This window comes from Streptomyces sp. CC228A (assembly GCF_021390935.1).
Taxonomy (GTDB): domain Bacteria; phylum Actinomycetota; class Actinomycetes; order Streptomycetales; family Streptomycetaceae; genus Streptomyces.
This window is the reverse complement of sequence record NZ_JAJPUI010000010.1, coordinates 230,687-271,548: the sequence shown is the minus strand read 5'-3', so window position 1 is coordinate 271,548 and position 40,862 is coordinate 230,687. Positions and strand designations below refer to the sequence as shown.

24 protein-coding genes and 4 pseudogenes (1 of these 28 cut by a window edge) are annotated in these 40,862 nt (G+C 75.7%); 20 read left to right on the top strand and 8 right to left on the bottom strand.

Annotated features, from left to right (window positions below; genetic code table 11):
• Positions 1–1,280, bottom strand: a pseudogene (locus tag L6E17_RS25910) (DNA repair protein RadA); the annotation flags it as partial.
• 311 nt (positions 1,281–1,591) lie between these two features.
• Between L6E17_RS25910 and L6E17_RS25905 the strand changes: the two are divergent.
• Positions 1,592–2,121, top strand: a pseudogene (locus L6E17_RS25905) (LysE family transporter); the annotation flags it as partial.
• Between the two features lie 21 nt (positions 2,122–2,142).
• Positions 2,143–2,454 (top strand): annotated as a pseudogene (locus tag L6E17_RS25900) (MerR family transcriptional regulator); the annotation flags it as partial.
• Between the two features lie 277 nt (positions 2,455–2,731).
• Here L6E17_RS25900 and L6E17_RS25895 read toward each other — a convergent pair.
• Positions 2,732–4,066 carry a family 43 glycosylhydrolase gene (locus tag L6E17_RS25895; protein ID WP_236243101.1) on the bottom strand — a complete coding sequence of 445 codons (1,335 nt, stop codon included), beginning with the start codon at positions 4,064–4,066 and terminating at the stop codon, positions 2,732–2,734.
• Positions 4,067–4,732: 666 nt separating this feature from the next.
• Between L6E17_RS25895 and L6E17_RS25890 the strand changes: the two genes are divergently transcribed.
• Positions 4,733–7,162: an HAD-IC family P-type ATPase gene (locus L6E17_RS25890; RefSeq protein ID WP_236243100.1), complete on the top strand. Its 2,430-nt coding sequence runs from the start codon at positions 4,733–4,735 to the stop codon at positions 7,160–7,162.
• Positions 7,163–7,663: 501 nt separating this feature from the next.
• Here the strand turns inward: L6E17_RS25890 and L6E17_RS25885 are convergent.
• Complete coding sequence (locus L6E17_RS25885; protein WP_374109149.1) at positions 7,664–10,774, bottom strand: sacsin N-terminal ATP-binding-like domain-containing protein; 3,111 nt, start codon at positions 10,772–10,774, stop codon at positions 7,664–7,666.
• Between the two features lie 223 nt (positions 10,775–10,997).
• On the opposite strand from L6E17_RS25885, the gene L6E17_RS25880 reads away from it, so the two are divergent.
• Positions 10,998–11,648: an NADPH-dependent F420 reductase gene (locus L6E17_RS25880; RefSeq protein ID WP_236243099.1), complete on the top strand. Its 651-nt coding sequence runs from the start codon at positions 10,998–11,000 to the stop codon at positions 11,646–11,648.
• A gap of 174 nt (positions 11,649–11,822) precedes the next feature.
• On the opposite strand, the gene L6E17_RS25875 is transcribed toward L6E17_RS25880, so the two are convergent.
• A complete protein-coding gene (locus L6E17_RS25875; protein WP_236243098.1) occupies positions 11,823–12,743 on the bottom strand; it encodes a DUF3027 domain-containing protein in 921 nt (306 codons plus the stop codon).
• A gap of 1,022 nt (positions 12,744–13,765) precedes the next feature.
• Here L6E17_RS25875 and L6E17_RS25870 point away from each other — a divergent pair.
• From L6E17_RS25870 to L6E17_RS25855, 4 genes are all read left to right on the top strand, one after another.
• The gene (locus L6E17_RS25870) at positions 13,766–15,133 is read left to right on the top strand and encodes an MFS transporter (protein WP_374109148.1); all 1,368 of its coding nucleotides are present in this window, start codon (positions 13,766–13,768) and stop codon (positions 15,131–15,133) included.
• A gap of 45 nt (positions 15,134–15,178) precedes the next feature.
• The gene (locus L6E17_RS25865) at positions 15,179–15,661 is read left to right on the top strand and encodes a DUF2771 domain-containing protein (protein WP_236243097.1); all 483 of its coding nucleotides are present in this window, start codon (positions 15,179–15,181) and stop codon (positions 15,659–15,661) included.
• 540 nt (positions 15,662–16,201) lie between these two features.
• Positions 16,202–16,723 carry a futalosine hydrolase gene (locus tag L6E17_RS25860; RefSeq protein WP_374109150.1) on the top strand — a complete coding sequence of 174 codons (522 nt, stop codon included), beginning with the start codon at positions 16,202–16,204 and terminating at the stop codon, positions 16,721–16,723.
• 6 nt (positions 16,724–16,729) lie between these two features.
• The gene (locus L6E17_RS25855) at positions 16,730–17,590 is read left to right on the top strand and encodes a 1,4-dihydroxy-6-naphthoate synthase (protein ID WP_236243096.1); all 861 of its coding nucleotides are present in this window, start codon (positions 16,730–16,732) and stop codon (positions 17,588–17,590) included.
• 440 nt (positions 17,591–18,030) lie between these two features.
• On the opposite strand, the gene L6E17_RS25850 is transcribed toward L6E17_RS25855, so the two are convergent.
• Complete coding sequence (locus tag L6E17_RS25850; RefSeq protein WP_236243095.1) at positions 18,031–18,414, bottom strand: cold-shock protein; 384 nt, start codon at positions 18,412–18,414, stop codon at positions 18,031–18,033.
• A 205-nt stretch (positions 18,415–18,619) separates the two neighbouring features.
• Here L6E17_RS25850 and L6E17_RS25845 point away from each other — a divergent pair, with 205 nt between their 5' ends.
• Positions 18,620–18,877 (top strand): hypothetical protein, encoded by a 258-nt coding sequence (locus L6E17_RS25845; protein WP_236243094.1) that lies wholly within the window; start codon positions 18,620–18,622, stop codon positions 18,875–18,877.
• Here the strand turns inward: L6E17_RS25845 and L6E17_RS25840 are convergent.
• Both L6E17_RS25840 and L6E17_RS25835 read right to left on the bottom strand, forming a co-directional pair.
• Positions 18,847–19,470: an HAD family hydrolase gene (locus L6E17_RS25840; protein WP_236243093.1), complete on the bottom strand. Its 624-nt coding sequence runs from the start codon at positions 19,468–19,470 to the stop codon at positions 18,847–18,849. The two genes, L6E17_RS25845 and L6E17_RS25840, sit on opposite strands and share 31 nt — an antisense overlap.
• A gap of 302 nt (positions 19,471–19,772) precedes the next feature.
• A complete protein-coding gene (locus L6E17_RS25835; protein ID WP_236243092.1) occupies positions 19,773–19,970 on the bottom strand; it encodes a hypothetical protein in 198 nt (65 codons plus the stop codon).
• Positions 19,971–20,828: 858 nt separating this feature from the next.
• Between L6E17_RS25835 and L6E17_RS25830 the strand changes: the two are divergent.
• From L6E17_RS25830 to L6E17_RS25785, 10 genes and pseudogenes are all read left to right on the top strand, one after another.
• Positions 20,829–23,643 (top strand): annotated as a pseudogene (locus L6E17_RS25830) (helicase-associated domain-containing protein).
• A 307-nt stretch (positions 23,644–23,950) separates the two neighbouring features.
• Positions 23,951–24,652, top strand: coding sequence for a phosphoribosylanthranilate isomerase (locus tag L6E17_RS25825; protein WP_079169345.1), 702 nt, complete (start codon positions 23,951–23,953; stop codon positions 24,650–24,652).
• A 1,285-nt stretch (positions 24,653–25,937) separates the two neighbouring features.
• Positions 25,938–26,669 carry a uracil phosphoribosyltransferase gene (gene upp / locus L6E17_RS25820; RefSeq protein WP_268985628.1) on the top strand — a complete coding sequence of 244 codons (732 nt, stop codon included), beginning with the start codon at positions 25,938–25,940 and terminating at the stop codon, positions 26,667–26,669.
• A complete protein-coding gene (locus tag L6E17_RS25815) occupies positions 26,666–27,619 on the top strand; it encodes an EamA family transporter (RefSeq protein ID WP_236243091.1) in 954 nt (317 codons plus the stop codon). The genes upp and L6E17_RS25815 overlap by 4 nt, the downstream gene beginning before the upstream one ends.
• Positions 27,620–28,298: 679 nt before the next feature.
• On the top strand, positions 28,299–32,192 hold the full coding sequence (locus L6E17_RS25810; protein WP_236243090.1) for an amino acid adenylation domain-containing protein: 3,894 nt from the start codon (positions 28,299–28,301) through the stop codon (positions 32,190–32,192).
• A gap of 126 nt (positions 32,193–32,318) precedes the next feature.
• Entirely contained in the window at positions 32,319–32,582 is a 264-nt protein-coding gene (locus L6E17_RS25805) for a hypothetical protein (protein WP_236243089.1), read from the top strand.
• Entirely contained in the window at positions 32,579–33,568 is a 990-nt protein-coding gene (locus L6E17_RS25800; RefSeq protein WP_236243088.1) for a pseudouridine-5'-phosphate glycosidase, read from the top strand. Before L6E17_RS25805 ends, L6E17_RS25800 begins: the two co-directional genes overlap by 4 nt.
• A 289-nt stretch (positions 33,569–33,857) precedes the next feature.
• Positions 33,858–34,928, top strand: a complete 1,071-nt coding sequence (locus L6E17_RS25795; RefSeq protein WP_236243087.1) for an alkene reductase — start codon at positions 33,858–33,860, stop codon at positions 34,926–34,928.
• A 307-nt stretch (positions 34,929–35,235) separates the two neighbouring features.
• Complete coding sequence (locus L6E17_RS25790) at positions 35,236–36,891, top strand: DNA repair helicase XPB (RefSeq protein ID WP_236243086.1); 1,656 nt, start codon at positions 35,236–35,238, stop codon at positions 36,889–36,891.
• A 664-nt stretch (positions 36,892–37,555) separates the two neighbouring features.
• A complete protein-coding gene (locus L6E17_RS25785; RefSeq protein ID WP_236243085.1) occupies positions 37,556–39,607 on the top strand; it encodes a UvrD-helicase domain-containing protein in 2,052 nt (683 codons plus the stop codon).
• Positions 39,608–39,661: 54 nt separating this feature from the next.
• On the opposite strand, the gene L6E17_RS25780 is transcribed toward L6E17_RS25785, so the two are convergent.
• Positions 39,662–40,399 (bottom strand): metallophosphoesterase, encoded by a 738-nt coding sequence (locus L6E17_RS25780; RefSeq protein WP_236243084.1) that lies wholly within the window; start codon positions 40,397–40,399, stop codon positions 39,662–39,664.
• A gap of 161 nt (positions 40,400–40,560) precedes the next feature.
• Here L6E17_RS25780 and L6E17_RS25775 point away from each other — a divergent pair, with 161 nt between their 5' ends.
• Positions 40,561–40,862 carry the 5' portion of an ABATE domain-containing protein gene (locus tag L6E17_RS25775; protein WP_236243116.1) on the top strand. Its footprint extends 283 nt past the window's final position, so 302 of the gene's 585 nt are visible here — the first part of the coding sequence; the start codon lies at positions 40,561–40,563; the stop codon falls past the right edge of the window.

Here is a 40,862-nt window from a genome sequence, read left to right as displayed (position 1 = left end):
CCGTGCCGCCCTGCGGGAGCGCGGCAGGACTCGCAGGGCGTCGCCCATGTCGGCGACTTCGTCACCTTCATGCCGGGTGGCACCTTGCCCGGGTCTCCGGGGACCAGGGCGTGGGTGAAGCCGAGGCGGTGGGCCTCGGCGAGGCGGCGCTGGACGCCCGTCACGCGCCGGACCTCGCCCGCGAGCCCCACCTCGCCGATCGCCACGGGGTTCTTCGGCAGCGGCGTGTCGCTCGCGGCCGAGGCCAGGGCCAGCGCGACCGCCAGGTCGGCGGCCGCTCGAGAGCTTCACCCCGCCCACGTGGCGCTGTAGATGTCCCGCTTGCCCAGCGCGCTGATCCGCCCCTGCTGCTCCAGGACCGCCAGCATCATCGACACCCGGGACGTCTCCAGGCCGGACGTCGTCCGCCGCGGTGAGGGGGATCTGCGAGTCCACGGTCAGCGCCTGCACCTCGGCCACCAGCGGACGCCCGCCCCTCCAGCGTCACCGTCAGACACGTGCCCGGCACCGGCGCGCGGCGGGTCAGAAGAGCCCGCTGGGCCGGCGAGCCCCGTGATCCCCTCGTCGTGCAGTTCGAAGCAGCCGACCTCGTCCGAGCCGCGGTCCCGCGATCGCACCGTCCTTCGTGACGTGGCCCACCAGGAGGGTGGCCATGCCCCGCTCCTTGGAGGCGCGGATCAGCGCGCCCGCCACCTCCCGCACCTGCGCCATGCCGCCCGGCGCCCCGTCGATCTCCGGCGACGCCACCGTCTGCACCGAGTCCATGACCAGCAGCGACGGCTTCACCGCGTCGAGGTGCCCCAGCACCGCCGACAGGTCCGTCTCGGCCGCGAGGTACAGGTGGTCGTGCAGCGCCCGATGCGGTCGGCCCGCAGCCGGACCTGGCTCGCCGACTCCTCACCCGTCACATACAGGGTGGGGTGCTCCTCGCTCGCCGCCTTCGCCGCCACGTCCAGCAGCAGCGTCGACTTGCCCACCCCGGGCTCGCCCGCCAGCAGCACGACCGCCCCCGGCACCAGACCCCCGCCCAGCACCCGGTCGAGCTCGTCGACCCCCGTCGCACGGGCCGTCGCCTGCCGCCCGTCCACCTGGGCGATGGGCAGCGCGGCGGCCGACACCGGCCGCCGCGGTCGTGCGGACGGCGGGCGCCGCCCTGTACTCCTCGACCGTCCCCCACGCCTGGCACTCGGGGCGGCGGCCGAGCCACTTGACCGTCGTCCAACCGCACTCCGTGCAGCGGTACGACGGCCGTCCTTCGACGATTTCGTACGGGCAGCCATGCGCCACACCGTAGCGGTGCCCACTGACAGCCTCCGGCCCGCGGACAGCCCCGGCCCGGCCGGGTGGCCTATAGCGGTGCACCGGCGGCGGAGGCAAGGCCGCTGCCCTCTTTCGAGGACGCGTTCACCCGTAAGGCTTAAAGTGCGGGACGGGTCCCAAGGGAACCCCTACGTACACCACCGGCGCACACCGGGCGTAGCGCCGTGCGCCCCGGAGCGGGTCCCGTACGCTCGCGCAGAGCCCGCCCGCCCGGTACGAGCCCTACCTCGACGGCCTGTTCACCTACTGCCTGTCGGTGCTCTGCGACCACGCCGCGGCCGGCGTCTGGTGCGGGGACACGGTGCTGATGACCCTGTCGGCGGCGGGCGTCGCCTCCCTGCTCCAGGCCAACGCCCTGCTGTTCGGGATCGGAGTACGTGGGCGCCGGCTACCTGCTGACGTGGCTCGCCGTCGGCATGCTGCGGGCCGCGTGGGGCATGTGGCGCACCCGGCGGGACGCGGACCCGGAAGAGGGCGCGCCGTCCGCCGCCGCGCGGCTCAGGAGCGCCCCTTCCGTCGCGCCCTCGTCGTGACTCAGCCTGGTCAACCCCAAGGCGATCTGTTCTTCGTCGCCTTCTTCGTGCAGTTCGTGCGGATCCGGCGTACCTTGCACCGCCCTCCTTCGTCGTGCTCGGCACGTAGCCCCGTATGGCGTCCTCTACCGCCAGCGCCCTGATATTCGGCGGCACGAAGCTGGCCGCGACGTTCCGGCGCCGCAGGCGGCTGTCCGCGGGGGCCACCTCGGCGGCGGGCGCGCTGTTCCTCGGCTTCGCCGTGGTGCTTGACCCTGACACGGTGTGAGGCGGTGCCGTAAGGAGCGTCATGTTCACCATCGGAGACTTCGCCCACGGCGCCGTGTCCGTCCGGATGCTGCGGCACTACGATGCCGTGGGACTGCTGCAGCCCGCCGGGTCGACCCGCACAGCGGCTACCGGTACTACGAGGCCGGGCAGCTCGCCCGGCTCAGCCGCGTGATCGCGCTCAAGGGACCTCGGCTTCACGCTCGACCAGGTGCGGGCGATCGTGGACGGCGAGGTGGGCGCCGACGAGCTGCGCGTCATGCTGCGGCTGCGGCGGGCCGACCTGGAGGCGGCGGTGGCCGAGGCGGCCGCAGCCGTACCACGGGGGAGTGCCTGCACGACGGGACGGCCTGCCTGACCACCGCGGCCTGCGACCGCGGCGACCGCCAGAAGTGGGGTTGACGGCTGGCCTTCTCCGGGCTCCCGGTTCGCCCTCCGCCGAGCAGCCCTCTCCGCGCCGCTCTTCCCCGTCCAGTCCTCTCCCGGACCGCCCTCTCCCGGACCCCCCTCGGCCCCGCCGTACTCCGCCGCACCGCCCTCCGCCGGACCGCCAGGAACCGCCCCCGCCGCCGTCGGGCGCCCGGGTCCCGCTCTGCCGTCGGGCTCCGGTGTCAGCCCACTTCCACGGCGTCCAGCTCCGTGTAGTGGAGTCCCTTCGCCAGCCGGAGCGTGTTCCAGCCCTCGCGCAGGACGACGGGCCGTTCGACGGTGCGCCAGTCGTCCCAGCCCGTGTACGGGTAGCGCACGGCACCCCTGTCCTCGCCGTTCACCCACAGGTCGTGCGAGGCCGCCAGCGGGGCGCCGCCTTCGCCGAGGGAGCCGTTGCCGTAGCGGACCGCCAGTGTGTGCGGGCCGGCCGACGCGGCGAACACCCGGAACTCCACGGAGCTGTCGGCGTGGTCGATGTGCCCCACCGCCCGGCCGCCCCACGCGCCCCGCGCGTCCCGGACCAGCGCCCGGTGCACCCGGGCGTCCTCCGCCTGGTGGCGCACCCGGCTGCCCCTGACCACCGGGCGGCCGTCCGCGAACCCCAGGTCGGCGGCGTACAGGAAGCGGCGCCCGTGGTCCGCGTCCCAGCCGTGGAACAGGATCCGGTCCCGGCCGTCCGGGCCCGTCACCACGTCCTGCCCGCCGGGGCCGCGCACCGCGCCCGCGAGCGAGTCGGTGGTGAGCAGCGGCTCCGGCCCCTTCGTGTACGGGCCGGCGAGGGCGTCGGCCGTGGCGTACCCGGTCGCGTAGCCGTCCGCTCCGTACGACCCGGCCGGGTAGAACAGCACGTACCGTCCGTCGCGGCGGACGAGCGTGGGCGCCTCGACGATGGCGCCCTCCCACGGCAGCTCCTGCCGGAACAGCCGGACTGCCGGGCCCGTGGTGCGGGTGCCGTCCGCCGAGACGGGCTGCAGGTGCAGCCACGTGTCCTTCCCGCAGCAGTTGCCGTCGCTCTTCCACAGCATGTACCGCCGGCCGCCCTCCGCGTACCCGGCGGCGTCGATGGCCCCGCCGTCCTCGGCCGGGCAGACGAGCGGGCCGTCCCCGACCGGCCGGAACGGTCCGGACGGCGCGGCGGCGACGGCCGCGCCGATGCACTGCCGCCCGGAGGCGCGGTCGTGCGCCGTGTAGTGCAGGGTGAACCCGCCGTCGTGGGCGAAGACGTCCGGCGCCCACACGCGGTGCTCCGGCTCGCCCACCCAGCTGCCGAGCACGGGCAGGACGTCCTCGGTGCCGACGGTCCAGTGCAGCAGGTCGCGGGAGGTGGCGTGCTGGACGTTCCTGCCGGTCGTGCTCGTCGCGTACGCGTGGTACGTGTCGCCCACCTTCACCACGTCCGGGTCCGGGAAGTTCTGCGCGAGCACCGGGCCGCCCGCGACCGTGCCGGCCTGCGCCGGGTCCAGGGCGGCGGCTCCCAGGAGGGCCGGAAGCACGAGGACCGCGGCGAGGCGCGGCACCGGCCGGACCCGCCGCCGCGGCGAGGGCGCCCGCACGGGGTACCGGTCGGCGGACGGCGGGGCGGAGAGGTCCGGGGCGGCCGGCGGTTTCCGGACAGCCGCAGGAGGTGTCGGAGGAGGCGCCGGAGGGAGAGCCGCCCCACACGCTGCGGGGCGGGCTGCCGCGAGAACGGCGGTGCGGCGGGCTGCGCGGCGCGCCGGATGCCGGGTCGGGTGGCGGGCTGGGGGGAGGACCGCGGGGAGGTCTGCCCGGAGGGCTGCGGGGAAGGCCGTGGGGAAGGCAGCATGGGGGCCGCTCCTTCGCTGTCGGTCGCGTGCCCTGACGAACGACGCACGAGGAGCCCGGTTCCGCGCCACAGCGCTCCACGTCACGGCCCTGGGCGCCACGGCCCTGGGCCCCACGTCGCTACGAGGCGCCGCCCGCCTGCGCACCGCCCGCCTGCGCGCCATCCTCCTCCGCGCGAGGCGCCCGGTAGGGCCGTACGGCCCGGAGGACCGTGCGTCCCGGAGGGCGGAGGGGGCTGGTCTGGCCGGGGCCCCGTAGGTCCGCGGGGGCCGGTCTGGCCGGGGCCCGTAGGTCCGCGGGGGGAGACGGGTCCTACCAGGGTCGGATCTTCGAGGTGTTCGAGAGGTGCCGCCCGCCGTCCCGCCGGTACCGTCGGAACCATGACGCAGTGGGCGGGTATCGACGACGACAGAGCCGCGGACGGGCCGGACCGGAGCGGCGGGCCGGGGGCGCCGCCCGGTTACCGGCCGGGCGGGCTGACCACCGCGGAGGTGGCCGAGCGGGTCGCGCGGGGCGAGGTCAACGACGTACCCGTCCGGTCCTCGCGCTCCACCGCCGACATCATCCGCGGCAACGTCCTCACCCGCTTCAACGCCATCATCGGCGTCCTCTGGGTGATCATGCTGGTGGTCGCGCCGATCCAGGACAGCCTCTTCGGCTTCGTCATCGTCGCCAACACCGGCATCGGCATCATCCAGGAACTGCGGGCGAAGAAGACCCTCGACGGGCTCGCCGTCATCGGGGAGGCCAAGCCGACCGTCCGCAGGGACGGGGCGCCCACCGAGGTGTCCACCTCGGACATCGTGCTCGGCGACCTCATCGAGCTCGGCCCCGGCGACAAGGTCGTCGTCGACGGGACCGTCGCCGAGGCCGACAGCCTCGAAGTGGACGAGTCGCTGCTCACCGGCGAGGCCGACCCCGTCCTCAAGCAGCCCGGCGACACCGTCATGTCCGGGTCCTTCGTCGTCGCCGGTGGCGGCGCCTTCACCGCCACCAAGGTCGGCCGCGAGGCGTACGCCGCCCAGCTCGCGGAGGAGGCGTCCCGGTTCACGCTCGTCCACTCCGAGCTGCGCTCCGGCATCTCCACCATCCTCAAGTACGTCACGTGGATGATGGTCCCCACCGCCATCGCGCTGGTGATCAGCCAGCTCGTCGTCAAGGACGCCGACGTCAGGAACTCCATCGCGCGGACGGTGGGCGGCATCGTCCCCATGATCCCCGAGGGCCTGGTGCTGCTGACCTCCGTCGCCTTCGCGATCGGGGTCATCCGGCTCGGCCGCCAGCAGTGCCTCGTGCAGGAACTGCCCGCCATCGAGGGCCTCGCCCGCGTCGACGTGGTCTGCCTCGACAAGACCGGCACCCTCACCGAGGGCGGCATGGACGTGACGGGGCTGCACCTCCTCGACGGCGCGGACGAGGCATACGTACGAAAGGTCCTCGGCGCCCTCGGGGAGGCGGACCCGCGGCCCAACGCCTCCCTCCAGGCCATCGTCGACGCCTACCCCGACAGCGACGACTGGCGCTGCACCGAGGCGCTCCCCTTCTCGTCCGCCCGCAAGTACAGCGGCGCCGCCTTCAGCGAGGGCGACGGCCAGAGCAGCGCCTGGCTCCTCGGCGCCCCCGACGTGCTGCTGCCCGAAGGGGACCCCGCCCTCGCCGAGACCGAGGACCTCAACCGGCAGGGGCTGCGGGTGCTGCTCCTGGCGCAGGTCGCCGCGGGCGGCGACCTCGACAACCCCGAGGTCGCCCGCAAAGCGCGGGCGTGCGCGCTCGTCGTCCTCGAACAGCGGCTGCGCCCCGACGCCGCCGACACCCTCGCCTACTTCGCGGAGCAGGACGTCGACGCGAAGGTCATCTCCGGGGACAACGCCGTCTCGGTCGGGGCCGTCGCCACCAAGCTCGGCATGCCCGGCGCCGACCGCACCGTCGACGCCCGCCGCCTGCCCGAGAGCCGCGACGCGATGGCGCGGGAACTGGAGGGCGGCGTCGTCTTCGGCCGCGTCTCCCCGCAGCAGAAGCGCGACATGGTCGGCGCGCTCCAGTCCCGCGGCCACACCGTCGCCATGACCGGTGACGGCGTCAACGACGTGCTGGCCCTGAAGGACGCCGACATCGGGGTCTCCATGGGCAGCGGCTCCGAAGCCACCCGGGCCGTCGCGCAGATCGTGCTGCTCAACAACAGCTTCGCCACGTTGCCGTCCGTCGTCGCCGAAGGACGCCGGGTCATCGGCAACATCACGCGGGTGGCCACGCTGTTCCTGACGAAGACGGTCTACTCGGTGCTGCTGGCGATCCTGGTGGTGGCCTTCCAGATGGAGTACCCGTTCCTGCCGCGCCACCTGACGCTGCTGTCCACGCTCACCATCGGCGTGCCCGCGTTCTTCCTGGCGCTCGCCCCCAACAAGGAACGGGCCCGCCCCCACTTCGTGCGCCGCGTCATGCGGTACGCGATCCCCGCGGGGCTCATCGCCGCCGCGGCCACCTTCACCACGTACACCGTCGCGGGGCACCACTACAGCGGGCCCGGCGCGCTCGAAGCCGAGACCAGCGCGGCCACGGTGACGCTGTTCCTCGTTTCCCTGTGGGTGCTGGCGATCGTCGCCCGGCCGTACACGTGGTGGAGGATCGCCCTCGTTGCGGCGATGGGCAGCGGCTTCCTGCTGGTGCTGGTCGTGCCCTGGCTGCAGGACTTCTTCGCGCTGAAGCTGGTGGGCACGACCATGCCGTGGGCCGCCGTCGGCATCGCCGCGGCCGCCGCCGTGCTGCTGGAGGCGGCGTGGCGGTGGGTGGGCCGCCGCTTCCCGGCATAGCCGGACCCGCCCGACCCCTGCGCCTGCCCGGTTGTGGCTCGGCTCCTGTGCCCGCCGTGTGGGTGCTGGGCTGTGACTCGGGGCCTGCGCCCGGCCGCCTGGGTGCCGGGCACCGGTAGGCGGTCCGCGCCCGCCGTGTGGGTGCCCGGCTGCGGACCGGCTCGTGCGCCTGCCGCGTGGGTGCCCGGCTGTGGCTCGGGGCCTGCGCCCGCCGTGTGGGTGCCGGGCACCGGTAGGCGGTCCGCGCCCGCCGCGTGGGTGCCGGGCTGCGGACCGGCTCGTGCGCCCCGCCGTGTGGGTGCCCGGCTGCGGACCAGCTCATGCGCCCGCCGTGGGGGTGCCGGGCTGTGGCTCGGGGCCTGCGCCCGCCACCCGCCGCCTGCGTCAGACCGCCGCTCCCGGCCCGCCGCCTGTGTCAGACCGCCTGCGCCCGGCCCCGCCGCCTGCGGTGCGCGAGGGGGCGGGGCCTTGCCGGAGGCGGGCGCAGGGGGCCGGCCGCGCTCAGTCGAACCAGCGGTCGCGGGCCAGTTCGGCCGTGCGGGACGCGTCCTCCAGCAGCGCCGCCACCTCGAAGCGGCGCGGCCACTGCCCCGCCGCCCACGCCAGGCCCGCCGCGACGCCCTCCAGCGTGGCGGCGTGGACCACGCCGTCCGGGGTGCGGCGCCAGTCGAGCTCGACACCCCCGGCGACGACCAGCTCGTCGTGCTCGACGTACGTCTCCGGCGTCGCCGCGCCGAGCAGCGCGTGCACCGACTCCGGCACCTCGTGCTCCTCGCCCTCCGTCTCCACCGGTGCCTCCACGGACTCGCTGAGCCGCCGCACCTGGAGCAGCTCCGCCAGGTCCGCCGCTCGGGACGGGGCGACCGGCAGCAGCGGCAGACCCGCGGTCAGCGGCAGCAGGTCCGGCGTGTCGGCGACGACCGCGTCGGCGGCGTCCACCACCCGCACCTCGCCGTCGACGACCGCGCGCAGCTCGTCCGGCAGGGTCACCTGCTCGGGGTCGAGATCGGCCAGCGCCGTGTACAGGGCGTGCAGCTGCGCGCCCGTGACCTGCCGGTCCGGGTCGGCGAGCCGCCCCAGCAGCTCCGCTGCGCCGCCCGGCTCGTCCAGCAGGGCCGCCACGGACGTCCGCACCCCCAGCGCGTGCAGGACCTGCACGTCGTCGAAGCCCGCCGTGTCGGCCGACTCGTACAGGCCCTCCAGCAGCGGGTCCGCACCGGCCGCCCGCAGGCCCGCCGGGCGGCGGCCGCCGAGGACCGGGTGGTCCCGCAGCCACCACGCGGTGTACGAGTGCACCGACTCCGTGGTCCCGTCCGGCAGCAGCACCCGCACCCGCTGCGTGAGCGCGTCCCGCAGCGGGGGCTGCGCCAGCAGCGCCAGCGCCTGCGGCCACCGGTCGTCGTCGACGAGCTCCAGGTCCCGTACGGCGACGAGTTCCGTCGCGACGGGCGGCACGGGGGCCTCGGGCAGCCGGTCGAGGACGTCCTCGCACCACACGTCGACCGCGTCCAGCAGGCCCACGTCGTCCGGCTCGGCGTAGTCGGTGTCGCGCGGTTCCAGCTCGTCCGGGTCCAGGACCACGTCCGAGGCCCGTACGAGCGCGAAGCCGGCCAGCACCCCGCACGCGGCGAGCGGCTGCTCGCCCCAGCGGTCGGCCCACTCGGCGTCGCACAGCGCAAGCTCGCCCTCGCGCATGACGGAGGCGAAGGGGCCGCCGGGAAGGACGAGTTCGCAGGCCGGGGCGAGTTCGCCGTCCTCGTCGGGCAGGGCGAGGGCGCCGAGCCACGGCTCGTCGCCGGGCGCGAGACCGGCCTCGCGGACGAGGCCGAGCACCACCTCGGCGAGCTCCTCCGGGTCCAGGGCGTCCTCGTCCCATGTGTCGTCGTCCATCGACGCCGCCACGGCCGCCCGCACCTGAGGCGTCGTCAGGACGGCGCGCGGGGTGGCGGGCAGGGCGCCCAGCTTCTCCAGGACGGGGTGCGCGGCCTGCGGGTGCGCGACCTTCAGCCCGAGCCGCGCCAGGTCCGCCGGGGTGTCCGGCCCCGGCAGCAGCACCTGCCGGGGCCCGATGGTGGTGCGGCCGTCGGCGAGCGGCACCGGCAGGCCGGTGAGCCGGTCCGGGTCGACGCCCGCGAGCGACTCGTACAGCCGGTGCCACCACGCGGGGTCCCGCTCCGCGCCCGCCAGCCGGTCGACGGCGTCGCCCAGCGGCAGCCGCGCCACACCGAGGGCCCGCAGCTCGGAGCGCCGCTCCAGACCGGCGGGCAGCAGCGTCGGCAGTACCTCGCCCAGCACCCGGACGGTGTCCGCGCCGGCGCCCTCGACCACCTCGGCCTCGAACGGCCGCAGGGCGGTCAGGTCCTCGGACGGCACGGCCGGTGGCAGGAACGCGACCCGGGGCAGCAGTTCCAGCACGGCGCCCCGGATCGCCCCGTCCAGGACGCCCTTGCCGAGCGGTCCCGGCACGAGGTCGACGGTCCCGGTCGACACCGGCTGCCACTGCGCGAGCAGTTCGGCGTACGCGTCGGCGGCCCGCGCCACGACGAAGTCGGTGAGCGGCCCCGGCGCGGGGTGGCGGCGCGTGGAGTCCAGCGGGAAGGACGCGATCAGCAGGGCGGGCAGCGTGAGCGGCTCGTCGGTGGGGGTGGGTGCGTGCACGACGGGCGCCGTCCCGGGGCGCAGCGGGGCGCCTTCGCCGTCGACGGGCACGGCCCAGGTGACCGACCAGTGGGGCCGCAGCCGCTCCTCCACCGGCCGGTCCTTCAGCAGCTCCGCCGTGAGCGCCCCGCTGCGGGTGACGGTCCGCCAGCGGGCGGTGCCGCGCTCCGAGTCGGCGACCAGGATGGAGGCGGGGTCGTCCGGGTCGACGGACCGGGTGAGGACGCGGCTGCCGCCGGGCGTCTCCACCACGACCTCGGTGAGGCCGGGCAGGGTGAGCAGCAGGGCGTCCCCGACGCCTTCGAGGAGCCGTTCCACGAGGTCGACGGCGGCGGCGTCCCGCAGCGGCAGGACGACGACGGTGTCGTAGCCCTCCGGCGGTGCGCCCTCCGCGGGCAGCGGCAGCCGCAGCAGCGGCACGTGGCCGTCGCGCCGGCGCAGTTCGTCGCCGAGCCCGGGGCTGTGCCGGGCCGCGTCGGCGGCCATCTCGCGGGCCTCGGCCAGGGACCACCGCACGCCGCCGTGCCGGCTGATGACGGCGGGCTCGTCGCTGACGGCGAGGACGGCGGCGAAGCCGACACCGAACCGTCCCACGGCCCCCTCGTGCCCTTCCCGCTTGGCGGAGGCGCGCAGGGTGGACAGCGACTCGACGCCCGTCGCGTCGAGCGGGGTGCCGGTGTTGGCGGCGGCCAGGACGGCGGGCCCGGCCGCGTCCGCGGGGTGCAGGGTGAGCCGGAGGCGGCCCGGGACGCGGGCGCGGGCGGCGGCGTCGGCGGCGTTCTGGGCCAACTCGACGACGAGGCGGTCGCGGTAGCCGCCGAGGCTGAGCTCCTCCTCGGCGTTGGCGTCCTCACGGAACCGTGCGGGGCCCGCGCCCCACGCGTCGAGCACACCGCGCCGCAGCCGCGCGGTCCCGAACGGGTCGGCTGCCTCGGCCGTCGCCCTCACGCTCACGATGTGCTCCGATCCTGCTCGACATGGTGACCCTTCGCGCCGAAGGTACCGCGCCCCCGCACCGGCTCGGCGCGCGCTCCCCGGCTGGTGCCCACGGGAGCGCGCCGGCGGGCGGCGTCCCCGGGCAGGGCCGGGGCGGCCACGGAACTACGCCTCCGGTGCCGGTCCCGCCTAGGTCCGCGGACCGATCCGCCCGAGCAGGGACGGGAGTTAGCGTCGCGGCATGCGTATAGGACTACTCGGCACCGGCAACGTCGCCCGCGCGCTGGCCCAGGGCTGGAGCGCCGCAGGGCACGACGTGCTCCTCGGTTCGCGCCGCCCCGAGGAGCGGACAGGTCTCGGCCTCCCCGTAGCGGGGCTGAGCGAGACGGCGGCCCACGCGGAGGTGCTGGTCAACGCCACCCCCGGGAACGTCTCCCTGGAGCTGCTGCGCTCCATCGGGGCGCCGGCGCTGGCGGGGACCCCGCTGATCGACGTCGGGGTCGGCCTCTCCGACGACTACACCGAGCTCTCGCACCCCAACAGCAGCCTGGCCGAACAGATCCAGGAGGCGTTCCCCCGGACCCCCGTCGTCAAGACGCTGTGCACCATGGACAGCGCCGCGATGGTCGACCCCGCCGGTCTGGCCGGGCCGAGCACGGTCTTCCTCTCCGGCGACGACGCCGAGGCCAAGAAGGCCGCCGGCCGACTCCTCACCGACCTCGGCTGGCCCCCGGAGTCCCAGCTGGACATCGGCGGCATCACCACGGCACGCGGACAGGAGCACTTCGCCCTGCTCTTCATGGGCATCGCCCACGGTCTGGGCACCCACGTGTTCAACATCCGCGTGGTCCCCGCACCCACTGACCGGAGGCCGCTGCCCGGCGTCCCGTGACCGGAGCGCACTACCCGGCGTCCCGCAGACAAAGCCCAGTGGCCGCGAGTCCGCTGACCCCGAGTCCGCTGACCGCGAGCGGGCTGACACCTCACGTGCTGACCGGGGCCCGCCCGGCGGGCCCACCCCGTGCGGGCGCGGCCCCGGACCGGGGGCTCCGGTCAGCCGGACGGTTCAGCTGTGGCCCAGGTCCTCGGATTCGGCGTCCGGGACCTCCGGGACGGAACCGCTGTCCCGCGCGGGGCGCAGGGGGAACTCGTCCGAGGCCATCGAGTCGAGCACCGGCGGAGCCGGGCGCGGGGGCTTCGGCATGACCGCGGCCTCCGAGTGGCCGCCGCAGCCGTAGTCCAGGGACACGATCCGCCCGTCCGCGGGCGAGAACTCGTTCGCGCAGACGCCGAACGCCTGGCCCAGCGAGCCGCCCAGGCGCACCAGGAAGCCGCACGACACGCAGGACGCCGGCGCGGCCTGCGCCATCGGTGTCTTCGCGCCGAAGGCCTCCTCCCAGCGGTCGGCCGCCACGTGCAGCCCGTAGCGGGAGAGGACCCGCGCCCGGCGCAGGCCCAGCTCCTCCGCCACCGCGGAGATCGCGCCCCGGGAGGGGATGCGGGTGACGAACTCTGCGTCCTCCGTGTCGGCCAGCTCCGCCATCTCGGAGGAGACCGCCGCGTTCGGCGGCGGCTCGTCCTCGCCGGTGTAGCCGGGCTCAAGGCGCAGGTCGTCGGCCTCGGTGGGCAGCAGGTCGCCGGGCCCGAGGTCACCGGGGCGGAGGCGTTCGCTCCAGGGCACCCACTCGGGCGCGAGGAGCGCGTCCCCGCCCGGCAGCAGCACCGTCTCGTCGACGGTGACGTTCTTGGCCCGCGACGCGCGGGCGATCGTCACCGCCCAGCGCCAGCCCCGGTAGCCCGGCTGGAGGCACTCGAAGAAGTGCGTGACGACGCGGTCCCCCTCGGACACCGCCTCCACGTGCTCCCCGACGAAGCCCGGCGCCGCCGCTTCCTGCGCGGCCTCCCGGGCGAGATCTACCGCCTCGGCGCACAGGCGGTCGAGGGCGGGGGTACGCCGGGTACGGCTTCGCGTCGTCGCAGCACTCACAGGTCTCGCTTCTCTCCTACGCCGTGTCATAGGTGCGCCGGCCGATGCGCGACAGCACGAGCGACGGACGGAGCGGACCCCAGGACCGCATCGACGTCCACGCCCGACGTGCTCGGGCACACCTCATGTCATCCATTCTGCGGGATGCCGAAGAGGCGCGCGGCCGAGCGTTTTCCGCCGGTGGCGCGCTACGCACGCTACCCCCTTCGCCGCCCGGGGCCCACACGCCCGCCTCAAGTGGCCCCCACAGCGGCTCGCGGACGGGACGAGTGCGGCACTCTGAGGCAGTATGGCCACGTGGTACGCGCACGGCCGTCCCCAGGGTCCCCGGACCCCCGCCGAGGCGCCCGCCGCCGCGGGCCCCCGGCCGGCGCCCGTGCGGCGAGCGCCCGTCCCGTACGGCCGGACGGCCCCGCGGCCCCGACACCCGGGCCGCCGGAAACGCCCGGGGTACCGGGTGCCGGGCCCGCCGCCGGATGCGCCGCCGGATGCGCCGCCGCCGCTTCCGGCGCCGGAAGGCCGGGCGCGCAGGCCGACACTGCTCCGCCGGCGGCCGGTACGGAGACGCCCCCGGGCCCCGGGCAGTCGGCGGCGGAAGCCGCGGACCGCGCTCCTCAGCCCGCCGCGCCGGCTCCCGGCCCCCGGCCCGAGGTGCCAGAGCCCGAACCGTCAGAGCCCGAGCCGTCAGAGCCCGAGGCGTCGGAGGACGGCTCCCTGCCCGAGGCGTCGGAGGAGGGCTCCCGGCCCGAGGCCGCCGACCGGAGCCCCCGGCCCGAGGCCGGGGCGGCCGGGCGGCCGGACACCCCGGACGTCGGCCCCGCGTCCCTGCCCGGTTCCGGGGGACCGGTGCCGGGGCCCGACGTGCGGGGCGGTGCGCACGGGTCGGTGCGGGGGCGCGGGCACGGCGGGTCGCGCGGGCGCTGCCGCTGCCGGTAACCGCCCCGGCGCGCGGTATCCGCCGGGCCACCCACGCCCACGGCGCCGGCGAGTCGGGGCTCGGCAAACTCATCGAGCTGCACGCCGTGAACAGCGCCGGCGACGTGATGATCACCATCGCGCTCGCCTCCACCGTCTTCTTCTCCGTCCCGACCGACGAGGCCCGCGGCCGGGTCGCGCTGTACCTGGCCGTCACCCTCGCGCCCTTCACCCTCCTCGCGCCCGTCATCGGCCCGCTCCTCGACCACGTCCCGCACGGCCGCCGCGCCGCCATGGCCGGGGCGATGGCCGTCCGCGCCGTGCTCGCGCTGATCCTGTCCGGCGCCGTCGCCACCGGCGGACTGGAGCTGTACCCGGCCGCGCTCGGGGTGCTGGTGGCGTCCAAGGCGTACGGCGTGGTCAGATCCGCCGTCGTACCCCGGCTGCTGCCACCGCACTTCTCCCTGGTGAAGGCGAACTCCCGCGTCACCCTCGCCGGGCTGCTCGCCACCGGCGCCGCCGCACCCGTCGGCATCGGACTGAACACGATCGGCCCTGAGTGGCCGCTGTACGGCGCCTGCATCGTGCTCCTCACCGGTGCCGTCCTGGCGTTCACGCTGCCCCACAAGGTCGACTCCGCGCGGGGCGAGCGCAGGGCGCAGATCCTGCTGCACGGGGAGCGGAAGCCCGGCCTGCGGACCGTCGGCCCGGCGGTGCTGCACGCCCTCCAGGCGAACGCGGCGATCCGCGGGCTGTCCGGGTTCCTGATCTTCTTCCTGGCGTTCCTGCTGCGGGTGCACCCCCTCGACGGGCAGAGCGCCGCCGTCTCGATGCTGGTCGTGGGGGCGGCGGCGGGCACCGGCAACGCCTGCGGGACGGCCGTCGGGGCCTGGCTGAAGGCCCGCGCTCCCGAGGCCATCATCGCCACCATGCTGACGGTGCTGCTGGCCGCCGCGATCCTCGCCGCCGCCTTCTTCAGCGGGATCGCCGTCGCCGCGCTGGCCGCCGTGGCCGGGCTGGCCCAGGCCCTGTCCAAGCTGTCCCTGGACGCGCTGATCCAGCGGGACGTGCCCGAGTCCGTGCGCACCTCCGCCTTCGCCCGCTCGGAGACGCTGCTCCAGATGGCGTGGGTCGCCGGGGGCGCCGTCGGCATCGTGCTGCCCCTCGACGCGACCCTCGGCATGGTGGTCGCCGCGGCCCTCCCCGCCACCGGGGTGGCGGTCGCGGGACGCGGCCTGGCGGCGGCGGCCCGGCACGGCGGCGAGCACGGGCAGGGAGACGGGCAGGGGAGCGGGCAGGGACACAGGCGGGGAGGCGGGCAGGGGAACGCGCAGGGGACCGGAGACGGGCAGGGAGACGGGGAGGGACAGGTGCAGGGACGCGGCCGGGACGGCGGTGGCCCGGACGGGGGCGGGCGGCCGCGCGGCGGCCGGTTCCGGTACCGCCGTGCGCGGCGGCACCCGCGCGTCGGGTGAGCCCCGCCCGCGCCCCCGGCGGCGGGGCCCGATAGCCTTCGCCCCATGACCGTTGCGTTCCTCTCCGGAAGGGCCCGCCGGGCCGGCGTCGCTCTGGGTGCCGTCTCCGCCGGCCTGCTCGTCCTCTCCGCCTGCGATAAGCCGACGCCGCTCGCCACCGTGACGGTCGGCACCGACTCGGTGCACACCGAGGCCGCCTCCGGCTGCTACGACACCGGGGGCCTCAAGGAGTCCCAGGTCGAGAAGTGCGTCAGGGCGAAGGCCGGCGAGGTCGTCGAGGTGTCCCTGGACGACCGGATCCGCCTCGGCGTGGACCCCGAGATCGCCGAGAACGGCTGGACGCTGCTGATCAACGGCCAGCCCGCGGAGCAGGAGCCGTACAAGAAGACGTACCGCACGATCAACGCCAGCCCGTTCTTCAACAACCCGATGGGCGGCGAGACCGCGGACAGCGTCGACGTCACCATCCTGGAGACGCAGAAGAACAAGGCGATCGGCGTCTACCGCTTCACCTTCAAGAAGGTGTGACGCTGCGCGTCCTGGTGGTGACCGCGGTGGCGGCGGAGGGCTCCGCCGTCGCCCGCGGACTGGTCGGCTGCGGCACCCGGTCGTCGTGGCCGCTGCCCAGCGGGCACACCGTGACGAGCCACCTCCTCACCGGGCTGCGCCCGGCCCCCGGCGAGCAGGTTTCCGGCGCGCCCGGCGGCCCGGTGCCGCGCGGACGGGCCTCCGCCGCCCCGGCCGAGGGCCCTGCCGGCACGACCGGCAGCGACGCCCCCGCCCCCGACGGGCACGGCGCCCCCGTTCCGCCTCCGCCCCCACACCCGGCCCCTCCACCACCCGCGCGGACGGCTCTACCCGCGCGGACGGCTCCACCCCCGCGTACGGCTCCGCCGCGCCCGCGGACGGATCGGCCCCCGTGGACGATCCCCGTGCGGGCGGGCCGGGCCGTGACGGCCGGGTGGCCGCGCTGCCCCTCTCCCGGCTGACCGGCGCCGCCGCGCCCGCCGTCGACGTGCTCGCCGCCGGGGTGGGGCGGCCGCCGCCGCCGTCGGCGCCGCCACCGCCCTGGCCACCGCGCCCTACCCGTACGACCTCGTCGTCTCGGCGGGCATCGGCGGCGGCTTCGCCCCGCACGCCCCCGTCGGGTCCCTGGTCCTGTCGGACGCGATCGTCGCCGCCGACCTGGGCGCCGACACGCCCGACGGCTACCTGCCCGTCGAGCGGCTCGGCTTCGGCCGATCCGTGCACGTACCGCCGCCCGCCCTGACCGCCCGCCTCGCCGCCGCGCTGCGCGGCGCGGGCCCGCCGTGCCTCGTCGCGCCCGTGCTGACCGTGTCCACGGTGACCGGCACCGCCGCCCGCACCGCCGAGCTGGCCGCCCGCCACCCGCGCGCGGGCGCGGAGGCGATGGAGGGCTTCGGCGTGGCGGAGGCCGCCGCCGCGCACGGCGTGCCCGCCGTCGAGCTGCGGGCCGTCTCCAACACCGTGGGCCCGCGCGACCGGGCCGCGTGGCGGATACCCGAGGCCCTGGACGCGCTGCGGGCGGCGTTCGAGCCGCTGAGCACGACCGTCTTCGTGGAGGACTGAGCACCCTTGGACGCCACCCGCATCGCGTACTCCCCCTGCCCGAACGACACGTTCGTCTTCCACGCCTGGGCGCACGGGCTCGTCCCGGACGCCCCCCGGCTGGACGTCACCTTCGCGGACATCGACGTCACCAACGGCATCGCCGAACGCGGTGACGACGGCCCGGACGTGCTGAAGGTGTCGTACGCGGTGCTGCCGTGGATCATGGACCGGTACGCGCTGCTGCCGTGCGGCGGCGCGCTGGGCCGCGGCTGCGGCCCGCTGGTCCTCACCCGCGAGCCCGGCACCGGGACGGGGGCGGACCTGGCGGGGCGGACGGTGGCGGTGCCGGGCGAGCGCTCCACGGCGTACCTGCTGTTCCGGTTGTGGGCGGCGCAGGCGGTGCCCGGGGGAGTGGGCCGGGTCGTCGTGATGCCGTTCCACGAGATCATGCCCGCGGTCCGCGACGGGCGCGTGGACGCCGGGCTCGTCATCCACGAGGCGCGGTTCACGTACGGGCAGTACGGGCTGTCGTGCCTGGCCGACATGGGCGCGTACTGGGAGGCCGAGACGGGGCTGCCGATCCCGCTGGGCGCGATCGTCGCGAAGCGCTCGCTCGGCGCGGCGGCGCTGCGGCGGCTGGCGGACGCGGCGCGCGCGTCGGTCCGCGCGGCCTGGGCCGACCCGGACGCGTCCCGCGACTACGTCCGCGCCCACGCCCAGGAGATGGACCCCGAGGTGGCGGCCCGCCACATCGAGCTGTACGTCAACGCGTACACGGAGGACCTCGGCGACGAGGGCCGCGCGGCGGTGACCGCGCTCCTGGACCGCGCCGCGGCGGGCGGCCTGGTCCCGCAGCTCTCCCCGCACGCCCTCCGGCTGCCCTGACGCGCCCGGCTCCCGGCCGGGACGGGCCGCAGCGCGGCGCGCGGGGGCTGCGGCGCCGCCCGGGGCCGTCGGGTGGCGACTCCCTGGCGGGCCTCACAGCCCTGCCGGCGGGCGGGCGGCCGCCCGGCCCCCGCCTGCCGCGATCCCTGCGCGGTGTCCGGCTCGGTGGCTGCTCGGCCCGTCCGCGCGCACGGTCGCTCGGCGCCCCGCGGACGGGGCGTCCGCGACCGCGCGTACGGCCGCGACGGCGCGTGCGGCCGCGACGGTGCGTACGGCCGCGGGCAGGGCGGCGGTCGGTCGTCGGGCGGCGCCCCGGGACCAGGGCCCTCCACGGGGGCGCGGCCCGAGGCGGTACGGGCGGGTACGCCGCGGCCCCCGCGGCCGGCCCGTGCGGGGCGCGGCCGCGGGGGCCGGGCGGGTGCGGGCGGCTGCCCGCCTGGTCAGACGTCGAGCTGGTCCGCGACGGCCCGCAGCAGGCCCGCGATCTTCGCGCCGTGCGCCTTGTCGGGGTAGCGGCCCCGCTCCAGCATCGGGGTGATGTTCTCCAGCAGCGTCGTCAGGTCCTGCACGATCGACGCCAGCTCGTCCGGCTTGCGCCGCTGCGCCGCCGCCACCGACGGTGTGGGATCCAGGACCGTCAGGGACAGGGCCTGGTCGCCCCGCTGGCCCGCGACCACGCCGAACTCCACACGCTGCCCCGGCTTCAGGACGTCCACTCCGGCGGGGAGCACCGACGAGTGCACGAAGACGTCACCGCCGTCGTCGCGGGAGAGGAAGCCGAAGCCCTTCTCGCTGTTGAACCACTTGACCTTGCCGGTAGGCACGTCCTGTCCTCGTCTTCGTACTCGTCGGGTTACGCCATCGGAAAACGGCTCTTCACTGCACCGCGGCGGGTCACCCGGGGCCTCCCCCGAGCTCACCGCCGCGACCGAGCAGGGGGGACCCCTGGCGCATCAAGGCTAATGGTCGCGGCCCGGCTGACAAGACGCCGCCGGTTTGTTCCTCCGGCCTGGGAACTACCCTGGCCGAATGCGTAGTGAAACCACCGCGGGTGCCGCCGCGCCCGGCGACGGCCTGATCCGCGTCGGCGCCGTCGTCTTCATCATCGGCGCGGTCGCCACTCTCGTCACCATGGCACCGCTCTTCCTGGGCACCGAGCCCTTCCCCCCGATCGCCTACGGCGTGTGCATGCTCATGGGGGTCGGGTTCGGGATCGCCGGGGCGGGCGTGCTGCGCTCGATCGCCGCGCAGCGCCGTCAGGCCAGGGCGTCGGCGCCCTCGGCGTAGGCCGCCCACCAGGCGGGGAACGCCGTCAGGTCAGGCAGGACGACGTCCGCGCCGGCCGCCCGCAGGTCGTCCTCGCTGTACGGTCCGGTCGTCACCGACACGGCGAGCGCGCCCGCGGCCCGGGCGCCGCGTATGTCTCCCAGGTGGTCGCCCACGTACACCCGGGCGCCCTGGGCCCGCAGCGCCTCCGCCTTGGCCTCCGCCCACAGGCTGCCGACCACCGTGTCCGGCTTCAGGCCCACGTGCGTCAGGTGCAGGGTGGCGTGCGGCGCGTTCTTCGCGGTGACGACCATGGAGCGGCCGCCCGCGGCGCGAACGGCTTGAATTGCGTCCTCGGCGCCGGGCAGCGCGGGCGACGGGTGGATGGCGTGTGTGGGGTAGATCTCACGGTAGGCGGCCGCCATCTCCGCGATCCGCTCCTCCGGGAACCAGTGTGCGAGCTCGTGTTCGAGCGGCGGGCCGAGCCGGGACACCACCAGATCCGCGTCGATCCGCACCCCGGTGCGTGCCGACAGCTCCACGTAGGTGGCCCGGATACCGGGGCGTGAGTCGATGAGGGTCATGTCGAGGTCGAAACCCACAGTGAGTGTCATGGGCCCATTCTGCCGAGGGGGCAAGGGCCGTCCGGGCCCCTCCGCAGGCCGCGCCCCCGGAAGTGGCCGAGTCCCGACTGACGCGACCTGACGCGGGGGAGCCGGGTTGCCCGGAGGGCGGGCGAGGGACCTGGGTTGCCCGGGTTGGGTGCGCGGGGTTCGGGTCTGCTTGGGCTGGGTGTGTGTGGGGTGCGGGTCCGCTCGGGCCGGGTGTGCGGGGGAGCCGGGCCGCTCGGACCGGGTGTGTGCGGCGTCCGGGCGGCTCCGACCGGGTGGGTGACGGTGCGGGCGCGGCCGCGCGGTCAGGTGCGGCGGGAGCGCCAGACGAGGTACAGGGCCGAGGCGAGGGCGGCCGCGCGGACGACCCACGGCCAGGTCGCCGCCATCGCGTCCGTCAGGCCCGAGCCGCCGGCCGGGACGGGGTCGCCCCAGCGGCCGGTCAGGCGGCCCCACAGCCACAGGCCCCCGGCCGCGACCGCCACGCCGGGCAGGCCGAACACCGCCCACTTCGCCTGCGCGCGGCTCAGCTTCCCCGACGCGTACGCCAGGACCCAGCCGCCCCCAGGGCGAGCCAGGAGCCGAAGGCCGCACCCGCCACCAGCAGGGCAGCCGCCACGAGCAGCAGGGGGTTGCGCAGGTGCGCGCGGAGCTTCGCGGGCGGGGCCGGCTCCTTGGCGGGGGCCTCCGCGGGTGCCGTACCGGCCTGCGCCCTGCTGCGGCGGGGCAGCGGCAGCCTGCGCAGCAGCGCCCGCCGGCCGGCGGCCTCCCCGCAGGGTCGGCCGCCGTGCCCTCGGTGCCGTCCTCGTCCTTCTCCGGGGGTTCGAGGATGTCGGGGATCTCCACGCCGCCCAGGAAACCCGGCACCGGGCCCGCCGCGAACAGGTCCGTCGCCGCCGCCGGGTCGGGGGCACGGCCCGGGGCGGGGGCCGCCCCGGCGGCGGTGTCCACGCGCCACCACTCCGGTTCGGGGCGTCCGGCCCGGGCGTCCGCCGAGCCCGCCGCCTCGGCCGCGGGGCGGGGCGTGCTCGTGGTGCGCTGCTCCGGCACGGCGAGCGCGCCGCTCGCCACCGCCGTCACCACCGCTTCCGGCGTGCCCAGGCCCGCCAGGACACGCCGTACGGACGCCGGGTTGTCCGCGCCGCCCTCGCGGCGGCGGGCGATCTCGGTGCGCAGCGACGTCACGAGGTTCATCCGCTGTTTCGCGGGCAGTTGGCGCTGCTGCGCCAGGTCGCCCACCCGGCTCAGGTAGTCGAAGACCAGCTGGTCGCTCTCGATGTCCACAGGCCCTTGCACCCCTCCGCGGCCGACGCCCCTCGACGGTAGCGCCTCGGCCCGGGCCAGGGGCTAACGTGGTCCGGATGACGACCGGCGAGCGGGAGAGGGAGGCGCACGTGGCCGAGGAACACGGCGGTACGGCGGCGCCCCGCACCCTGGCCGCGGCCCTGCGGGGCCGGGACGACGAGGCGCTCGCCGCGCTGCTGCGGGCGCGGCCCGACCTGCTGGCGCCCGTGCCAGGCGACCTCACGCAGCTCGCCACCCGGGCCGGGACCCGCGCCTCGGTCGTACGGGCGCTGGAACGGCTCGACCGGTTCGCGCTCCAGACCGCCGAGGCCCTCGCGGTGGCGCCCGACCCGGCGCCGTACGAGGTGCTGCTCGCCCTCATGGCGGGCGACGGAGGCGACGACGAGGTCGCGGCCGCACTGCCGCGGGCCGTCGGAGCACTGCGCGACCAGGCCCTCGTGTGGGGCGACGACGACCGGCTGCGCCTGGTGCGGACGGCGCGGGAGCTGCTGACGCCCTCGCCCCGGCACCCGTCGCCGACCGGGCTCGGACCGACCGTCGCCGAGGCCACGTCAGGGATGTCGCCCCAGCGGCTCCAGGAGATCCTGCAGGCCCTGGGGCTGCCCTCCACCCATGACCCGGTGTCCGCCGTCGCCGCGCTGAGCGCCCTCTTCTCCGACCGGGAGCGGATGGCCGCGCTGCTGGACGAGGCGCCCGTCGAAGCGCTCGCCGTGCTGGACCGGCTCGTGTGGGGGCCGCCCTACGGCGAGGTCACCGCGAGCCCCACCCCGCCCGTGCGGTGGCTGCGGGACCGGGGGCTGCTGCTGCCCGCGTCGGCCCGCATGGTCGTCCTGCCGCGTGAGGCGGCGCTGCACCTGCGCGGCGGGCGGGCCCACCGGGAGCCGCAGCCGCTGCCGCCCGCCGTGGAGCCGGTGCGGAAGTACCGTCCACAGGTTGTGGACAACGCCGCGGCGGGGCAGGCCCACACCGCGCTCGCCACCGTCGAGGAGCTGCTCAAGGCGTGGGACCAGGGCGGACCGCCCGTGCTGCGGGCCGGTGGGCTGTCGGTGCGGGACCTGCGGCGCACCGCCGCGCTGCTGGACGTCTCCGAACGCGTCGCCGCCTTCTGGCTGGAGCTCGCGTACGCGGCGGGCCTGCTCGCCTCGGACGGCGAGGCCGACGAGCGGTACGCGCCGACGCCCGCGTACGACGAGTGGCGCGACCTGCCGCCGCGCGCCGCTGGGTGCGGCTGGCGCAGGTGTGGCTCGCGGCCACCCGCACGCCGGGGCTGGTCGGCGGGCAGGACGCCAAGGGCCGCACCCTGTCCGCGCTGGGCCCGGACCTGGACCGGGGCGCCGCGCCCGAGGTGCGCCGCCGGGTCCTGGGACTGCTGGCCGCGCTGCCCGCGGGCGGCGCCCCGGAGGCGGAGTCCGTGCTGGCGCGGCTGCGGTGGGAGCGGCCGCTGCGCCAGGCCCAGGGCACGGGCGCGGACCTGCGGGCCCGGCTGGCGACGTGGGCGCTGGAGGAGGCGGAACTGCTCGGCATGACGGGCCGCGGCGCGCTGTCGGCGCACGGCCGCGCGCTGGTCGGGGAGGGCCGGGAAGGCAGGGAGGGGCGGGAGAGCGGGGCGGGCCGGGAAAGCCGCGACGCCGTGGCCGGGGCCGACGCCGTGGCCGGGGAAGGGGCGGGGGCAGGTGGGGCCGTGGGGGCTCTCGTGGCGGCCGGAGGTGGCGCTGGGGGCGGGGCTGAGGCTCCCGCAGGTGCGGAGGCGTCCGTTTCCGTTTCCGTTTCCGCTGGTGATGGTGCTCGTGCTGCTGCCGGGGGTGCCGGGGGTGCCGGGGGTGCCGGGGGTGCCGGGGGTGGCATGGGGGCGGGTGTCGGCGGTGCCAGCGGTGTCTCTGAGGCCGGTGGTGCGGCGGGGGCCCGGGCGGCGGGCGGTGCCGAGGCCGCCGTCGCCCTGCTCGCGCCGCTGCTGCCGGAGCCCGTCGACCACGTCCTGCTCCAGGCCGACCTGACGGCCGTCGCGCCCGGCCCCCTGCGCCGGCCGCTGGCCGACGCCCTCGCCGTGCTCGCCGACGTGGAGTCCAAGGGCGGCGCCACCGTCTACCGCTTCACGCCCGCCTCCGTGCGGCGCGCCCTCGACGCCGGGCGCACCGCGGCCGAGCTGCACGCCTTCCTCACCGAGCACTCCCGCACCCCGGTCCCGCAACCGCTGACGTACCTTGTCGACGACGTGGCCCGCAGGCACGGCCACCTCCGCGTCGGTGCCGCCTCCTCCTACCTGCGCTGCGACGACGACGCCCTGCTGGGCGAGATCCTCGCCGACCGCCGCTCCGCCCCCTGGGGCTGCGCCGCCTCGCGCCCACCGTCCTGGCGGCCGCGGCGGACCCGGCGACGCTCCTCGAAGGGCTGCGCGCCCTGGGGTACGCCCCGGCGGCCGAGTCCGCGGAGGGCGACGTCGTGATCGCCCGCGCCGACGCGCACCGCACCCCGCCCCGCACCGCACCGGTCCCCGTGCCCGACGGGCCGCCCGTGCCCGACGCCACGCTCCTGGGCGCCGCGGTGCACGCCATCCGCGCCGGGGACCGCGCCGCCACCGCCCCGCGCAAGCCGGAGCCCGCGGCCGCCGGCACCGGCGCCGGCGACCTGCCCCGCACCTCGCCCGCCGAGACCCTCGCCACCGTCCAGGCCGCGGCCCTCACCAACACGGCCGTGTGGATCGGGTACGTCAATGCCGACGGCGCCGCCAGCCAGCGCGTCATCGCTCCCGTCCGTGTCGAAGGCGGCTTCGTCACGGCGTACGACCACACGGCGGACGAGGTCCGCACCTACCCCCTGCACCGCATCACGGGTGTCGCCGAACTGGCCGACGACGCCCCGGCGGACGCCTGACGGGAATTCACCGGCCGGGCCCCCGTCATGGGGGGTCCAGCTTTCCCGATGGGCCCATTCGATAATCCGAAGCTGAATCGTTTGACGTTATTCCCGACCGGCGCCTACGTTTTCTGTGTCGGAAATTTCTGATGCCGGCGAGGCGATATCGGCCCGCGATCTTCCCTGTTCAGGGCGCATCTCGGGTTTCGCCGTGTGCGCTCTCCGCATACGCCTACGTCAGATCTCCTACAGATCCACGTGTTGTTTCTGCAATATTCAACTCCCATAGTAGCGCAGAAAACCAATTGTCTGGGGGACAATTCTCGTGACCACCGTGAACAAACTCGTCCAGGTCGCCGGCATCATCGACGCGGCCGAGGCCGACATGATCATCGGCGAGGGTGCCGACTGGATCGGCTTCGCCCTGCGGCTGCCCTCCGGCAAGGACGACATCCCCGAGCAGGACGCCGCCGCGATCATCAAGGGCCTCGAAGCCCCCCACGCGGGCGTCCTCATCAGCTACCTGACGAAGGCCGACGAGGTCAGCGCCTTCTGCGACGAGCTCGGCGTCGTCGCCGTCCAGCTCCACGGCGACGTGGAGACCGAGGAGCTGCGGCGCCTCAAGGAGCTGCGCCCCGAGCTGTTCGTCCTCAAGTCCCTGGTCGTCAAGGAGGACAACGCCGAGGAGCTGCTCGCGCTCGTCGACGAGACCCACCCGTACGTCGACATGTACATCACCGACACCTTCGACCCGAAGACCGGTGCCAAGGGCGCCACGGGCCTCACCCACGACTGGAACGTCTCCGCGGAGCTCGTCCGCCGCTCCCCGAAGCCGCTGATGATGGCGGGCGGCCTGAACCCGGAGAACGTCGGGGACGCGATCCGCGCCGTGCGGCCCGCCGCCGTCGACGCCCACACGGGTCTGGAGGGTCCCGACGGGCGCAAGGACCGCGCCAAGGTCGCCAAGTTCATCGCCGAGGCGCGCCGCGCCTTCGAGGACATCGACGGCGGCGACCGCCTCGTCTGACCCGGACCGCGGTGGCCGCGGCGCGGACCGCGTCCCCGGCCCGCGGCGGACGTCCCGCGCGGTCGTCCGGCGGCAGGCCGTACGGCTCCGCGAGGGCCCGACCGTGCAGCAGCGGCGCTCGCGCCGCCATCGGGCCGCGGCGGGCACCGGATCGCGGCGCCGACCCGCGGGCTGCGCGGCGCATGCGCCCGGGGCGGTCCGTCGAGCGGAACCGGCACCCGGGGCCGTACCGCGGTGTTCCGTCCGTCCGGTACGGGGCGGATCCCGGCCGAGTGCCGTACCGGCCCGTCCGGACCGTGTGCCGTGCGTGGTGGGTCGCGGACCTGCGTCCTGTCGCGGGGCGCGCTGCTCCTGCCGGCGGCGGGGGCCTGCGCGGGCGTCCGCGAGGGCCGCGGTCCGTCCGTACCGCCCGTGGGCCCGTCCCTCGGGCAGCCGTCGGGCCCCGCACGCGTCGACCTGCCGCACCCCGAACCGCCCTGGTCGCACCGCCGCACCGCACCGCTACACCGCACCGCTACACCGCACCGCTACACCGCACCGCTACACCGCACCGCTACACCGCACCGCTACACCGCACCGCACTGCCGCTGTCGACGCCGGCCGCAGGTCCGCCCGGCTGCGTCCGGCCGTACATCCCGCACCCGCGCTTCGAGCCGCACACCCCGCGCTTCGAGCCTCAGCACCTCAGACCCGAGCCTCAGCACCTCAGACCCGAGCCGCAGCACCTCAGACCCGAGCCGGCTTCAGCGACCCCGGGCCGCACACCCGGAGTCCCGGCCGCAGGGCCGGAAAGCCCGCGCCGCGCGCCGCACACCCCGGCCGCGCGCCGCACGGGCCGGAACCGACCTGCCCTGACGCCCACCGCATGCCCCACCCACGGCAGCGGCGGCACCACCGCAGGTCACTCCCCGGCCGCAGGCCGCGCCCGCCCGGGGCCCGAGCCGCCGCCCCGGCGCGCATTCGCACCACCCGAACTACCCGAACCGCCCGAACCGCCGGCACCACCAGCCCCACCGGCACGCCCCAGCCCAACCCCCAGCCGTACGCCAGCAGGCCCGCAGCGTGCGCACCCCGCGTGCCGCGCGCCCCGGGCCCGTACCTCCCACCACCGCAGCAAGCCGTACGTCCCAGCCGCAGCCCGTCCACCCCGTCGTCCCACCCCCGTCGTCCCACCCCTGTCGTCAGCCCCCGGCCCGCACGCGCCGTGCCGCCGCCGGGCGCCGCGCATCCCGCCGCGGCGCCCGCCGCGCGGCGCACCGCGACCGCGCCGGGGAACACCGAGGAGATGTTCGTCGTGACCACCGGCCCCACCACCGGCCACCCCGTCCAGCCCGCCCCCGACGACCGCGCCGTCCCCGCGCCCGCCCAGGTCCATCCGCTGCCGCAGACCGACCAGCTCCGCGCGATGCACACGATCATCCGCGACCGGGGCTGCGCCCGGGAGGACTTCGTCTTCTACTCCCGCCGGATCATGCGCCTCCTGCTGGAGGCCGGCTGCGACCTGCTGCCGTTCGCCAAGAAGGACGTCACCACCCCCGTGGGGGCCACCTACGAGGGGCTCGTCCTCGACGCGAAGCCGTGCGCCGTGTCCGTCATCCGCGCCGGCGAGGCCATCGAGGGGGAGCTGCGCGACATCCTGCCGGGCGCGCCCATCGGCAAGATCCTCATCCAGCGCGACAAGCAGACGAAGCTGCCGCACCTCTACTACCGGCACCTGCCCGCCGACATCGCGGAGCGCCACGTCCTGCTGCTCGAACCGATGCTCGCCACCGCGGGGTCCGCGCTCGCCGCGATCGACGTCCTCGTCGACGCGGGCGTGGCCGAGGACCGCATCATCATGATCAACTTCCTGTCGTCGCCGGAGGGGCTGCGCCGCGTCGCCGCCGAGCGCCCGGGCGTGCGCGTCGTCACGAGCGCCGTCGAGGAGGCCATGAACGAGCACGCCTTCATGATTCCCGGCATCGGGGACTTCGGTGACCGGTTCTTCGGCACCACCGACTCCGGGGCCCGGGCATGACGGGGCAGCGTCTCGCGACGACCTCCGCGGTCACCGCCCTCGTCCCGGCGGTGTGGGGGTCCACGTACCTGGTCACCACGGAGTTCCTGCCGCCGGACGTGCCCCTGCTGGCCGCCACCGTGCGGGCGCTGCCGGCCGGCCTGGTCCTGCTGCTCGTCACCCGAGTCCTGCCCCGGGGCGTCTGGTGGTGGCGGGCCGCCGTCCTCGGCGTCCTCAACATCGGCGCGTTCTTCTACTTCCTCTTCCTCGCCGCCTACCACCTGCCGGGCGGTGTGGCCGCGCTCGTCATGTCGATCCAGCCGATGATCGTGCTGCTGCTCGGCGCGCTGATGCTGGGCGACAGGATCAAGCCCGTGCACGTCGCCGCGTCCGTGATCGCCACCGCGGGCATCGCGCTGCTCGTGCTCCAGCCAGGGGCGGGACTGGACGCCGTCGGTGTCGTCGCCGGTCTGCTCGGCGCCCTCTCCATGGCGGCCGGCATCGTCCTGACGAAGCGGTGGGGCCGCCCCGAAGGCGTCACGCTGCTGACGTTCACCGGCTGGCAGCTCACCGTCGGCGGGCTCGTGCTGCTGCCCATCACCCTGGTGGGCGAGGCCCTGCCGGAGCGGCTGACCTGGACCAACGTCGGCGGCTTCGCCTACCTCAGCGTCATCGGCGCCCTCATCGCGTACGTCCTGTGGTTCCGCGGCATCGCGCGGCTGCCCGCCCTGGCCGTCTCGTTCCTGTCGCTGATCTCGCCGCTGTGCGCGACCGTGCTCGGCTACCTGTTCCTCGACCAGGGCCTGCGGCCCCTCCAGCTCCTCGGGGCCGCCGCCGTCATCGGCGCCGTCATCCTCGCCCAGCCGCGCGGCGGGGGGACCCGACCGGCGGCTCCCGCCGACCCACCGGCACCGGACCGGACCGCCGGGGCCGCCGCGGGCCGCGCCCCGGACGGCGGCGCCCGCACCTGACCCGCCCGCACCCGGACCGCGGCGCGCCCGGCCCGTGCCCGTAGCGGCGTACCCGTCCGCAGGGACCGCGGCGCCTGCCGGGCCGCACCCGGGAGCCTGCAGGCCAGGGGCGCGGCGCGCCCGCCCACCTGTGCCGGTACCCGGACGCCGGGGGCGCGGCGCCCGCCCCGGCCCGCCGTCCGTACCCCGCAGCGGCGTCCACCGCGACCGGCCCGGGGCCGCAGCCGCAGCGGCGTCCACCGTGACCGGTTCGGCGCCGGAGCCCGAGGCGGCGGCGGAACGCGGCCGGTCCCGGGCCCGCGCCCCGAGGCGGCGCCACCGGGACCGGACCCCTCCCGCAGCACCCCGCCCCACCGCACGCCCCCACCGTGCGCCGCATCCTTCGCACCACCCGCACGGCCCGCCGTGCACCGCGCACCCCGAAGGCACCACGACGCGCACCACCCCGCACGTCCCGCCGTGCACCGCACGTCCCGCCGTGCACCGCACGTCCCGCCGTGCACCGCACGGCCCGCCGTGCACCGCGCACCCCGAAGGCACCACGACGCGCACCACCCCGCACGGCCCGCCGTGCACCCGCACCGCCCCGCACGGCCCGCCGTGCACCAGTACCTGTTCCACCGGCTTCACCACGTCCACCACCGCCCGACCCGGCCACTCACACCCTGGGGGACCACGCATGAGCATCCGCGCACCGCGACCCGTCATATCCCACAAGGGCGTCACCCTGAGCGCCCTGCTGAGCGACCAGGCCCGACTGCGGCCCGACGACGTCGCCGTCACCAGCCCGGCAGAGGAGGAGGGGAGTACCGGCCGCGGCGACCTCACGTTCCGACAACTGGACGAGGCGGCCACCCGCCTCGCGGGGCACCTGGTGCGGCTCGGTGTCGTACCGGACACCTGCGTCGGCCTGTACGCCGAGGCGTCCGCCGAGCTCGTGACCGGCGCCTGGGGCATCCTCACCGCCGGCGCCGCCTACCTGCCGCTGTCCCCGGACTACCCCGAAGAGCGGCTCCGGTACATGGTCGAGGACTCTGGCACCCGGGTCATCGTCACCCAGGAGCACCTGCGGGACCGCGCCCTGCGCCTGGCCCCGGAGGGCACCGCCGTCGTCACCGCCGAGGAGGCCGCCCGGGCCGCCGCGGCCGCGGCCCCCGGCGAGGAGCCGCGGCTGCCGGAGCCGTCCGGGCACCACCTCGCGTACGTGATCTACACCTCCGGCAGCACCGGCACGCCCAAGGGCGTGATGATCGAGCAGCGCAGCATCGTCTCCCAGATGCGCTGGCTGGCCAGCCTGGGCCACCTGGGGCCCGGCGTGTCGATCCTGCAGAAGACGCCCATGAGCTTCGACGCCGCCCAGTGGGAGATCCTCGCGCCCGCCACCGGGTCCCGCGTCGTCACCGGCAGGCCCGGCCTGTTCCGGGACCCCGAGGCGCTCGTCGCCACCATCCGCGCCCACGAGGTGACCGCGCTCCAGGCGGTGCCGACCCTGCTCCAGGCCCTCGTCGACACCGAGCAGCTCGGCACCTGCGCGTCCCTGACCCGCGTCTTCTCCGGTGGCGAGGCCCTCACCCGTACCCTCGCCGCGGACCTCTTCGCGGCGCTCCCCGGGGTGTCCGTCGTCAACCTGTACGGGCCGACGGAGACGACGATCAACGCCACCTCGCACTGGATCGACCCCGACGCCTTCGACGGCTCCACCGCGGGCACCGTGCCGATCGGCATCCCCGCCGACAACGTCACCTGCTACATCCTCGACGAGAACCGGCAGCCGGTCGACATCGGCGAGAGCGGCGAGCTGTTCATCGGCGGATGCCAGCTGGCCCGCGGCTACATCGGCCTGCCGGAGCAGACCGCCCAGCGGTTCGTCACCTCGCCGTTCAACCCGACCGAGCGGCTGTACCGCACCGGCGACCTGTGCCAGTGGAACGCCGACGGCACCATCCAGTTCGTCGGCCGCACCGACAACCAGGTCAAGCTGCGCGGCTACCGCGTCGAACTGGAGGAGGTCGCCGCCCGCATCGAGCAGCACCCGTGGGTGCGGCACGCCGCCGCCGTCGTCACCGACGACCCCCGCACCGGCAGCGCGGCGCTCGTCGCCGCGGTCGAGCTCAACGAACGCACCGCCGCCGTCATGGACCAGGGCCGCAGCGACGCCGCCCACCACCAGTCCAAGGCGTCGAAGGTCCAGGTCAAGGCGCAGCTGTCGAACCCGGGCCTGCGGGAGCCCGCGGAACTCGCCGGCCTCCCCGCGACCCCGCTGCCGGGCCGGGAGGCCACGGCGGAGCAGCGGCGCGCCGCGTTCGCCCGCAAGACGTACCGCTTCTACGACGGCGGGCCCGTCACCCGGGACGACGTCCTCGGCCTGCTCGCGGCCGCCGCCCCGGCCGGGCCGGAAGGCGCCCACGCGCCGCAGGGCACCCTCTCGCTCCTCGAACTGGGCGAGATCCTCCGCTGGTTCGGCCCGTTCCGCAGCGACGAGCGGCTGCTGCCGAAGTACGCCTACGCCTCCCCGGGCGCCCTCTACGCCACGCAGCTGTACGTGGAGACCGGCGGGCTGCCCGGCCTTGAGCCCGGCCTCTACTACCACCACCCCGTCGACCACACCCTGGTGCGGGTCGCGGACGCCGCCGGCGGGCTGCCCGCCGACGGCCTGCGCGTCCACTTCCTCGGCAAGCGGCGCGCCATCGAGCCCGTCTACAAGAACAACGTCGTGGAGGTGCTGGAGTTCGAGGCCGGCCACATGGTCGGGGTCTTCGAGGAGGTCCTGCCCCGGTACGGCCTCGCCATCGCCCCGCACGGCTTCGAGCCGCGCGTGAAGGACCGCCTGGGCGTCGCCGACGAGGACCACTACCTCGGCACGTTCACCATCGGCGGCGGCACCGCGGCCCGGTCCGCGGGCGACGACGTCGACCTGTACGTCCAGGCCCACGGCGACCGCGTGGCGGGCCTGCCCGGGGGCCTGTACCGCTACCGGGACGGCGAGCTGGCGCCCCTCGGCCCCGGCGTCGTCGAGCAGCGCCACGTCATCGCCATCAACCAGGGCGTGTACGAGCGGGCCGCGTTCGGCGTCAGCGCGGTCGCCCGCACCGGCGAGGACTGGCTGCGCTACGTCTGCCTCGGCGCCCGCCTGCACCGGCTCCAGCGGGTCCCCGGCATCGGCCTGATGTCGTCCGGCTACTCCTCCAAGACCGGCAACCCGCTGCCCGCGTCCCGCCGCCTGGACGACCTGCTGGCCGCGGCCGGCGAACCCGCCGCACCCGCCTCGTACTTCTTCGTCGGCGGCCGCATCAGCGACGAGCAGGCCGCCCACGAGGGCATGAACGAGGACGCCGTGCACACCAAGGGCCCGGCGGAGATGATCCGCGACGACCTCGCCCGCTTCCTGCCGGACTACATGATCCCGGCGCGGGTCCTCGTCGTGAACGCCCTGCCGACCACCGCCAACGGCAAGATCGACCAGAAGGCCACGGCACGCCTGCCCGAGGTCACCGCCGCCCGCACCGCCGCGCCCTACGTGGCGCCCGCGACGGCGACCGAGCGCTGGCTGGCCGCCGAGTGGGGCCGCACCCTGCGCTACGACGACGTGTCCACGCAGGACGAGTTCTTCGCGTCCGGCGGGAACTCCCTGCACGCGGTGGCCCTCGTCAACCGCATCAACCGCGAGTTCGGCGCGGAGCTGCCGCTCCAGGTCCTCTTCGAGACGCCGCGGCTCGCGGACCTCGCCGCCCGCATCGACGAGGGCGCCCCGCGCCGCGCCTCCCGCCTCGTGCGGCTCCACGCCGGCGGCTGCGGCACCGGCAGCCCGGTGTTCTGCTGGCCCGGCCTCGGCGGCTACCCGATGAACCTGCGGCTGCTCGGCGGCGCCGCCGCGCCCGGCCGGGACTTCTACGGCGTGCAGGCGCACGGCATCAACGCCGGTGAGGAGCCGTACGGCACGATCCGCGAGATGGCGATGGCCGACGTGGCGGAGATCCGCCGCGTCCAGCCCAGCGGGCCGTACACGCTGTGGGGCTACTCCTTCGGGGCGCGCGTCGCCTTCGAGGCGGCCTGGCAGCTGGAGCAGTCCGGCGAGAAGGTGGACCGGCTGATGCTGATCTGCCCCGGCAACCCGAAGGTCCGCGCGGCCGACGGCCACCGCTGGGGCCGCGAGTCCAGCTACGCGAACCCCGCGTACGTGACGATCCTGTTCTCCGTCTTCAAGGGCACCATCCAGGGGCCCGAGCTGGAGGAGTGCCTGCGCCGGGTCACCGACGAGGAGTCGTTCGTGGAGTTCACGGCGGGCCTGCTGCCTGAGCTCGGCACGGAGACGGTCCGCCGCATCACCCGGATCGTGTCGGCGACGTACGAGTTCGAGTACGGCTTCCGCGAGCTGCGGGAGCGCCGCATCGACGCCCCCGTCACCATCTTCAAGGCCCGCGGCGACGACTACTCGTTCGTGGAGGGCAGCTCCGGCTACTCCGCGGAGCCGCCGCGGATCGTCGAGCTGGAGGGCGACCACTACGAAGTGCTGAAGACCGGCGGTGTGGACGAACTCTCAAGCGCGATCCGGATACTGACCAGCGATCAGTGAGTCGGTCCCCGAACAGACCCCTCGCCTCCGCGGACGTCCCCCGCCGCGGAGGCGAGGCCGCGCCCGGCGCACCCGGCACCGCCCGGGACGCCGCGGCGCCCCGCACACCGCGAAAGGAGCTCCACCGTGCCGCACGTCAGCATCAAGCACTGGCCGCGCACGTTCACCGACGCCGAGAAGCAGGACCTGGTCGCATCGCTGACCACGACCGTCACCAGGGTCTTTGCCTGCGAGCCGGGCGCGGTGTCGATCGCCGTGGAGCCGGTCGAGCCCTCGCTGTGGCTCGACCGGGTCCACGGCCCCGAAATCCAGGCACGCGGCCACCTGCTGTGGAAGGAGCCGCACTACTCGCAGCCGATCCCGAACGACCCGCCCGGAGGCACCCGATGAGCGCCACCCCCCGCACCGCCGTCCCGCTCGTCTTCACGGAGGAGGTCCGTGAGGCGCTGCACGAGGGCCGCCCGGTCGTCGCCCTGGAGTCGAACGTCATCACGCACGGCCTGAAGTACCCGCACAACGCCGAGACCGCGCACCAGGTCGAGGCCGCCGTGCGCAAGGGCGGCGCGGTCCCGGCGACGATCTGCGTGGAGGACGGCGCGGTCCGGGTCGGGATGACGGACGCCGACATCGAGCGGTTCGCGTCCGAGCCCGGCATACCGAAGGTGTCCAGCCGAGACCTGCCCGTCGTCCTCGCCCGCGGCGGCCGCGGCGCGACCACCGTCGCGTCGTCCCTCGTGGCGGCGGAGCTGGCCGGCATCCCGTTCTTCGCGTCCGCCGGGCTCGGCGGCGTGCACCGCGGCGCCGAGACCACCATGGACGTCTCCTCGGACCTGATCCAGCTCACCCGCTCCAAGGTCGCCGTGGTGTGCGCCGGCGCGAAGATGATCCTGGACCTGAAGCTGACCATGGAGTACCTGGAGACGCAGTGCGTCCCGGTCGTCAGCTACGGCTCCGACGACTTCCCCGCCTTCTACTGCGCCTCCAGCGGGGTCCGCTCCCCGCACCGCGTCGACGACGAGGACCTCATCGCGCGGATCGTGCGGCTGCACTGGGCGGCGGGCCACCCCGGCGGCGTGGTCGTCACCGCCCCGCCCCGCGACGAGGACGCCGTCGACCCGGAGGTGGCGGAGGCCGCGATCCGGGACGCCCTGGCCCAGGCGGACCGGGACGGGGTGGCCGGTCAGGGCCTCACCAAGTACCTGATGCACGCCGTCGACCGGGCCACCGGGGGACGCACCGCGCAGGCCAACATGGCCGTGCTGATCTCCACCGCCGAGGTCGGCGGCCGCATGGCGGCGGCGTACGCCCGCGCAGCCGCCGAGGACGGCGGGACCGGCGGCCGCCCGGGGCCTGACCGGCGGGCCGACTCCTCCTGATCACCCGCGGCGCGCCGTACGGCACCACCCCCGTACGGGCCGCGCCGCACCGGCCCGGACCGCGCCCGGCCCCGGTCCGGGCCCCCGGCCACCGCGGCCACGGCCACCCGGGCACCGCGCGGCCCCGGCTGCCGGGCCCCGCACGGCCCCGGCTGCCGGCCGCCGTCCGCGGCAGCCGAGGGCGCCGCCGCCGGCGGACGCCCCACCACCGCACGTCCCGGCCGGCCGGTCCGGCCACCGCGCCGGCCACCGCCTTGCCACCGCACCGCCCGACCCAGGGAGACATCGCATGACCTCGCTCTTCGACACCGCGACCTTCGGCAAGATCCCCCTCCGCAACCGCCTCCTGATGGCCCCCATGACCCGCAACCGCGCCACGCCGGAGGGCGCCGCCACCGCGCTCATGGCCGAGTACTACGCCCAGCGGGCCACCTCCGGGCTGATCATCACGGAGGGCGTCCAGCCCTCCCAGGTCGGCCAGGGCTTCATCAACACCCCCGGCCTGCACACCCCCGAGCAGGTCGCGTCCTGGCGCACGGTCACCGACGCGGTGCACGCGCAGGGCGGCAGGATCATGGTGCAGCTGATGCACTCCGGCCGCATCGGCCACCCCTCGCTGTACGCCAGCGCCCACGAGCCCGTCGCGCCGTCCCCGGTGCGGGCGGCCGGCCGGCAGTTCACGCCGGAGGGCCTGCAGGAGTACCTGGTGCCGCGCGAGCTGACCACCGCCGAGATCGACGCCACCGTCCGCGACTTCGCCGACGCGGCCCGGGGCGCCATGGAGGCCGGCTTCGACGGCGTGCAGATCCACGCGGGCAACGGCTTCCTCCTGCACCAGTTCCTCTCCGAGAACACCAACCACCGCACCGACGCCTACGGCGGGTCCGTCGCGAACCGGATCCGCTTCACCGTCGAGGTCACCGAGGCCGTCACCGCCGCCGTCGGCAACGAGCACACCGCGGTCCGCGTCTCGCCGGGCAACCCGTACAACGACATCGCGGAGGGCGACACCGAGGCGCTGTACGCGGCGCTGGTCCCCGCGCTGCCCGAGCTGGCGTTCCTGGAGGTCTGCGAGATCGTGACCCGCCCCGTGACCCGGGCCGTCCGCGACCTGTGGCGGGGCAACCTGGTCGTGAACCCGCACGCCGCCCCCGACTCCTTCCCCGCCACGGCCCGCACCGCGCAGGAGGTGCTGGACGAGGGCCTGGCCGACGCGGTGTCGCTCGGTGCGCTGTTCCTCGCCAACCCGGACCTCCCGGCCCGTATCGCGGCGGACGGCCCGTACAACGACGTCGACGACTCGACGTTCTACGGCGGCGACCACCGCGGCTACACCGACTACCCGACGCTGACCGCCTGACCGCCTGACCGCCTGACCGCCGCCTCAGCACCGCCGGGGCCCGGAGCCGCCGCGGGCGCGGCCGGAACGCCCTCCGGCCGCGCCCGCGGCTCCGGCACCTCCGCGCCCGCGGCTGCCGTTTCGTACGCCTCCGCGACCGGCCCCGGACCGGGCGGTGACCAGGACACGAGGAGCGGCACAGGCGACCCGGACCGGACCGTACGGCGCCGGGCCGTGCGCGGACCGTACCGGGGCGGCGACGCACCGCGCACACCGCGCCCGCCCCGGTAAACTCGGCTGCTTACCCATTCGCCGGAGGTGTGCGCGCGTGTCCTGCCTGATCGTCCAGAGCGACAAGACACTCCTGCTCGAAGTGGACCACGAGCAGGCCGACGCCTGCCGCCGCGCCATCGCGCCGTTCGCCGAGCTGGAGCGGGCGCCCGAGCACATCCACACGTACCGCATCACCCCGCTCGGCCTGTGGAACGCCCGGGCCGCCGGGCACGACGCCGAGCAGGTCGTGGACGCGCTCGTCGAGTACTCCCGCTACCCCGTGCCGCACGCCCTGCTCGTCGACGTCGCCGAGACGATGGCCCGCTACGGCCGGCTGACCCTCAGCAAGCACCCCGCGCACGGACTCGTCCTGTCCACCACCGACCGCCCGGTCCTGGAGGAGGTGCTGCGCTCCAAGCGGATCAAGCCGCTCGTCGGCGCCCGCATCGACGCGGACACCGTCGCCGTGCACCCGTCGGAGCGCGGCCAGATCAAGCAGACGCTGCTGAAGCTGGGCTGGCCCGCGGAGGACCTCGCCGGCTACGTCGACGGGGAGGCCCACCGCATCGACCTGGACGAGTCCGGCTGGGCGCTGCGCCCCTACCAGAAGCAGGCCGTGGAGGGCTTCTGGCACGGCGGGTCCGGTGTGGTCGTGCTGCCCTGCGGCGCCGGCAAGACCCTGGTCGGCGCGGGCGCCATGGCGAAGGCCAAGGCGACCACGCTCATCCTCGTCACCAACACCGTGTCCGCCCGCCAGTGGAAGCACGAACTGGTCAAGCGCACCTCGCTCACCGAGGACGAGGTGGGCGAGTACAGCGGGACGAAGAAGGAGATCCGGCCCGTCACCATCGCCACGTACCAGGTGCTCACCACGAAGCGGAAGGGCGTCTACCCGCACCTGGAGCTGTTCGACTCCCGGGACTGGGGCCTGGTCGTCTACGACGAGGTGCACCTGCTGCCCGCGCCCGTGTTCAAGTTCACCGCCGACCTGCAGGCGCGCCGGCGGCTCGGCCTGACGGCGACGCTCGTGCGGGAGGACGGCCGCGAGTCCGACGTCTTCTCGCTCATCGGCCCGAAGCGGTTCGACGCGCCGTGGAAGGAGATCGAGGCGCAGGGCTACATCGCGCCCGCCGACTGCGTGGAGGTCCGCGTCGACCTCACCGAGTCGGAGCGGTTCGCCTACGCCACGGCGGAGAGCGACGAGAAGTACCGCTTCTGCTCCACCACCGCGACCAAGCGGAAGGTGACGGAGGCGCTGGTGCGGAAGTTCGCGGGGCAGCAGATCCTCGTCATCGGCCAGTACATCGACCAGCTCGACGAGCTCGGCGAGCACCTCGACGCGCCCGTCATCAAGGGCGAGACGTCGAACGCGCAGCGGGAGAAGCTGTTCGACGCCTTCCGCAACGGCGAGATCCACGTGCTCGTCGTCTCCAAGGTCGCGAACTTCTCCATCGACCTGCCGGAGGCGACGGTCGCCATCCAGGTGTCGGGCACCTTCGGCTCCCGCCAGGAGGAGGCGCAGCGCCTCGGCCGGGTGCTGCGGCCCAAGGCGGACGGGCACAAGGCCCACTTCTACTCGGTGGTCGCCCGGGACACCGTCGACCAGGACTTCGCCGCGCACCGGCAGCGGTTCCTCGCGGAGCAGGGCTATGCGTACCGGATCGTCGACGCGGGCGACATCCTCGGCGGCGGCGTCAGCGGCGGCGCCTGACGAGACCGGCGGCGTCCTCGTCGCCGTACCGGCCGAGCACGGCCACCTCGAAGGCGGTCGCGGCGGCGACCCGCGCGGCGCGCAGGACATCGCCCGGCCGGAGGGCGGGCCGGTCGTGGGAGCGGCGGAGGGCGGTGGCGCCGGCGGCGGTCCGGCCCCGGCGGCGAACGTCGTGGAAGTCATGTCTCCATGGTCCGTTCCGCCCGGGGCCGTGCCATCGCCCGCCGGGCGGAATCCGCGGGCGGCCCGCGTACGCCTCAGGTCAGACGCCGTCCCCTCCGGGGAGGAGGGCCCGCCGGGCGACCCCTACGGGGCGGCGGCCCGCTTCCTGCGGGGCGGGCCGTGCGGCCTGCGAGGCGGGCCCCGTGCCGCTGGGGGCGGGGGTGTCCGTACCGCCTGCGGGGCGCGGCACGGGACCCTGCCGTATGGGCGGTGCGGTCCGGAGCCTCGCCTGCGGGGCGGTGCGGCCCGGAGCGTGCCGTAGCCGTGCGGCGGCACGGACCGCCGCACGGGAGGAAAACCCTTGGCGCCCCCCGCTCCCCGCCCACTAGCATCTTCGCCCTTGCCCGCCTCCCCCGGCGCAGTCCGGCCCGGGAGCGCCGCCGTCCGGTCGGAAACCGGCGGCTGACCCGGAGACCACCCGCACCGCCTCGGAGGCACCCCCATGTCCGCACCGCCGGAGTCCGACCCTCTCGCCCGCGAGCGCGCCCACCTGGCGGAGTCCCGGTCCGCGCTGCGCGCCATGCGGGAGGACGTCGAGGCGCTCGACATCCGGGACGTCACCGCGAACTGGGTGAACGCCCGGGTCCTGGAGCGGCAGATCGAGGAACGCGTCAAGGCGCTGGCCGACCACGCGGACACGCCGCTGTTCTTCGGCCGCGTCGACTACCTGCCCGGCACCCAGGAGGGCCGCCGCTTCTACATCGGGCGGCGCCACGTCCACGACGCCGACGGCGACCCGATGGTGGTCGACTGGCGCGCACCGGTGTCGCAGCCCTTCTACCGCGCCTCCCGGCGGGACCCGCAGGACGTGCGGCTGCGGCGGCGCTTCGGCTACACGGGCGGCGAGCTCACCGCGTACGAGGACGAGCACCTCACCGACCCGGCCGAGGAGGAGCGGACCAGCCGGCTGCTCCAGGCGGAGATCGAGCGGCCCCGCGTCGGCCCGATGCGCGACATCGTGGCCACGATCCAGCCGGAGCAGGACGAGATCGTCCGCAGCGGGCTGTCCGGCACGGTGTGCGTGCAGGGCGGCCCCGGCACGGGCAAGACGGCGGTGGGCCTGCACCGCGTCGCGTACCTCCTCTACGCGCACCGGGAGCGCCTCGCCAGGACCGGCACGCTCGTCGTCGGCCCGAACCGCTCCTTCCTCCGCTACATCGAGCAGGTCCTGCCGGCGCTGGGCGAGCTGGAGGTCCGGCAGGCCACGGTGGAGGACCTCGTGTCCGCGCACGTGGAGGTGCGGGGCGAGGACGGCGCGGACGCCGCCGTGGTGAAGGGCGACGCCCGGATGGCGGAGGTCCTGCGGCGGGCGCTGCGCTCGCACGTGACGCCGCCGGCGGAGCCGGTGGTCGTGGTGCGCGGCGCGCGGCGGTGGCGGGTCCCGGCCTACGAGGTCGAGGAGATCGTCCGCGAGCTGCTGTCCCGCGACATGCGCTACGGCGCCGCGCGGGACGCCCTGCCGCAGCGGATCGCGCACGCGGTGCTGGTGCGGATGGAGGCGGCGGGGGAGGCGCCGGACGACCGGGTGCAGGACGCGGTGGCGCGCAGCGCCGCGGTGAAGGCCGCCGTGAAGGCGGTCTGGCCGCAGGTGGACCCGGCGAAGCTGGTCCTGCGCCTGCTGGGCGACGCGGCGTTCCTCGCCGCGCACGCGGAGGGCCTGCTGACGGAGCAGGAGCAGAAGACGATCCTGTGGGAGAAGCCGCCGCGGGGCGTGCGGTCCGCCCGGTGGTCCCTGGCGGACGCGGTGCTCGTGGACGAGGCGGCCGACCTGGTGGCGCGCACCGCGTCGCTGGGCCACGTGGTGCTGGACGAGGCGCAGGACCTGTCGCCGATGCAGTACCGGGCGGTGGGGCGGCGCTGCTCCACGGGGTCGGCGACGGTCCTCGGGGACCTGGCGCAGGGCACCACGCCGTGGGCGACGGGGAGTTGGGCGGAGGCGCTGCGGCACCTGGGCAAGGCGGACGGCCGGGTGGAGGAGCTGACGGCGGGCTTCCGCGTGCCCCGGGACGTCATCGCGTACGCGTCCCGGCTGCTCCCGCACATCGCGCCCGGCCTGGCCGAGGTGCGTTCGGTGCGCGAGAGCCCGGGCTCGCTGGAGGTCCGAGCGGTCCCGGCGCAGGCCCGGGACGCGGAGGCGGCGGCGGCCTGCGCGCGGTACCTGCGGCGGGAGGGCTCCGTCGGGCTGATCGCGGCGGACGGGCGCCTGCCGGCGCTGGCGGCGGCGCTGGCGGAGGCGGGCGTCCCGCACCTGGCGCCGGGCGACGAGACCACCCCGGACGTGCGCCTGACGCTTGTCCCGGCGAGCTTGGCGAAGGGCCTGGAGTACGACTACGTGGTGCTCGACGAACCGGCCGCCGTGGTGGACGCGGAGCCGGACGCCCGCACGGGGCTGCGCCGCCTGTACGTGGCGCTGACCCGCGCGGTCTCGGGCCTGACCGTGCTCCACGCGGCGCCCCTGCCGCAGGAGCTGGCGGAGGAGCCGGCGGGGGAGTAGGGCCGGGTTCCGGCGGGTCGCGGGACGGCGGCCCACCGCCGGGCGGTGTCCGTGTCAGAGGACGACGCGGAAGTGCGTGGTCAGCCGGCCGTCCGTGTCGAGGACGTGGAAGGCGAGGCCCGGGGGCTGGTCGCGGTCCGCGGGCTGGTCGCCCTCCCACGGCATGCGCAGCGTCCAGGTGACCGCCGGACCCACGATCAGGGGGCGCTCCGCGAACGTCGACACGGCGGCGGTGTGGGCGTGGCCCGTCAGGACGGCGGTGACCTGGGGCCGGTCCAGCAGGATCGCCTCCAGTTCCTCCGGTTCCTCCAGGAGGTAGGCGTCCGGCAGCGGGTGGTGCAGCCGCACCGGCGGGTGGTGGAAGGCGATGAGGGCGTTCACGTCGTCGGGGAGCTGCGCGAGGGTCTGGTCGATCCACGCGATGGTGTCGCGGTCGAGGCGGCCCTCGCCGCGGCCCGGCACCGACGAGTCGCACATGAGGATCGCCGTGTCCCCGATGTGGTGGAGCCGGTTGACCGGCGCGTCGGCCGGGGCCTCCAGCAGGAGCGACTTGCGGTAGGCGGACCGGACGTCGTGGTTGCCGGGGCAGGTGAGCACCGGGAACGCGGACGTGAGGAGGGCCGCCGCCTCCTCGTACTCGGCGGGCGCGCCGTTGTCGGCGATGTCCCCGGTGACCAGCAGGGCGTCGGGGCGGCGCGGCAGCGTGTGGAGGTACTGCATGACACGGGTCGCGCGCTGGGTCGCCCTCTCGCTGCCGTCCAGGTGCAGGTCGCTGATCTGCGCAAGCAGCATGTCGCTCTCCCTCCTCCTGGGCGTACCGATGCGGCCACCCGAGGTGTTCTACCGGTAACTTAGAGTTTTACCGTTAGAAAACGTAGAGGGTGGCCTGCGATGTGATCAAGAGGCAGATGAAGATTGACCGAATGACGAGCAGGGAGTTGGGAGGGCGCTTCGTGGAGCGCTGGCTGGCACTCGAACTGGCGAACACCATTCGCAACGACGGCAGCGGAGGGCTCGCGGACCACCTCGACACCGTGGAGGGGGCCGCCCGGTGGCTCCGCGAGCTGGACGGGCTCCCGCTGCCGGACGACGCCGAGGTCGACGAGTCGTTCCGGGTGGCCCTGGTCGAGCTGCGGGCCGCCGTGCGGGCGCTGTTCGCCCGTGCCGTCAGCCCGCGCCCCGCCTCCCGCGCCGACGCCCGCAGGCTCATGCCGGTGGGTCAGGCCCTCGCCCGGCTCAACGAGGCCGCCGCACG

What these genes read in the sequence shown, in the direction of transcription:
- L6E17_RS25865 (WP_236243097.1), top strand. Translation starts at nt 15,179, where the DNA reads ATGACCGTTGCGTTCCTCTCCGGAAGGGCCCGCCGGGCCGGCGTCGCT.
- L6E17_RS25815 (WP_236243091.1), top strand. Translation starts at nt 26,666, where the DNA reads ATGACGGGGCAGCGTCTCGCGACGACCTCCGCGGTCACCGCCCTCGTC.
- L6E17_RS25800 (WP_236243088.1), top strand. Translation starts at nt 32,579, where the DNA reads ATGAGCGCCACCCCCCGCACCGCCGTCCCGCTCGTCTTCACGGAGGAG.
- L6E17_RS25810 (WP_236243090.1), top strand. Translation starts at nt 28,299, where the DNA reads ATGAGCATCCGCGCACCGCGACCCGTCATATCCCACAAGGGCGTCACC.
- L6E17_RS25890 (WP_236243100.1), top strand. Translation starts at nt 4,733, where the DNA reads ATGACGCAGTGGGCGGGTATCGACGACGACAGAGCCGCGGACGGGCCG.
- L6E17_RS25785 (WP_236243085.1), top strand. Translation starts at nt 37,556, where the DNA reads ATGTCCGCACCGCCGGAGTCCGACCCTCTCGCCCGCGAGCGCGCCCAC.
- L6E17_RS25795 (WP_236243087.1), top strand. Translation starts at nt 33,858, where the DNA reads ATGACCTCGCTCTTCGACACCGCGACCTTCGGCAAGATCCCCCTCCGC.
- L6E17_RS25845 (WP_236243094.1), top strand. Translation starts at nt 18,620, where the DNA reads ATGCGTAGTGAAACCACCGCGGGTGCCGCCGCGCCCGGCGACGGCCTG.
- L6E17_RS25840 (WP_236243093.1), bottom strand. Translation starts at nt 19,470, where the DNA reads ATGACACTCACTGTGGGTTTCGACCTCGACATGACCCTCATCGACTCA.
- L6E17_RS25880 (WP_236243099.1), top strand. Translation starts at nt 10,998, where the DNA reads ATGCGTATAGGACTACTCGGCACCGGCAACGTCGCCCGCGCGCTGGCC.
- upp (WP_268985628.1), top strand. Translation starts at nt 25,938, where the DNA reads ATGTTCGTCGTGACCACCGGCCCCACCACCGGCCACCCCGTCCAGCCC.
- L6E17_RS25780 (WP_236243084.1), bottom strand. Translation starts at nt 40,399, where the DNA reads ATGCTGCTTGCGCAGATCAGCGACCTGCACCTGGACGGCAGCGAGAGG.